A 57,671-nucleotide genomic window follows, 5' to 3' on the forward strand; every position below is an offset into this window, starting at 1 on the left:
CGCGCTGCAATGCTGGCAGGCTTGGTACCAACAACGGCTCGCTTGCCATACCAGTGACGATTTAACGGAACTCTTTCGTCTGATCGGCCAGCAGCGTGTGGGGAATCGACCAGGACGTATTGAACCCAGAGCAGTCAAGCGACGACCGAAGCCGCTTCCGCTGTTAACCCGTCCCCGGCATGAGGCGCAGGCTTGGATACGTCAGCATGGGCATCCACCGAAGCAACGCCCATGGAATAAAACGGCCTCGGGCGGAAAGAAGGCGAGCGTTAAGTAAGTACCATTCAGACCTGACGCCAATAACGTTCTTTAAGAGAAAAAATCAACAATCTCTTTACAAGAATCATAAATATAGGGCTCGTACTCTTCGATACAAGCCTTCTTTTCTTCACGGCTTTTGGGTCAAGTCTTGCCTTTTGCCCTCCCAAGCAAGAACCGCCTCACAAAGGCAGATGGCAAGACTTGAACCCAAGCCCGGAAGAATTGGCTCATCAAGACCTTGGCGGCAACTAAAAATGGTACCATCGTGCAAAAATCATTTTTCTGCGATGGAAAGGGACCAATACGACCGATGGAGAACTCACTGGAGAAAATAAAGGGGCAGCAACAGGGGCGACAACGAAGAGTTCACGCTTTCGAGGACGACGCCCTTGGCCATGACGATGCCGTGGCGCTCACCGAGCGTCTGAAGAAAGGCCGTGTGAGCGCGAAGGAACTGGCCAAGGCCGCCATTGACCGGGCGGAAAGGGTGGACGGCATCCTGCACGCCATCCAGTTGCGCGATTACGACTATGCACTCGCATCAGCGCACGATCCAGCACAGGGCATCTTTTCCGGTATCCCCACTTTCATAAAGGACAATACCGATGTGCGTGGCCTACCCACCAATCATGGCTCCTGCGCTTTTGTAGCCAATCCCGCTAAAAAAACGGGCGCCTTCGCACGTCAATACATGGCCCAGGGGTTCACCCTGCTTGGCAAAAGTACGTTGCCTGAATTCGGTTTCAATGCCACCACGGAATTCATGGATCCGAAGCTGGCCACACGCAACCCCTGGCACACAGAATATTCCTGCGGCGCGTCCTCAGGCGGTTCGGCAGCGCTGGTGGCGGCAGGCGTGATTCCCATCGCGCACGCCAACGACGGCGGCGGTTCCATCCGCATCCCCGCCGCCTGTTGCGGCCTGGTGGGCCTCAAGCCGACCCGTGGCCGTCTGGTGGATGGAGAAGCAGCACGCTCACTGCCTATCAACATCATCGGCGAGGGTGTGGTGACGCGCAGTGTGCGTGATACCGCGGCTTTCTTTGCCGGCGCGGAGCGCTACTGGCGTAATCCGAAATTGCCGGAGTTAGGCCTCATCGAGGGCCCGGGCAGCCGGCGCCTCAAGATCGGTTTGGTCACCAATTCAATCATGGGTACGCCCATCAGCGATGAGACACGGGCAGTAGTAACGGAAACCGCGACCCTGTTAGAAAGCATGGGACATATTGTGGTGGAAACACCGCTTCCAGTGACGGATCGTTTCGGCAGCGACTTCACGGTTTACTGGGGCCTGATGACATTCCTGGTAAGCAAATTCGGCAAGCGCCTTTTCAGTCCGGACTTTGATCCTTCCAAACTGGATGGTCTGACACAGGGACTGGCCGCCCTTTACCGCGAAAAAATTTGGGGAACGATAGGTGTGTTGCGACGTCTACGCGGCACGACGCGGACTTACCGCGATACCTTCCGCGATTATGATCTGATACTGTCACCGGTGCTGTGTCATGCGCCTCCAAAGCTCGGACATCTGAGTCCGGAGGTGCCGTTCGACACATTGCTGGATCGGCTTGAAAAATACACGGGCTTTACGCCTTACAACAACATTTCTGGTGGGCCAGCAATCTCCTTGCCCATGGGAACGAGTGCGGAGGGATTGCCGATCGGAGTGCACTTCTCGGCCGACCACGGTGACGAAAAAACCTTGCTGGAAATCGCCTTCGCATTGGAGGAGGCAAAACCCTGGGCGACGTTGTAATGTTCAGAGCCCTTTATCCATTGTTTCAACAGCGACCCCAAAAGATGATCGAGTCACCTTCAGGCAATCAGAAAGAAGGGCGCCATCCGGCGCCCTGAAAATGAGGGTAGTTACTTTTATGGTTATCTCTGGTTATACAACCACTCGTCCCGTCCCAAGGCGCGGTTGTTAATACGGATCTCGGCGATATCGCCGGCGAACAGGTTGCCGGGGTTGCCCTGCCAGCTGTTCACGCCGATGGACCAGGGCTGCCCCGGCTCCACCAGCAGCCCCTGTTGCTCATCGACGCCGGTACGCATGACCAGGGAGCCGTCCACGTACATCCGCACCCGCTCGCCGTCGTTGACCATCGCGATGTGATACCAGTACTCGTTGCTCACTTCCCAGGACCAGTTGTCCTGCCCCTTGCCGTTCTGGGAGGTGCTCACCCACTGGAACTCTTTCAGGGAGGAGACATTCAGGCCCAAGGAGGCGTCACTGCCTGAGCAGGAGACCGAGTGATAGTTACATACCCGGGTAATGCCGGGTTGATGATTGAGAATACCGGACCACTGATTGCTCCCGGGTGTCCAGTCTTCCGGCAGACGCACTACCGCTTCAATGGTGTACTGAGGCAGATAACCCGGTTGGCCGGCGCCGCTTTTTTCAAAGGTCAGGCCAGGACCGTCGGTGGTCAGGTAGTAGCCCCCGATGGCATTGTTGCCCATGAAAGCAGCGCTGCCTGTGGCGTATCCGAACGGCGGTGCGTCGGCGGTGACCTGGAAGAAATCGGAGAGCGCGCCTTGCGGATCGTTACCTTCCGCATTGTTATAGGACACCAGCGTCATGGTGTTGCCGTTGCCGGAGGCGTCCATGAACTTCACGCTGTTGTCAGTGGCGGTGAGTTGGTGGTCGGAGTCCAGAATCCAGTAGGCCTGGGTACCTTCGATGCTGCCCGGCGCCACGACTCCCTCGCCCTGGTTCATATTCGAGAAGCGTTGCTCGAAGTCCATGGGCACACTGAATTCCCAGCGCGACAGCTCGTCCTGGGGTTGCCGGCTCGCTTCGTCGATGGCCGCCACCCACGGAGAATAGGAGATGAAGTCCAGTTCATCGTCGCTGTAGTCAAACGTCACCAGTTGCATCATGCCGTTACCGCCCCAGAAACCGGATTGGTAATCCACCACCACCATGACCACATCACGGCCATAGTCGTTCTTGCCCACCATCATCGCTTCGCCGTGGTGGTGGCCGTTGAAGGTCAGGAAAATCTGATCGTTGGAACGGATCAGCTTTTCCCACAGCGGCGCCCCGTGCTCCGGAGTAAAGATCGCGGTTTCACCGTCAGCGGCGATGTTCAACAATTGGTGGGTGGTGAGAATCGCCGGCAGGTCGGGGTGCTGATCCAGCACGTCCTGAGCCCAGGCAATAGTCTGATCGGAAGAGCGCCAGTCAAGCGCCAGCACCAGGAACGCCTGGCCGTCGGTCTCGAAAATGTGATAGCTGTTGAAACCCGTGCTGTCGGTACCCTTGAAGGTACTGAAGTTGGCGGCCTGCAGGGACGCCGGGAAATGCTGCAGGAACGGCTCCGCGCTCAGGTCACGCTGATCGTCCCATTGCCCGCTGTTGAGCACATCATGATTGCCAGCGAGAACGCTGTAGGGCGTTTCCGGATTCGATTCCAGAATCTGCATGGCCTCACGCGCATTGGACCACTCATAGCTTTCTCTGGCACGATCCACCACGTCGCCAAGATGCAGCGTGAACTTGATATTTTCATCCTGATAATGGTCCGCGATCCATTGCGTCTGCACCGTGTAGCGTTCCTGGGAATAACGGGCATACTTCTGGGTATCCGGAATCACCGCCACGGTGAAGCTCTGGCGGGTGTTCCCACCGTCACCGTCACCACCATCATCCCCACCACCGTCTCCATCACCACCATTATCACCGTTTCCGGTATCCGGAGGCGTGGGGTCACCACCGGAATGGCTGCTGCTGTCGCCCCCACAGGCGCTCAGAAACAACGACAAAAGAATAACGAGCCAGGTGGCACGCCACCCGACGGGTCTCAACGCATTCATCAGCAAGCTCCGCAATCACGATAAGGACTGGGCGCGTACTCTAGAAAGCGGAAGTGACCGGACAGTGACGACGAAATGTCATTTCAATAACAAAAGTGCCAATACCGACAGGTATGCCATCGGTATTGGCGCTCAGGCAGGCTTTGATCAGGCGGTGGCTTCCTGTTTATCGAAGCTCTTTTTGTACAGGGAGCGTTTTGGTTTTTCCATTACCCGGCGCAGCATCGGCTCGAAAAACGACAGAGGCAGGGTTTCCGCTTCCGGATCAAAGGCGGCGCCGTCGTATTTCGCGCAAAACTCCACGGTACGTTCGAAGCACGGATGGTCCCGGAACTGGTCACGCAGATTGCGATCCAGCCCCAGATGATGGAAGAAATAGTAGCCCTGGAAAATGGCATGGTGTTTCACCATCCAATAATTTTCCTCGCTGACGAACGGCTCCAGCAGGGAAGCGGCGATGTCGGCATGATTGTACGGGCCAAGGGTGTCGCCGATGTCATGCAGCAGCGCGCACACCACATACTCCTCGTCCTTGCCGTCCTGATGAGCCAGGGTCGCGGTCTGCAGACAGTGGGTAAGCCGATCCACCGGGAAGCCGCCGCAATCGCCTTCCAGCAGACGCAGGTGTTCGATCACCCGGTCCGGCAGTTCCCGGGCGAAACCGCCAAAGGCATCGGAAATGATCTGCCAGTCTTCGGCCTTGCCGTCTTCCATGTGGGTGAAGCCGGCTCTGAGTTCGTCGTGCTGACCTTGCATAATGTGGTTCTCCCGAACCCCGGCGCGGGGGCCACCGATCACACGGCCCGGGGTGCGGGTCACGGTGGCGGCAGGCTGGCGCGACGGGTCATTATTGAACGTTATTTAGGGCCTGTTCACACTATTTACATCGCGCCTGCTGGATGCCCTTTTTGCCTCCAGCGAGGCGGAGGGCGCGCGGTTTGGTCATTCCAAATGAGCAACCGACAACGACGCTGGAGGTAAAAAGGGCTCCAGCCCTTCGGGTTGCGGCTAAAACGTCACCACTCCGCGTTACTCGTCGTTCATTTGGAACGACCAAACTTCTCTCCTCGTGCCTGGATTGGTGACGTTTTAGCCGCAACAGGCGCGATGGAAATAGTGTGAACAGGCCCTGCTATCGGTCCGCGCCACGGCGGGCGCCAAACAATGGAACCGTGGGTTCAGTCTAGGTCCGGGGGCAGCGACAAACCGTCAATTTCTTTACACTTGAAAGATGACGGAAGAAGAGGCGCGAAGAATGGCGAAAAGAGCGATGGGGAAACGACCATGAGTGACCGGACCCTGGCCATTTTACGCAGCTGCTCCCTGCTCTCCGGATTGCCCGAACCGGCCTTGCGGGAAGCCGCCACGGCGGCCCGTATCCGGCCGTTCCAGACCGGCCAGGTGCTGTACGAGCGCGGAGAGGTGCAATCGACTCTGTCGGTGGTGGGCACCGGTAACGTGCGGATCAGTTCCACCAACCCCGAGGGGCGCGAGGTCATTCTGACTCTGTTCCAGGCCGGCGCCTGGTTCGGCGATACAGTGTTCTCCCCCGGCATGCCGCGGGTGTTCGGCGCCACCGCCCACAGCGATGGCGAGCTGCTGGAGATCCCCGGTCAGGATTACCGGGCCCTGCTGAGCCGCCATCCGGAGGCCTACCCCCGCACCCTGGACATGCTCAGCCGCCGTCTGTGGTCGGCCATTTCCGTGATTGAGGACAACGCCCTGCGTGATATGCCGGGACGGCTTGGCCGGCGCCTGTTGTTCCTGGCGGAAACCCTGGACGGCCACGCCCTGGTCGAGCCGGTGACTTTCAAGCTGACCCGGGAACACATCGCCAGCATGCTGGGTATGAGCCGCCAGGGCGTGCATGGTGTGCTCAAGCAGTTGGAAGCGGAGGGTCTGATCCGCTTCGGTTATGGCACCGTCACCCTCCCTGACCCCCAAGCCCTGCGACGCTACCTGGATGGGCACTGAAGGCGAACGCCGACGATGCGATGACTCGGAGCCGAATGCCGCCCATCATGCCTAACGGTGACTTTCAGGTTAGACAGAATTAACACTTTAGTATTAACTGTGATAGCATTTAGCCACTAAATCATTATTGGCGGCACACGGAATAAAGCACCGCCACGGTCATTCAAGGACGGCTTGCTGTGGGGGCACCGCCGTTGTTTTCCGATTTATTACCTGAACCTGTCTTACCGATCCGGCTTCTGGACTGGGCTGATGTCACACCGCCGGATTGGCTGGCCGCGCCCATGGCGGTGGTCGTCGTGGTCGGCGCCTTGCTGTGGAGCGGACGCATCCGTCAGACCGTGGTGGTGAATTTCCTGGCGCTGGGGATGATGTTGCCGGCATTGAATCTATGCCTGTTCGGCATGGCCGTTCATCTCAGCCATGGCTATATGACCCAACAGCTGGTCGAGTTGCTGCCGCCCTGGCTGAGCTGAAAGCCCGCGCTACCCGCCGGCCGCCGGCGCGGCCGGCTCATCGCTCGGAGCCAGAATGCGCCGCAGGAAGGCCAATTGTTCCCGCAGAGCGCGCTCCCGGTGCTCGCCCTGGTAAATATCGAAGTGTCCGATGGAATAGCGGCGCACCGTCGCGTTCGCCATCCGGGCGATCGCCCGGTCCGCGTCCCGTGCCGGCGCCACCGTGTCCTCATCGCAGACCAGCACCAACGCCGGACATTGCACCCGGTCGGCCACGGTCACCGGGCGAAACAGCGGCAGACTGAAGGCAATCCGCGCCGCCACCTGGTTGGGAACCCCGTCCGCCAACAAGGCGGTGTAGCCCTGATAAGCGTCTTCACTGCTCATCGCCGCCGCTTCGCCGGGGTGGCCGGCACTGGCCACGTAGCACGGTGACAAGCCCACCGCGCCGCGCACCGCGTCCAGAGCCCCAAAAGCGGTAAGCCGCCCCCCCTGCATCAACCCACCGTAGCGGATCACTTCCAGCACCGCGTTGAAGCCGTCCATCATCGGGCACTGGCTGATAATACCGGCCACCCGCTCACGGGCGGCCACCGCGGTGACCAGGCCGCCGGAAAAGGACGTTCCCCACAGGACGATGCGATCCGAGTCCACCTGAGGATGGCCACGCACGGTATGCAACGCCGCCTGCCAGTCCGCCACCTGACGGGCCGGCGACAGCAGTTGCCGGGGTATGCCTTCGCTATCACCGAAGTGCCGGTAATCAAACCAGAACACCGCGTAACCGGCGGCCAGGAAAGCGTCCCGGAACGGCGCCAGTCCGCATTCCCGGGTCAAACCGAAACCGTGCGCCATGATCAGCGTGGCGAAGGGCCCGCCCCCTTCCGGCAGGAACAAATCACCGCAACAGGACTGGCCGGCGCTGACGAATCGGATGGCTTCGCTCTGACTCATGGTTACTCCAAGGCGGGCGCGATGAACCGCCAGCTGTCCACAGCCTGGCCGAACACCAGGAAGTGGGGATTAAGAATGTCCGGTTTATTGTAGACCAACGGCTGAAAGGCAGTGTTCACCACCACGCCGCCGGCGGCGGACACCACCGCATGGGCGGCGGCGGTGTCCCATTCGCTGGTGGGCGCCAGACGCGGATAGAGGTCCGCCTTGCCTTCCGCCACCAGGCACAGTTTCAGCGAGGAGCCCATGGAAGTGCGTTCCACATCGCCGACTTCCTCGCGAATGAAGGCCTCCAGTTTTTCCACCGCTTCGCCGCCATGGCTGCGGCTGGCCACCATCACCACCGGTGTGGTGCGCTCACGGCACTGGATGGCGCCCCGCTCGCCGTTCTCCTCCTTGAAGGCACCGACGCCGCGCCCGCCCAGGTACAGCACCCCGGTGACCGGCACGTAGACCACGCCCAGCACTGGCGTATCGCCTTCGATCAGCGCGATGTTCACGGTGAACTCGCCGTTACGCTTGATGAATTCCTTGGTCCCGTCCAGCGGGTCCACCAGCCAGAACCGCGGCCAGTCCTTGCGGGTGGCGTAGTCGATGTCCCCGGATTCCTCGGAATACACCGGAATTTCCGGGGTCAACGTCTCAAGGCCGGCGACGATAATGTCGTGGGCGGCTTTATCCGCCTCGGTGATCGGTGATTTGTCGTCCTTGGTTTCCACGCCCAAATCATCCCGCTCGTACACGGTCAGAATGGCGCTGCCCGCGTCACGGGCGATCTTGGAGAGGGAGTCCAGCAGGGCATTAAAGTCAGTCATTACGGCTTTCCGCTTTTCGTTGGTCAAGAATGGCGTTGGTCGAGAAGGCGTTGCGTCATATACAGCGCGGCGATGACCCGCGCTTCGGTCATATCGTCCCGCTCGATCAGACGATCCAGCTCGGACAGTTTCCAGGGGACCACTTCCAATGGCTCCGGTTCATCGCCGGGCAATGATTCCTCGTAGAGGTCTTCCGCCAGCACCACACCAATATGGTGGCCCATGTAGCCGGGAGACAAGGACAGTCGCTTCATGAAGGTCAGCTTGCGGGCACCGTGGCCGGCTTCTTCCTTCAACTCACGGTTGGCCGCCTCGCGCCAGTCCTCGCCGTGCTCGTAGGCGCCCTTGGGCAGGGTCAGCAGATATTCCTCGACGCCGGCGCCGTACTCCCGAATCAGCAACACCGTATCCTCGTCCAGCATCGGCACGCACATGACGCCGGCCAACGGCGGAGTGCGCAGGCGTTCGTAGGTTCTCTCCTCGCCGTTGGAGAAACGGAGGTGCATCTCTTCGATGCCGAACAGGCGGCTTTGCGCCACCAGGCGGGTATCCAGAATGCGCGGCTTTTGTTCGTCCATGGGGGCTCCTGTGTCAGGAGCCTGTTCATGATCGTTACGCCGCCGCGTTGCCACCGGAAAAGCCGCCAGAGGGCGTCGCGGACTGCGGGCTCTGGTGGGGCCAAAGGCAAAGGCCGGGGCGTCATCTGGCGGCCCTGTGCCCTCCGGGTATTTTCCAGCGCAACCCGAAGGGCCGGGCCCCACTTTCTTTAGGTGGAGAGTCCGCCAGGCCGCGATTACGCTTGTTTATGTAGATGGACTACACCGCACAATCGGAATCACGACCTGACAACACTCTCTACCGGGTAAACAGGGAACTCCGGCGCGGCGGCGTAACGATCATGAACAGGCTCTCGGCCCCAAGCCTAACGGGATTGGCTCGTGAAAGGAATCGCGGCTCGTGGGTCGTTGCTGTCCCACAGTTGTGGAGCGGCCCGCTTGGCAGCGAAGGCTGTGCGAATTCGTGTCTGCGAGGCTGCGCAAGCGAACCAAGGGTTTGGCGTGTAAGCGTGTTGCGTGTTGCGTGTTGCGTGTTGCGTGTTGCGTGTTGCGTGTTGCGTGTAAGCGAATTATGAGACACCACTGGCTCGTGAGCCGCTCCCACAGAGCCCATCAACGTCTTTTGTGGGAGCGGCTCACGAGCCGCGATGCTTTTTTACTTCCGAATCAGGGCCGGCCCTGGTCCGGTTGGCTGTAGTCACACACCCCTTGCGGGAAGATGGCGTTGAGTTCGGCGATCTGCTCCGCCGATGGCGCCCAATCGCCGTAGGTTCCGTCTTGCAGAGCCGTGCTGACGGGTTTCAGCGCGCATTTGAAGACATCACCCTGATAGGGCGCGCCAGCGACGATGCGCGATGTGGAATAAAGCGGGAAGGTCTCGGTACAGGCTCCTTCCTCTTGCTCATTGAGCACACCATCCCACACATCGTCACCACGGGCGATCAGGCTGCCATCGGTGGCGAAACAGGCATCCCGGGCGCGTTCCGGCCGGCTTTGGGCCACCGACGCTTGCGGGTCCGCCAGCAGATTGGCCATCCATTCATCCACCACTTCCAATGCCAGCGCCACCTGATCCGGCCCTTCCTCGGGACGGGCATCACTGAACCAGATCACCTGATTGTCCGCGTTGCCGGCGAAGTCGATCATGCGTTGGCGCACGGCGAAGGACTGGTGGGCGTTGTGCATATCCAGCTCTTCTTCCAAGTACGGGCGCCAGTCGATCACCGGAATGCCGATCTCGCCGTGGAACACGATACCGGCCTCATAGGCGGCGCGAATCGCTTCCAGATTGCCTTCGGTACGCGGCGCCGGGGTGGACGGATCCTCGCTGAGAGTCATGTTGCGCTTGCTCCACGGATCAAACGTGCTCGGGTCCGCCAGCACGTCGTCCAGGGTACCGATGAACGGAAAGCCTTCCTGCACCATGTCCTTCTGCGGCTTCCAACCCCCCACCCGGGCGTTCAGGTTGAGGAACTCCTCGGCGGAGATATGGCCATCCAGCAAGGATTGCAGACCGTACTGCACACCGACATTGTCAAACAGACGGCGGGGATAGCCCTCGCCGTCCATGCCATAGACGTTGCGCAGATCGTCGTAATGGCTCCAGTTCACCGCATCCATGATGCCCGCCGGCTGCATCTGCTCCTGGTTGCGGGCCTGACCATAGTGCGGGTTCATGGTCAGCGGCGTCAGTCCTCGCCAGGACTCCACGCACTCGGTGGAACCCGGCGCGGTGCCATACCCCAGTTGCGTTTTGGCGCCGGCCAATGGATCGGGTACCTCATCAGTGGCGTTCAGCCCCACCAGCCAGGTGCGGTTCTTGGTGACATGCCATTTTTCGTTAGTGCGGTCCGTGGCATCCATGAAGTACTCCAGCAACTCACAGTCGCCGATGTGGATGGTCTGGGTGACCATGTCCGGATAGCTCTGCACCGGAATCGCCGCGTCGATCAGCCCCGGGTGATTCTGCCCGTACACGTACTGCTGAATGGCACCGCCGGACGCACCGAGACCAACGGTATACAGCGGTTTGCCATACAACTCGACGAAGCGTTCCTTGACCATCAGCGCGGTCTCACCGCCCACCTGCACATTGTAGTGCTCGGACATGCGGTTACCGGTGGAATAAATGATGGCGTATCCCTTGCCCAGAACATCCGGCTGCAACGCCCGGCGGTTGACGTCCATGCGTCCCTGGGTGTGGCCGATGCCGACGCCGCCCTGAAAGCGGTACATGAGCCGTCCGTTCCAGAGGCTGGTATCCAGCGATCCAGCCTCCTCGCCGGCTTCCGCGAGCATGGCGATGGAATAAAGGAAACGGTTGATGGTGCCACGTTCCCAACGCACCACGAAGTCCACCTCGCGGCCGTCCATCAGCGTGGTGGTGGCGATGTCCGCCGGCCGGGAACCGTCTTCCGGCATCGGTTTGTAGCTGCCGTCGGTGCCGCGGTAAACGTATTCCACGAACGGCTCCAGACCGCAGTCCCGGCTCAGGCCGATCTGTTGCCCGCCTTCGTCGTATACAGGGAAGCCCTCGTCACCGCCGGTATCCACCAACGGCTGCTTGCCGAATTCAGATACCGTGGTGCACACGAACGGGTACTGATGCGGCCCGGAGAACATGGGCCCTTCCTGCGGGTGGTTGGTGAGCGTGAGCGTGCTCAGAACGCCACCTTCCGAGTCACTCACGGTCAGCTCGTTATCGCCCAGAGCCAGACCAGAGATTACCCCTTCCAGACCATTCTCTTTTTCTGACAGGCTGTCGGCTGTCACCGGCTCACCGTTCAGAGCCAGGGTCGCGCCTTCCGGCGCCCCTTCGATACGAATGCGCGCATCACCACCGCTGACCCATTGCGGGTCGCTGGACAGCACGCTCAGGAATACTTCCGGGGCGCGATCGCGGGAGCTCGAACCGCCCCCACAAGCACTCAGCGCCAGGGCCGCGCCAACCAGCAAAGCGCCGGCCACCCCCTGCTTCCATCCGTTGTTGTCTGACCCGTTACTGTCCGACTCTCTGTCGCCCGACCGTCTATAGCCCGACAACGCGCGCGCGCCCGATCCTGTCACGGACATCATGTCTCTCCTCGATGTTGTTGTTATCGGTTTAGAAGGTAGGCATGGCGGCATCGCCAAAACAGACACAGTTCCGGCAAAGTTGCTGACACAGTATCGCCATCGGAAGTGGCCGGATCAGGCTATGCAACTGTTTCAGCCAAATGGCGGCAACTGTATCTGTTATGCCGCCGCGCGAGACGGTTAGATAACCGCCGAGGTCGTTAGCTATTAGTGAGCGCTCTCGGGAGAGCTATTAACGTCCTTACCTTTTGCACTGCCTCACCACGCCGGCGTCAGCCGGCGTTTTTTATCGCGTCCCCCCCTATTTTCCCAAGCCGGTCCGCGGCTACCCGGCGGCTTCAAATCCAGGATTTTCCCCACTGTTCCAGCCGCTTCTTCCAAACTGTGCCTTTCATCAAAGGCCCCGGTGATGGCTAGATAAAAAGGCCAACAACAACAAAATGTCGTTCTGGAGAATGATTCATGTTTAGTATCCGACATCCTCGCCTGGCCATTGCCGGTGCGGCATGCTCCTTCCTTTTGCTCACCGCCTGCGGGGGCTCCGGCTCATCGTCCGGTCCCGCCACCGGGGAGCCGCCCCCCGACCTGTCCGATCTGGACCTGTCCAGCGCCGAATACTGCGATCTGACCGTCACCGCTCGTTGTCTGTACCCGTTTCCGAACAACTACTTCACCAAAGCCGATGCGGCCACACCAACCGGCCTCCGGGTCAATTTCCAGCGGCAGGCGATGCCCATCGCCCAGCCGGTCGCCATCGACGCCAACCCCTATGCCCCAACCGGAGTACATACCACCGAGGCCACGCCAGTGGATCCCGCCGAGTGGAACCGGAACGATGGTTTCTCGCCCGGCGCCATGATCCAGACCTGGACCGGAAACGTGGATCTTGAGGCCAGCGGCGCCGTCACTATCGACGATCTGTCCAAGGCGATGGACACGGACGCCCCGGTACTGCTGCTCGACGCGGAAACCGGTGAGCGGCAACTGATCTGGGTGGAGATGGACGCCAATGCCTCCAGCACGGAAGGCCGCGCCCTGCTCATCCGGCCCGCCCGGAATTTGCTGGAAGGACGGACCTACATCGTGGCCCTGCGCAACCTGGTTGATGACCAGGGGGAAGCCCTTGAAGCGTCCGCGCTCTTCAAAGCCTACCGGGATGGTCAAGATACCGGGGAGCCGGTGCTGGAAGCCCGCCGGGAAAGCATGAACACCCTGTTTGCATCCCTGGAAAGCCACGGTATCGCACGGCGGGACCTGATACAGGCATGGACCTTTACCGTCGCCAGCCAGAAAAACCTGACCGAGCGGCTCCTTCATATCCGCGATCAGGCCTTCGCCAATCTGGGAGGAGGCGCCCCCGCGTTCACCATTGATCAGGTCGGCACGGATATTGAGGGCAAACCCCGCTCCGGCCTTAGCCGTGGCATCACCGGCACCTTCGAAGTCCCCAACTTTCTGAATAAAACTGGAGGCGTTCCCGGTGCCAGCTTCAACTATTCCGGGAACAACGCACCGGACGCTCTGCCGGAACAGTGGAACGGCGATGACACCCTTACCGCCCGCTTTCGCTGCCAGGTCCCGGACTCCACGGTGCAGGATTTCTCCGATCCGGACAGCCCGGTGACTCCCGCCCGGCCCGCGCTTTACGGCCATGGTCTGTTTGGCGAAGGCCCTGGCGGTGAGTTCCGCTCCGGAAACGTGCGCGCCATGCAAACGGAGCACAACATCCTGTTTTGCGCCACCGACTGGATAGGCATGGCTCAAGAGGATTTTATCGCCGGCGTGATCCATCACATCCTCGCTGACATCTCTCTGTTACCGCGCCAACTCGACCGTAGCCAACAGGGCCTGCTCAATGCCATGTTCCTGGCCGAGCTGCTGCGCCATCCCGATGGCTTCGCCTCCGACCCGGCGTTCCACCATGGCCCGGACAACACCCTGATCCACGACCCCACCGAGGTGTTCTACGACGGCAACAGCCAGGGCGGCATCCTGGGCGGCGCCCTCATTGCCACCGCCCCGAATCTGCATCGTGGTGTCCTGGGCGTGCCCGGCAGCAACTACAGCCTTTTGCTGCGCCGGTACGGCCCTTTCAATGAACGGTTCGGCGTCATTCTCAACCAGGCTTACCCGAACGAACTGGATCGCAGCCTGGTGCTGGGATTGATGCAAATGCTCTGGGACAGAGCGGAAAACAACGGCTACCTCAGCCATCTTGCCGGCCGTTCCCTGCCCGGCACCCCCACCGGCAAGCGCGTTCTTCTTCACCCCGCCCTGGGTGATCACCTGGTCACCACCTGGAGCGCGGAAATCATGGCTCGCACCATCGGCGCGGCCATGCATGAGCCGACCGCCCGATTGGGAGAACACCCGGACACCGTGCCCTATGTCGATATTGAGCGCATCCAGCAGTACCCCTATCACGGCCATGCCCTGATGGTCTGGGACAGCGGCGCCCATGACCCGGACAGTGGCCACGGCACGCCCTATGCTCCGCTGACCAATACCGGCCCAAGCGCCGGCGAGGATCCTCACGAGTCCCCGCGCAACACAGTGAGCGCACGGCAACAGAAATCAGCGTTCCTGGAACAGTTCGGTTCGGTGATCGATGTATGCGGGGAATCGCCCTGCTACACGGACGACTACACCGGCCTCAGCCGCGATTAGCGTTCCCCGCCACGGCCGCCAGCTCGGCGGCCGCTTTTCCCAGCCAGCGTAACGCCCGCACTACCTCTCCAGTGACCGGGCCACCAGCGTTCAGGCGCAAGTAATCCGAGTGCTTGTTGTCCAGCGAGAACACACCGCCGGGGAAGACATGGATCCCTTCCCGGGCCGCTTTTTCGAACAGCGCCGCGGCATTCACCCGGCCCGGCAACCGTACCCACAGCACGCAGCCGCCAGTGGGGCGGGTCAATCGGGTACCCGATGGGAACGCCGCGCGCACCTCCCGGGCCGTGGCCTCCACCTGCCTCTGCAGGGTAGCGCGCAAATCCCGGATATGCTGAGCGTAGAAACCACTTTCCAGCAACCGCCCCATGACGATCTGCGACAGGGAGGTGGAGGTGATGGTGCTTAGCTGTTTGAGTTCCAGAAAGCGCCGCTGGAACCGGCCCGGCGCCGCCCAGCCGATGCGCAGGCCGGGCATCAGGGTTTTGGAAAAGCTGTTGCAGTAGAGCACCCAGCCGTCGTCGTCGAAGGCCTTGACCGGTACCGCGCCATCTTCATAGACGGTATCGCCCCAGACATCATTCTCGATCAGCGGGATCTGATAACGCCGGGCCAGCGCCGACAATGCCTGCTTGCGCTCCCGGCTCATGGTGAATCCCAGCGGATTCTGCGCATTGGCGGACACGATGCAGGCGGACACTCCGCGCTCGGCGAAGACCCGCTCCAATGCCGACAGGCTGATGCCATGGCGCGGATGGGTGGGAATCTCCACTACCCGCCGCTGGTGCGTCTTCAACAACAACAGGGTGCCGTAATAGGTGGGCGATTCCACCGCAACGGCGTCGCCGGGCCGGCTGACGCTGCGCAGCGCCAGGGACAAGCCCTCCATGGCGCCGCCGGTGACGATGATATCGTCCGGCACCACCGGTACGTCGTAGGACAGGCTGCGACGGGCAAGATGATGGGTGAACTGCGGAAACCCATGGGGATGCATGTAATCCCAGGTCTCCTGGGGGTAATTCCGGGCCACTTCGCGGATGGTCGAGGTGACCCGCTCCACCGGCATCACCTCGACACCGGGCAAGGCGATACCAAGCCGCACCTGGCGCGGCATCACATGCAATTCCATGTAATGCAACACCTCCTCGCTCAGCGACACCTCCACCGGCAGCAACGGGTAGCGCGACCCATCCGGCTCCGGCACGTCATGGACTTCACAATGACGCACATAGGCGCCGGACTGGGGGCGAATCTCCAGATAGCCTTCCGCCTCCAATTGGCGGTAACTCTGCATCACCGTGTTGACACTGACCTGGAACAGGCGGCTCAAATGTCGAACCGAGGGCAGCTTCTGCCCCACCGCGTAGCTGCCAGCACCGATTTGCTCCAACAACCGGCGGCTGATCCGCTCGTAGAGGAATCCTTCTTCGTTCACCGAACCTTCTCATTTTATTGTCGTATGTGCCCCAATTATGCACCGCCGCACCAGGACCGGACACCCGGCGTATTTCGGCGCCGGCGCCGATCCTGCATACTGTGCCACCGCGACAGGTACTTCCCCGACAGGCATGACAATGATCAACTGGAACGCTATCGACACGGTGCTGCTGGACATGGACGGCACCCTGCTGGATCTGCGCTTCGACAACTGGTTCTGGCAGCAGCACGTCCCCGAACAGTACGCCCTGACCCACGGGCTGCCCGCCAATCAGGCGGAACACAAACTGCACGCCTGGATCGCCCGCCACCAGGGCACCCTGAATTGGTATTGCCTGGACTTCTGGACGTCGGAGCTGGGACTGAACATCGCCGAACTGAAACGTGCGGCGGCGGACCGGATCGCCATCCGCCCCGGCGCCGAGGCGTTCCTCAACGCTCTCGCCGCCAGCTCGCAAAGGGTAATCATGGTCACCAACGCCCACCGCGACGCGCTGCGGGTGAAACTGGAACGCACCGGCATCGAGCGGTACTTCGATGCCCTGGTGTCCAGTCACGACTACGGCCACGCCAAGGAACACCAACCGTTCTGGCGGGATCTGCGCGAGGCGCACCCGTTCGATCCGGCCCGCACACTATTGGTGGACGACTCTCTTCCGGTGCTACATTCCGGCCGGCGTTTTGGCCTGGGCCATCTGGTTTCGATCCGCCGCCCCGACTCCGGCCTGCCGGAGCGCGACGACACCCGCCCGTTCGAGGCCATCGACGATTTCCTGCGGGTCCTGCCGTGAGCGAGGGCACCCGCATCGACTCCTGGCTGTGGGCGGCCCGCTTCTTCAAAACCCGCAGCCTGGCCAAGCAGGCCGTTGAAGGCGGCAAGATCCAGGTCGATGGCGCCAAGGCCAAGCCCAGCAAAACCGTGCACCCCGGCAGCGAAGTGCTGATCCGCAAAGGCGATGAGCAGTGGACGGTGCGGGTCCAGGGCCTCAGCAACAAGCGCGGTCCAGCCAGCGTCGCCCAGACGCTCTATCAGGAAACCGAGGAGAGCCGCCAGCAACGCGAGAACAAGGCGGAGCAACGGCGCATGGCGCACAGCGCCAGCCCGGATCACCGCCCCAGCAAGAAGGAACGGCGCGATCTGGCCCGTTTCAAGCGCGACAACGACATCTAAGGGCCGTTTACCATCGATTCGGCAGCGCCCCGAAAACAGCAGGAAAAGTACCGATGCAAGACCAAAAGCAACGTTTTCTCTTCCCGGACTCCGACATCCGTGGCGAACTGATCCGCCTGGAAAGCAGTCTGGCGTCGATCACCGGCAACCGGGACTACCCGCTGGTGGTGCAGAGCCTGATCAGCGAGGCGGTGGTGGCCGTGGCCCTGCTCGCCAGCACCCTCAAATTCAAGGGCCGCCTGGCTCTGCAGGCCCAGGGCAAGGGACCGCTGTCGCTGCTGATGGCGGAATGCAGCGACGACGGCAAGGTGCGCGCACTGGCCCGCCACGCGGAATCCCTGCCGACGGACCGCGCCAACCTGCCGGCGCTGCTGGGCGAGGGCACCATGGTGATCACCATAAGTCCGGAGCAGGGCCGCCAGTATCAGGGCATCGTCCCTCTGGAAGGGCCGGACCTGGCTACCTGCCTGGAAGGGTATTTCCGGCAATCCGAACAGCTGCCCACCCGCCTGTGGCTGGCGGCGGGCAACGGCCGTGCCGCCGGCCTGATGCTGCAACGCCTGCCCAATCAGGTCGCCGAGGCCGACCACAACGCCATCACCTGGGAACACCTGGAAACACTGGCCAGCACACTAAGCGGCGAGGAACTGTTGGACCTGGACACCACCACCGTGCTGCACCGGCTGTTCCACGACACCCCGCCGCAGCTGCCGCCGGCCCAGCCGCTGGCGTTCGGCTGCACCTGCTCCCGCGAGCGCACCCAGCGGGCGCTGGTTTCCCTGGGCAAGGAAGAACTGCAGGCGATCCTGGACGAGCAGGGGGAGGCCACCCTGACCTGCGACTTCTGCGGCCATCAGGAACACTTCGATGCGGTGGATTTGGCGGAGCTGATTCACAAAGAAACATAAAACCGTGGCAACGGACCCCGGCGCGGCGTCGCCACCTTTTGGCTTTTCTGGCATAATCGCGCCCCTGTCGGGCTTCCCGAAGCCATCCACCCGGTTGCTTCCTTGGGCCCGTGCAGTCGCCGTCCGGCTACCCTTGGCCTGTTTTTCCGGGTCCGGAAACGGCGAAAGGTGGGAAACACCACCGGTTCAGGTCTTGCCCCGAAAGGGCACGAGACCGGCACTGTCACCCGCAATGCGAACTAGGGGGCTTTGCTACCTTGAACGCGGTTTCGGCCGCCGAGTACAAGCCCGCAGCTCGGCCACAAGCCCAGGAAAAACCATGACCGATCCCATTATTTACAACGATTTGAGCCCGGCCCAACTGGTGGAGCTGGCGATTCAGCGCAACGAAGGCCAATTGGCCGCCAACGGGTCCCTGGTGGTGGAAACCGGTCACCGTACCGGCCGCTCCCCGATGGACCGTTTCATCGTCGACGAACCCTCCACCAGTGAGCAGATCCACTGGGGTCCGGTGAACCGCCCGTTCCCGGTGGACAAGTTCGACGCCCTCTGGGATCGGGTGGCGTCTTTCGTTACCGAAAGTGACAGCTTTGTTTCCCATCTTCACGTTGGCGCCGCCGAAGAGCACTACCTGCCGGTGAAGGTCACCGCCCAGACCGCCTGGCACAATCTGTTCGCCAACACCCTGTTCATCCGCCCGGACACCTACAATCCGGCCGGCAAGGCCCAATGGCAGATCCTGCACGCGGTGGACTTCCAGTGTGATCCGGAACGCGACGGCACCAACTCCGACGGTTGCGTGATCCTCAACTTCGCCCAACGCAAAGTGCTGATCGCCGGCATGCGCTACGCCGGTGAAATGAAGAAAGCCATGTTCTCGGTACAGAACTTCCTGCTGCCGGCCAAGGACGTGCTGCCGATGCACTGCTCCGCCAACGTTGGTGAAAGCGGCGATGTGGCCCTGTTCTTCGGCCTCTCCGGCACCGGCAAGACCACCCTGTCCGCGGACCCGGCCCGCTACCTGATCGGCGACGATGAGCACGGCTGGGGCAAAGGCGTTGTGTTCAACATCGAAGGCGGCTGCTATGCCAAGTGCATCGACCTGAGCCAGAAGAACGAGCCGGTGATCTGGGACGCGATCAAATTCGGCGCGGTGCTGGAAAACGTCATCATCAACGACGAAACCCGCCTGCCAGACTACAGCGATGTGTCCCTGACCCAGAACACCCGCGCCGCCTACCCGCTGGAAAACATCGAGAAGCGGGTACCGCAGAACCGCGCCGGCGAACCCAAGCATGTGATCTTCCTGACCTGCGACCTGACCGGCGTGCTGCCGCCGGTGTCCTGCCTGAGCAAGGAAGCCGCCGCCTACCACTTCCTGAGCGGCTACACCGCTCTGGTCGGCTCCACCGAAATGGGTTCCGAGCCCGGCATCAAGAGCACTTTCTCCACCTGCTTCGGTGCCCCGTTCTTCCCGCGCCGCGCCGGTGAATACGCCGAGCTGCTGATCAAGCGCATGGAAGAGTTCGGCTCCAAGGTGTTCCTGGTCAACACCGGCTGGACCGGCGGCCCCTACGGCCAGGGCGATCGTTTCAGCATCCCCACTACCCGTGGCGTGGTCAATGCCATCCTCAGCGGTGCCCTGGACGACACGGAAACCGAACACCTGGACATCATCAACCTGGATGTGCCGAAGACCGTGCCCGGTGTGGACGACAGCCTGCTGCAACCGAAAAACACCTGGGCCAAGCCGGAAGAGTACGACGCCAAAGCCCGTGATCTGGCACGGCAGTTCGAGAAGAACTTCGCCGAGAAATACGCGGACGTGTCCGAAGAAATCCACGCCGCCGGCCCCAAGGCCTGATCCGCTGATCAGCCTCTGGTAGTAAAAAGGTGGCCACAAAAAGCCCGCTTCGGCGGGTTTTTTTGTGGGTCTGACCCGCCCTGAACAGAGTTGGCCCAGAAGACGCCACGAGGCCGCTGTGGGAGTTTGCTCGCAAGCGAACGGGCTTCAGGGCTCCAACGTTCGCTTGCGAGCAAACTCCCCATGGCCGCGTTGTAGCCCCCTCCTCCCTCTGCCTGATTGCCCCGATTCATTAATTTGTTATATTTCCCTAAAAGTCCAACAACCCAAAGCGAAAAGGCCCTCTTGGCACGGCGCTTGCTGCGCCGGTAGCCGCATTAGCGGAAGCGTCATCACAACAAGACAGCGACCGTTCTCTCCTTTTCGCCAACGCCTACGCGGAGGGTCCCGATGGAACCCGCAACCAGCACCAGCCATCTTGTGGAAACCCGCACCCTGCGGGGGTTTCAGCCGTGGCGGCAGTTCGTCAACGACAACTTTCCCTGGCTCAGCATCGCCTCGCCCCGGGATGATGACTTCCATGCCCGGGTGCGCCTGACCAGTCTCGGCGAGCGCTCGGTGGCGGTGATCCGTGCCGACCAGTGCCAGCTCACCCGCACCGATTACGCCATCAAACAGGCGGAAACCGGCTATCTCAAGGTCATGTGGCAGCAGGCCGGGCGCATGCGGGTGGAGCAGGATGGCCACCACGCGGTGCTGTGTCCCGGCGATATCACCGTGTGCGATACCAGCCGCCCCTATCGGTTGGAGAAAGATCACCAGGCGCAATTGGCGGTGCTGACCCTGCCCTACCATGCGGTGCCCGGCTGGCACCAGATCAGTGACCGTCTCTGCGGCCGTTCGTTGAGTGATCGCACCACCGCCCGCGCGGCCCTGGCCGCCCTGCTGGCGTTACTGGACCGACCCGGCGATGGCGATAGCGCCCAGACTATCTTCCAGGCGGTGCAGTTGATGCTGTCCGCCCTGATCCATTGTTCCGTCAGGCCGGCAAATCAAACCCCGCACACCCTGCGATTGGATACCGCCCATCAACACGTGCTCGCCCATATCGACGACCCGCATTTGAGCCCGGACGAACTGGCCGACGCGCTGCATGTGTCCCGGCGCGCGCTGTATCGGCTGTTTCAGGAACATCAGGTCACCCCCGGGCGCTTTATCCGCCAGGTGCGTCTGGACGCGGTGCGTGACGCGCTCGCCCTGCCCGACAACGACCATCGCAGCATTCTGGAAGTGGCTCTGGATTACGGCTTTACCGACAGCGCGTCCTTCAGTCGCAGTTTCAAGGCCGCTTTCGCCATCAGCCCCAGCGACTGGCGTCTGCAGGCACGGGGCCGTCCCAACTGATCCGGAGAACCGGGTCAATCATCTCTTTCTGAGAGCCCGGTGGCATGGAGGGTCAGGTCATAGTAGGCGGCCCTCTCACCGCTGACCTCCACCTGGTAGCGGCCCGGTGTCACACGGGTACGAACGCTATCCGTTTCATCATGGGCACGTGCCAGAATGCGCCGGCCATCGGCGGACAGAATCCGCAACGCCGGCATCGGCCCGGTCACGCCGAGCGTCGCTTCCAACAACACCTGGCGGTCGATTCTCACCAGATAGCGATGCGTCAGTACCGGTGCCTCCAACTGTTCGGTCACCAGGATCGGCTCCCGCGACAGACACCCCAGTTCCGCGCTCCAGATCTCCGGGGGCCGGCGCGATGGCGCCGTCATGAACACGGTGTAGGTGACCGGCTTGCGTTCCGGCGACGCCACCCACAAGGCATAACGTCCTGGCGCCAGGACACCTGCGAACCAGGCTCCTTCCTTCGGCTCCGGTCCCGTGGCCAGATCATAGCTGCCCGGTCCGCCCCAGATGTCCCCCATCTCCCGACTCAACCTGGCCGCCACCCTGTCTTCCACACCACCGACATTGATCTCGGCGGCGACCCAATCCGATAGCAGGAAATACACCGGCTCGGTGAATTCCGGCGCAGTCAGCCGCCCTTGGTACCGGTCCTGGCGGTCGCCGGCGAAATCCAGATAGACGCCCGGCGGACCAATCTCGGTCGCCCAAGGCACCGCCGGCCACAACCACAGCAGCAATACCTGGAGAATGAGGCGGACAGGGGCGGCGGCATCGCTTTCCATTTTATGTTTGAATCCGTTCATGGACGCTTACCGGCGAAATATGGACATGGCAACATCCTACTACCTGAAGCGCTATCCCACCGCCATCTCGGGCAGCATTTTCACTTTCATGGGCTTACTGCCGGTCTGGATCTGCCTGGGCACGGGTGAATCGCTGAAGGACAGCGTCCTTTTCTATCTGACCTCGCTGGTCAGCTTTCCCGGCGTCATCATGGCGGGTATGTCCTTGCTGTTTCTGATCCTCGGCTTGGCATTGCTGTGGCGTACCGGCCGGGTTATCCGTTGCCGACTGGACGATCACGGGGTCCACTACGTCCCTCTGGCGCCGCTGCCCGACCGGCCGGCCCTGTTCGGGGACATCCTCGGAGCTCTGTTCGGTACGACTCTGCGCCCACGGCTGGCCCTCATTCCCTATGAGGACATCGCCGATGTTCAGGTGCGCGGCGACCGCCGCAAAGGCTTCAATCTCTACATTCAACGCAAGAGCAGCGGACTGCCTGAGCACCTGCAGACGCTCACCACGCTCAGCCAGCCCCAGCTTCTCGACATTCAGCAGCGGGTGCGCGCCCGCCTCTAAGAGCCTGCTCTTAGTCTTGGCAAGAATAGCCAACGGGTTGGCACCCATTCTCAAGCTTCCCCTTCCCTGACCGGCGCAGACTGAAGGCAGTGTTCCATGCCATCGATAACCAAAAACAGGGAATCACCATGCCTTTGTCCAAATTTGCCGCCGGCCTGCTGGCGCTGGGATCCGCGCTGATCCCACCGTCCTTGTACGCGGCGCTGCCGACCGAAACCGTCGGCCAGGCCGAACTGCCTTTCCCTCCCAGTCCTCATCGCAGTTATCTGATCGACTTCGAGTTCGACAACATGGTCGCCACCCGGGTGGTGGTGGTGGATCCGGACCGACAAAAAGTGCTGGGCATGCTCAGTACCGGCGGCGCGGCGCCGGCGGTGCTGGCCCACGATCAGAAGACGGTCTACACCGCCGATATCTTTTTCAGCCGCTATGTGCGCGGCACCCGCACCGATGTGTTGACCGCCTGGGATACCCGCACGCTGTCCCCCTCCTGGGAAGTGGAAATCCCGGCCAAACGCGCCTCCACGCTGACCGAGAAGTACGCGCTGTCGATGAGCGGCGATGACCGCTTTGTTTACGTTTACAACTTCACGCCCTCACAAACCATTACCGTGGTCGATACCCAGGCCCGAAAAGTGGCCAGCGAGGTCAACATCAACGGCTGCATTCTCGCTTACCCGATTGGTGACCGGCGTTTCGCCTCCCTGTGCGGCAGCGGCGATCTGCAAGTCACCACCCTGGATGACAACGGCAAGGTCAGTGATCGCACCACCAGCAAATTCTTCGACCCGGAACAGGAAAAGCTGGTGGAAAGGGCCATCCATCTGGGCGACACCTTCTATTTCGTTACCACCGAGGGTGTGATTCACGGTGTCGATTTCTCCGGCGCCAAACCCAGGATCCTGCCCACCTGGTCCCTGACCACCGAACAGGAAAAGAAAGACGGCTGGGCCCCCGGCGGCTGGCAGTTGATGGCCATAGCCCCGCGACTGAATCGTCTTTACGTGCTGATGCACCCCGACCATGAGCGGCACAAGTGGGAAGACCCGAGCACCATCATCTGGGCGTTCGATCTGAAAACTCACAAGAAGGTCGGCACGCTGGAAGCGCCGAATCTGATCTGGAGCCTCAACGCCACCAACGATGACGCCCCGCTGCTGCTGGGCACCAACATCGAGGGCGGCCTGGAGACCTTTGATCTGAAAACCGGCAAGCACCTTCACACCATGGAAGGCGTCAGCAAGACCCCAACGCTGATCCTCAATCACTGAGTGGAGGAATAACCATGACGCTGGATCCGATTATCAGCATCGCCGGCGCTCTGGCCCTGGCGGTGATCCTGGCCAGCGCGGCGCTGCATAAATGGCAGGCGCCGGCCTGGTTCGAACGCCAGTTGGATGCCTACCAGCTGTTGCCAACGAGCCTGACCACGGTAACCGCCCGCGCCCTGCCGGTTCTGGAAGGCGCGCTGGCCCTCGGCTTGCTGTTCCAGCCCAGCCGCGTCACCAGCGCCATTCTCGCCGCCGGCCTGCTCGCACTCTACGCCCTGGCCATGACCACCAATCTACTGCGCGGGCGCCACGATCTCGATTGCGGTTGCGCCGGCCCCAACAGTCAGCAACCCCTGCATCCGTTGCTGCTGATCCGCAATGGCTTGCTGATCGCCCTGGCGATACTGGCCGGCCTGCCCGTGGCCGAACGCACCCTGGGTTTATTCGACGGTTTCGTGGTGCTGGCCGCCGGCGCCGCGACCCTGCTGATTTACGCCGCGACCGATGCCCTCTTGGCAAATCGGCCGCGCCTGCTTGCTTTGACCGGAAGGTAATACGCTATGACTGCTCTATTGATTTCCAACATTCTGCTCTGGTGTTTGCTGATTGCCCTGGCCCTCGTGGTGTTCAGTCTGATCCGTCAGATCGGCGTCCTGCATGGCCGTATCGCGCCCGCCGGCGCGCTGATGGTGGACAAGGGCGTGGCGGTGAATCAGCCCGCGCCCCAGGTTACCGCCGAGGATCTGTTGGGGCGTCCGGTGAACTTTGGCTACGCCAACGATCACACTCAACTGCTGTTCTTCCTGTCGCCGACTTGCCCGATCTGCAAATCCCTGTTGCCGGCGCTGCGCGCCATCGACAAGGCCCGCGACGATCTGGAAGTGGTGTACATCAGCGACGGTGAGCCAGAACAGCAGAAAAAGCTGATCAAGGAATTCGGGCTGGAAAACTCGCGCTACGTGGTCAGCCCGCAGGTGGGGATGACCTATCAGATCGGCAAGCTGCCCTACGCGGTGATGATCGACCGTCAGGGCGTGCTCAAGGCCAAAGGGCTGGTGAACTCGCGGGAACACCTGGACAGCCTGTTCGAAACCGAGCACCTGGGCGCCGCCACGCTGCAGGAATACCTCAGCAAGCCATCTCCTTCCATGCATACGCCGTCCTGAGCCAGGAGTCCGACCATGAAATTTCTCGACCGGTTTTTCGAACGCTCCAGCCGGCACGTGGCCAGCACCACGTCGCGGCGAAACTTTCTCTCCAAGCTGGGTTCCCTGATGGTGGTGGGCACCGCCATGCCGGTGCTGCTGCCCATCGACCGTACCGCCAAGGCACTGGCCGCGGAGTCGCCATCCGCTGGTGATCCGGGCGATCCCAACAGCTGCGACTATTGGCGTTACTGCTCCGTGGACGGCTTTCTGTGCAGCTGCTGCGGCGGCTCGGTAACCAGTTGTCCGCCGGGAACGGAAGTCTCCCAAGTCACCTGGATCGGCACCTGCCGCAACCCGGCGGACGGCCTGGACTACATCATCTCCTACAACGATTGCTGCGGTAAGCACAGCTGCGGCCAGTGCGCCTGCACCCGTAACGACAGTGAGGAGCCGATGTACCGGCCGTTCAACAACAACGACATCAACTGGTGCCTGGGCGCCAAGGCCAACGTCTACAACTGCACCGTCGCCGTGATCCGCGGCGTGGCCACCGGTTGAGGGTCGGTCGTGAAGTCGCTGCCGCCACTATTACTGGTGTTCACTTGCCTGGCCGCGCCGGCCGGGCACGCGCGGGCGTTTCCCAACCCCGATCAGAAACCGGCCCCCGGCAATGAGCAGCCTCAGGTGCCGTTGTCACAAGCCGGATATCGCCCCGAAGTGAATTATCAGCTGCAGTGCGCGGGCTGCCATCTCCCCCAGGGGCAAGGCGCGCCCGCCAACGACGTTCCCAACATGATCGGCTTTGTCGGCAGCTTTCTACGCGTACCGGGGGGAAGGGAATTCCTGGTGCGTGTACCCGGCGTGGCTCAGGCGGCCTTGAACGACGAACAGTTGGCGGCACTGCTGAACTGGATTCTGCGCCGCGACGGCATCGCCGGTGACAGCACGCCGGCCGACGCCGAACCCTATAGCGCCGATGAGGTGGCGGCGATTCGCCACCGGATGATGGACAACATCCCCGGCACCCGGTCCGGTCTGATCCACGCCATGCGCGAACAGGGCATCGACATCAACGACGGCATGCCCGCGCCAAAACCATAACAACAGAGGATCCGCATCATGCTTTATTCCACCTCACGCCGGCGCTTGTTTCTGGCTGGCGGCTATGCCTTGCTGATCAACAGTAACGGTGCCCAGGCCCTGGAACTGACCGCGAACGACCATACCACCCTGAACTTCGATCTCTCCGGCACCGCCGCCTGGCTACACAGTCAGGAAAGCTACGACCAGGCCGGCACGCTGAATGAAGGCAGTGTCACCTGGCAGGAGGCGGCGGTGAAGTATGGCTTCAGCGCGGAGCATCGTTTGAATCGTGACCAACGCATCACCGGCGCACTGCGCTGGACCACCACTGGCACTTGGGGCGACGGCGACGCCGGCGGTTTTTCCGACGGCAGTGAGCGCACCACGAAACTGGAAGACGCTTTCCTCGCCTGGCATTCCGGAACCCTGTTTCCCGCTCTGGGCAAAGACGGTCTGGCGGTGTCCGCTGGCCGGCAGAGTGTGATCGTCGGCGACGGCTTCCTGATCACCAGCGATTCATTGAACTTCGGCAAAGGCATCGCCAACGGTGTTATGAACCGCGGCGGCGCTTACTATCTTGCCGGTCGCAGCGCCTTCGACAAGACCGCCATCATCAGTCTGGGTGGCGAACAAGGCTGGCGCGGTGACGTCATGTGGCTGCAATCGGACAACCCCGCCCAGGCCAAACCGGAACTCAACGTCGGTGTGCTGGAGCATGTAAACGACAAGGGCACCGTGGGCCTCACCTACGTCAAGGTCGCCGATCTCGACGACGAATTCGCCTTTCTCTATCCACAACGGGATGACATGGAAACCGTCAGCCTGCGCGCTCAGGGCAACGCCGGCGTTGAGAATCTGTTTCTGGCGGCGGAATACGCCTGGCAGGACCAGGATCAGGACGACGAGAACGCCTGGTACGCGGAACTGGGCTGGACCTTCGCCGGACTGCCCTGGCAACCCAGTATCAATTACCGCTTCAGCCGTTTCTCCACCGGCTACGATCCGCTGCTCTACGGTAATGGCCGCGCTCTAGGCACCTGGTTCCAGGGCGAAGTGGCGGCGAATTACGCTGGACCGTTCAACACCAATTCACGAGTCCATCATCTCGCCGCGACCGTGACGCCAAAGGAAAACCTGTCGCTCGGTTTGCTGGCCTACGACTTCACCACTCTGGACCGGGACGCCGGAGCGGACACCAGTGCCCGGGAATACGACCTCTATCTGGAATGGGCGGTGAACGACCACCTCGCCCTGATTCCGGTCATCGGCCTGTACCAACCGGACCGCGCCGCCGCCGATGGTGGCACGCAATTAGGTAATGACGATCGCAACCTGTACAGCCAATTGATCGTCGCCTTTTCGTTTTAATGCAATGAGGACTGGACCATGAGCGACATCGCTTTATTACCCGAGGTGCGGGCATTCCTGCAGCAAGGCCATGATTGTTTCATCAACGGCGACTATGGCCGGGCCACCGGTCCGGCCCATCCGGTGGTGAACCCCGGCACCGGAGAAACGTTCGCGGAGGTACGGGAAGCACAGCCCGAGCACATAGACGCCGCGGTGAACGCCGCCCACCACGCCTTTCACAGCGTCTGGCGGGATATGGCGCCACTCCAGCGTGGCGCCATCCTCAACCGGCTCGCCGATCTGATCGATCAGCATGGGGAAGAGCTGGCTCAGTTGGAAACCCTGTGCTCCGGCAAGACCATTCAATTGTCCCGAGCCTTCGAGGTCGGACAAAGCAGTCATTTTCTCCGTTATTACGCCGGCTGGGCCGGCAAGATCAACGGTGAAACACTGACACCGTCACTGCCTTCCATGCAGGGCGAACGCTACACTGCCTTCACGTTACGCGAACCGGTCGGCGTGGTGGCCGGTATCGTACCGTGGAACTTCTCATTGATGATCGCCATCTGGAAAATTGCCTCGGCGCTGATCTGCGGTTGTACCGTGGTGATCAAGCCCAGCGAGTTCACCCCCTTCACGTTGCTGCGTGTGGCCGGACTGGCAAAGGAAGCCGGCCTGCCCGACGGCGCTCTCAATGTGGTCTGCGGCACCGGTGCCTGCGGCCAGGCGCTGATCAAGCACGAAAAGATCAGCAAGGTTTCGTTCACCGGTTCCATGAACACCGGTCTCAAGGTCGGTGCTCAGGCCATGCAGGCCAACCTGACCCGCGCCACGCTGGAACTGGGCGGCAAGAACGCCGCTGGCTTTCTCGCTGATATCGACACCCCAAAAGCAGTGGCGGGCGTCATGGAAGCGGCCTATCTGCATCAAGGTCAGGTGTGCGCGGCGGCGGAACGGTTTTACGTGCACCGCTCACGGCTGGATGAAATCGTCCACGGCGTGGCGGCACAGCTGAAGCAGCTCAAAATCGGCTCGCCGCTGGATGAAAGCACCGACTTTGGACCGCTCTCCAACCGCCCGCACTTCGAAAAAGTCAGCCAGTACTTCGCCAGTGCCCCCGATCAGGGTTGCGAAATCGTCCACGGCGGCAGGACGCTGGACCGCCCCGGCTTCTTTATCGAACCGACCCTGGCGGTGGCGGATCGTCGCGATGCCACTTTGCTGCAAGAGGAAGTGTTCGGCCCGGTGGCGTGCTTCCTGCCTTTCGATGACGAAGAGGAATTGCTCTCCCTCATGAACGACAGCCCCTACGGCCTCACCGCCAGCCTCTGGACCCGGGACCTGTCCAGCGCGCTGCGGCTGGTGCCGCGCATCGAAGCGGGCACGGTGTGGGTGAACATGCACACCTTCATTGATCCAGCGGTGCCGTTCGGTGGCGTCAAGGGCTCCGGCATCGGCCGGGAGTTCGGCAGCGCCTTCATCGAGGATTACACCGAACTGAAATCGGTGACAGTGCGGTATTAAAAGTACGGCCGCGGAATAACGAAGGGACTACAGCATCGCAGTGGTAAGCGGCCCGGCCGGCGCTCCGCTTGGCCGCGAATGCCCCCGGGCCGTTGGCCATTCGCTTGCAAGCAAGCTTCCCACAGCGGCTGGTAGCACGCTGCTGGCGAATGGCATGATCAGTGAGCTTGCAAGGCCCCACGATAGAGGACAATGCCGGTTCCCACTAAATCTCAATAAACCCAATAAAAAGCCGGCCCAATGGGCCGGCGCAAGGCAGAACAAAAAATCGCCGGGAGCGATTTTTGACGTCGCCTTGGCAACAGCCCACAGGGTGGCCGCCATGGACGGCAGGTCACAAAGAAGCGTCAGGATCAGGCCGTGGCGGCCGCCTGGCGTTGCCGCGCCACTTCTTCATTGCGCAGCAGGAAGCGTTGTATCTTACCACTGGGTGTCTTCGGCAGCGACTCCACGAACTCAATTTCTCGCGGATAGGCATGAGCGGACAATCTCTGACGGACTGCTTGCTGGAGTTCCTTCGCCAAGTCGTCATCACCTCGGTAGCCGGCCCCCAACACCACGAACGCTTTTACCAATTCGGTGCGCTCTTCATCGGGTTTGCCGATCACCGCCGCTTCCACCACCGATGGGTGTTCGATCAGAGCGCTTTCCACATCGAACGGGCCAACCCGGTAACCGGAAGTGGTGATCACATCATCGGAACGCCCGACAAAGCTGATGCTGCCGTCGTCGTTCAGTTCCACCGTGTCGCCGCTCATGTAATAGTGTTTCAACATCGACTTTCGCGGATCCGCCGGATAACCCGGGAACCAGAATAACGGCGACTGACTGCGATCCACGGCGAGAATACCCGGTTCGCCCACCGGCAGTTCCTCGCCGTCCTCGTTGACCACCACAACCCGGTGCCCGGGTACGGCGAAGCCGGCCGCGCCAATCCGCACCGGGTGCTCCAGCTCATGGTGATTGCACAACACCATGCCCAGCTCGGTCTGGCCGTAATGGTCATGGATAGTAGTACCCAGCTCTTTGCCGAACCAACGGATCACCTCCGGCGTCAGCGGTTCACCGGCACTGCTGACGGCCCGCAATTTGCCGCGCAGCGCCTTGACCACGGCGTCACCACCAGCCATCAACAGCCGGTAAGCGGTGGGCGAGCCCGCCAGATTGGTGATGCCGTATTTATTGATCACCCGACAGGTGCTTTCCACGGTAAAGCCGCCGTCGTAGAAGGTGGTGGGATGACCGAGGGACAGCGGCCCGGTCACCGCATAGTAGAGCCCGTAGGCCCATCCAGGATCCGCCAGGTTCCAGAAAGCATCGTCTTCACGCAGGCCAACCGCGTATTGCATATAACCGGCGAAAGCGACGATGGCCTTGAGCGGCACCGGCACCGCCTTGGGCAGGCCGGTGGTGCCGGAGGTGAACATCATCAAAAACGGATCCTCGGCACCACGCATCACCGGCTCTACGCCATCGTTGGCGTTATCCAGTTCCGCCCAGAAGCTGAAGTCACCCCGGCGGATGCCGCGGCCTTTGTCGCCGCCGACGGTGACCACCAACGGAGCACTTTCCAAACCATCCAGTTTGCCGCGATTGTCACCATCGGTGATCACTACCCGGGTGCCGGCGGTTTGCAGACGGTGATCAATGGCCTTGGGGCCGAAGGCGGTGAACAACGGCTGGTACACCGCGCCGAGCCGCCAGGTAGCCAGTACCGTAATCAGCAACTCCACCCGACGGGGCAGCAGCCCGGCCACGCAATCGCCGGCGCCCACGCCCTGATCGGCGAGAAAGGCGGCGAAACGGGAAGCCTTGTCACGTAATTCGCTAAACGTATAGGTGGCGCTGTCGCCGTTGGCGCCTTCCCAGAACAGGGCGATACGTCCGGGCAGGGCATGGCGGTCGCAGCATTCCACACAGGCGTTCAAGCGCTCCAGGGATCCGGTCAGCGTGATGCCCACTTCGTTTTCAAGATCAAACTGCTCCATCGCCTCACTGTATTGGCGCATGGTCGCTCTCCTTTTTTGGTCGCGGCCCGGCGGCATGGGCCGGACCTTATTGTCACAGGCTCGGGAATATCAGGATTCGGTGATGGTGACGCGCACGTCCTCAATGCTGATCTCACGCATGCGGAATTTCTGGATCTTGCCGGTCACCGTCATCGGAAAATCGTCCACGAATTTGAAATGCCGGGGCGTCTTGAAGTGGGCGATGCGGTTCTTGCAGTAGTCACGCAGTTGCTCCGCATCGGTTTGCTCGTCACCTTTCAGTTTCACCCAGGCGACGATTTCCTCGCCGTACTTATCGTCGGGAATACCAATCACCTGGACGTCGGCCACGGCGGGATGGGTGTAGAGAAACTCCTCGATCTCGCGGGGATAGATGTTCTCGCCACCACGAATGATCATGTCCTTGCTGCGGCCGACGATACGCACATAGCCCGCTTCGTCCATCACCGCCAGATCACCGGTATGCATCCAGCCGTCCTTGTCGATGGCATCAGCGGTAGCGTCCGGATTGTTCCAATAACCCAGCATCACACTGTAGCCCCGGGTGCACAGCTCGCCGATTTCACCACGCGGCACGGTATTGCCCTGCTCATCGACAACCTTGTTTTCCAGGTGCGGCTGCGTGCGGCCAACGGTGGAGACACGGCGCTCCAGTTCATCATCGGCGCCGGTTTGCAGTGATACCGGGCTGGTCTCGGTCATGCCGTAGGCGATTTGCACCTCCTCCATGTGCATTTCGCTGATCACCCGCCGCATGACTTCAATGGGACAGGTGGCGCCGGCCATGATGCCGGTGCGCAGGGAGGAAAGATCAAATTCCTTGATACGCGGATGGCCCAGCTCGGCGATGAACATGGTGGGCACGCCGTACAGGGCGGTGGCCCGTTCACTGGCCACCGCTTCCAGCGTGGCTTCGGGGTCAAAGCCCGGCGCCGGATAGATCATGGTGCTGCCATGGGTCATGCAACCGAGATTCCCCATCACCATGCCGAAGCAATGATAAAGCGGTACCGGGATCACCAGCCGGTCACGTTCGGTAAAGCCCATGCTCTCGGCCACCATATAGCCGTTATTGAGGATGTTGCGGTGGCTGAGCGTGGCGCCCTTGGGGAAGCCGGTGGTGCCGGAGGTGTATTGGATATTGATCGGATCATCGGGCTTGAGCCCGGCCTGGCATTGTTTGAGGTCTTCCACCGCGACTGATTCCGACAGCGCACCCAGCTCCCGCCAACTGACGAAACCGGCGGGCGGTTGATCGGCGAGGCTGACCACGCCGCGCAACTCCGGCAGGACGTCGCTGCGCACCTCCCCGGGGCGGGACGATGCCAGCTCCGGCACCAGCTCCGTCAACATGCTCTGGTAATCCGAGGTTTTGAAGTTATCGGCGCAGACCAGCCAGCGGCAACCGGATTGCTTCAGCGCGTATTCCAACTCACTGAGGCGGTAGGCGGGATTGATGTTGACCAGAATGGCGCCCATTTTGGCGCTGGCGAATTGGGTGATGCACCACTCGGCGCAGTTCGGCGCCCAGATGCCAAGGCGGTCACCGGGTTGCAGGCCAAGGGCCATGAAGGCACGGGCATAGCGCTCCACTTCCCCGGCCAGTTGATTCCAGGAGTAACGAAGCTGCTGATGGCTGGCCACCAGCGCCTCCCGTTCACCGTACGCGGCCACCGTATTGTCGAAGGCATCACCGATGGTGGAAGTCAGCAGCGTCTTGTCCCGCGGCCCACGGGTATAGGACTCCGTCATGGCAGGCTCCTTGTCGTTCGTTGTTGTGGGTATGAGGGGCTCGTCCAGCCCCATTTCACGCCTTTACGTTAACGTAAAGGTAAACTTTAACGACGTCACTTATACTTAAGTCGTGACTGCCTGTCCACGCTTTTAGTTCATAAGGACCAGGTCAGGCTTTTCCGTTCATCCGGAGATGCCGGTAAACTGTGCTTTTCGCCGCCCTGCTCCCTGTCCGGGACCGGGGCGGCCCTGCTTTGAAGGACGGAGCCCCCTGCATGAGCAAACCCAAGATCCTGGTAGTAGGAGGTGGTGCCGGCGGCCTGCCGCTGGTCACCCAACTCGGACGGAAGCTGGGCAAGCGCGGTCGCGCCGACATCACCCTGGTGGATACCAGCAACATTCACGTGTGGAAACCGCGCTATCACGAAGTGGCCACCGGCGCCATCGACGCTGACCTGGATGCCGTGGACTACCGCGCCCATGCCCGACTCAATCACTACCGGTTCGAGCCGGGCACCCTGACCCACGTGGATGCCGCCGCGCGGACCGTCACCCTGGCGGCGATGAACGGCCCGGACGGCGAAGAGGTACTGCCCGAACGCCAGCTCGACTACGACTACCTGGTGCTTGCCATCGGCAGCCAGAGCAATGATTTCGGCACTCCCGGCGTGCGCCAGCATTGCCTGTTCATGGATACCCGCACCCAGGCGGAACGCTTTCGCGAGCGCTTCCTGAACACCTGCCTGCACGCCAACTACCACAATGATCCGGTGTCCGTGGCAATTGTCGGCGGCGGCGCCACCGGTGTGGAGCTGGCGGCGGAAATCCATCATGCGGTGGCCATGCTCAAGCTCTACGGCCACGAACACCTGGACCGCAAGCAACTGCGCGTCACCGTGGTCGAGGCACTGCCACGGATTCTGCCCGCTCTCAGTGAGCGAGTCTCCGCCGCCGCCACGGAACGGCTGCAGGCACTCGGCGTATCGGTCCGCACCGGTGTGATGGTGGCGGAGGCCACCGGACAGGCGCTGGTCACCAAGGACGGCGAGGAGATCAAGGCCGACCTGATGGTGTGGGCGGCGGGGGTAAAGGGCCCGGATGTCTTCGGACAGTTGGAGGGTTTCACCACCACTCGCGTCAACCAGGTCGAGGTGGAGCCGGATCTGCTGGCCAAGGGCCATGGCAATGTCTTCGTCATCGGCGACAGCGCCTTCCTCAAACCGGAAGGGGCGGAGCGGCCGATTCCGCCGCGCGCGCAATCCGCGCAGCAAATGGCTCATCACACCGCCCGGAATCTGGTTCGCCTGCTCAACAGTCAGGAGCCGAGACCGTTCGAGTACAAGGACCACGGTTCCCTGGTGTCGCTGTCCAACTACAGTTCCGTGGGCATGCTGATGGGCAATCTGAAAGGCGGCAATTTCTTCGTCGAAGGCTGGCTGGCCCGGATCATGTACGTGGGATTGTACCGCATGCACCAGGCCGCCCTGTATGGCTGGCCGCGAACCATCATGCTGCTCACCGCGGGCCGCTTCAGTCGCCTGGTGCGGCCGCGTCTTAAGCTGCATTGACAGCAACGGGCACCGCCCGGCAACCTTCCCACGGACCAGACTACGAAGCCGCTGTGGGAAGCTTGCTTGCAAGCGAATCGCACTTTGGAACCCTGAAAATTCGCTTGCAAGCAAGCTTCCCTCAGCGGCTTCGTAGCAATCACCAGATCCGGTCACCTCCTACGAAGAAAAGTGGACTTTCTTCTCGGCGCGCATAGCGGAACAATAGTCCCATCGACAATCTCCGCCAGGACGACACCGCATGCAAAAGATCAAGGACATCGTCCTCTATTGGTTCGGCATTCTCAAAGCCTCCATCGGCTATTGGTTAAGAGGTGATGCCCTGATCCACGCCGGCGCCCTGGCGTTCTTCACGCTGTTTTCCATCGCGCCGGTGGTGATCCTGGCGGTCCAGGTGATCGGTTTGGTGATGAGCACCGACGCCGCCATGCAGCAAATCATGAGCCTGCTGGAAAACAACGTCGGCGCCGACGCCGCCCAGGCGGTGGCGGAAGCGGTGGAGCGCACCCGCATCACCGAGGGCGGCCTGCTGCCCACCGTGATTGGTGTTGGCGCCATGCTGATTGGCGCCACCACTGTCTTCGCCCAGATGCAGCGTTCACTCAATAACATCTGGGACATCGCCCCACGGCCGTCACGCAATACGTTATTCGCGCTAATCAAGAACCGGCTGTTATCGCTTACCGTGGTGCTCTCCATCGGTTTCGTGATGATGGTGTCGCTACTGCTCAGCGTGGTCACTCAGGCGCTGATGGTGTTCGCCCAGGAATGGCTGCCAGTGCCCGGCATCGCGATGGTGGCGGTGGAAACGCTGGTATCGGTAGCGGTGACCACACTGCTGTTCGCCACCATCTTCAAGGTCCTGCCGGACGCCATTCTGAGTTGGCGTGACGTGTTGCTCGGCGCGCTGGTCACCGCCTTATTGTTCATTCTCGGCCGCTTCCTGATCGCGCTGTATCTTTCCCACACCGCCACCGCCTCCACCTATGGCGCCGCCGGTTCGCTGGTGTTGCTGTTGTTGTGGGTGTACTACTCGTCGCTGATCCTGCTGTTCGGCGCCGCCGTCACCCGCGCCCGCGCGGAAGCCCGTAACAGTATCGTCCGGCCACGCGCCACCGCGGTACGGATACGGCGCATACTGGAAGATCAATAACCGGGGCTCCGCCCCGCCCCCTGCTGTCATGGAGAGATTATGCCCCGCCCCTTTTTATTCACCATACCGGCTTTGTTGTTCGGTCTCGTTGCCGGTGCCCATGCCTTGGAACAGGAGGATTTCCAGGCGTGTCTGGGTGAACTGGAACAAAAAGCCATGGAGGACGGTATTGATCCGGAACTGGCCCACCAGCGGATCCCCGCCCTGACCCTGCAGACCCGGGTGGTCGAACTGGACCGCAAACAGCCGGAATTCACCAGCAGTTTCGCCGACTACTATGGGCGCCGGGTCACCACGCAGCGGATAAAACAGGGCCGGGAGCTACGCCGCCAGCACGCCGATCTGTTGGCCAAGGTGGAAGCGGAGTATGGCGTCCCCGCCGCTTACCTGCTGTCGTTCTGGGGCCTGGAAACCAACTACGGCGGCTTTTACGGCAACACTCCGGTTCTCGACGCGCTCGCCACGCTGGCCTGTGAAGGCCGCCGCGGCGCCTTCTTCACCGCCGAGTTGATGAACGCCCTGCGCATTGTCGAGGAAGGCGCCATTACAGTGCCGCAAATGGAAGGCTCCTGGGCCGGCGCCATGGGCCATGTCCAGTTCATGCCGTCGACGTTCCTCCGCTACGCCGTTGACGGCGACGGCGACGGCCGTCGGGATCTCTGGCACAGCCTGCCGGACGCGCTCTCCTCCGCCGCTAATTTCCTCAACGCTCTGGGCTGGCGGGCCGGCGAGCGCTGGGGCCGCGAAGTCTCGTTACCGGAAACCTTCGACTACAGCTCGGCCGGCCTGGGTGAATCCTGGCCGCTGAGCTACTGGCGTGAACGCAATGTGCGTCTTCCCAATGGCCAGCCGCTGCCGGACGCGCCGATGAACGCTTCATTGTTACTGCCTTCCGGTGCCAATGGTCCCGCCTTTCTGGTGTACGAGAACTTCCGCGTGATCATGGGCTGGAACCGTTCCGAGGCCTATGCCCTGGCCGTGGGCCGTCTGGCGGACCGAATCAATGGCGCGGGAAAACTCAGCCGGGCGCCGGTACCAGCACCTCGCCTGCACCGGGACCAGGTCAAGGCACTGCAGGCGCGTTTGAACGCCGACGGCTTCCAGGCCGGTTCCGAAGACGGCCTGCTCGGTCCGGGCACCCGCGCCGCGCTCGGCCGCTTCCAACAACGACAGGGACTGCCTGCCGATGGCTTCCCGGACGAAGCCAGCCTCAAGGCATTGGGTATTCTCCAGGAGGAAGCGGCAGCCGAATCAGGCGGATCGCCACCACAGCGGCGGATGCCGCGGGAATAGGAGCTGTACCGTGATTCGTGTGGTTATCGCCCTGCTTATGCTCGTGCTGGGTCTGGCCATGGCCGCCGGTGGCGGCTGGCTGGTGTCCCTGAACGGCAGCCCCTATTACCTGGTGGCTGGCGCGGTGCTGGTGCTTTGCGCGCTGCTGCTGATAATGAAACGGCGCAGCGCGTTGAGCCTGTACGCCCTGCTGCTGGTTGGCACCCTGAGTTGGAGCCTGTGGGAGGTTGGACTGGACTGGTGGGCCCTGGCGCCACGCGGCGCCCTGCTGGTACTGCTGGGTTTGCTGTTGGTGATTCCCGGCGTGGCGGGCCCGATCCGGGGCGGACGCATGCCTTTGCTGCTGGCGGTATTGCTGAGCACGGCGGTGGCGGTTGCCGGCTACTACCAGGATCCCCATGACCTGAGCGGGGCACTGCCCGGCCCGGTCAATCCCGGCGCCGGTCATTCCGAGCAAGTGCCCGACGGGGACTGGCATGCTTATGGACGAACCGCCTTCGGCCAGCGCTATTCACCACTGACACGAATCACACCGGATAACGTGACACGGCTACGCCGGGCCTGGGTGTTCCATACCGGCGACACCAACGCCACCACTTTCGAGGCCACGCCGCTGAAAGTGAACGATACGCTGTACCTGTGCACGCCACGCCATGAACTGATCGCACTGGACGCCACCACCGGCGTGGAGCGCTGGCGCCTCGATCCCGACATCGAGCCCGAGTTGAATCGCCGGCGTCAGATTTGCCGGGGCGTGGCCTATTTTCCCGGCCATCGCCAGCCCCCTCTGGCCACGGTGGAACGTACCAACCCGCAACCGGAGGAAATGCTCGCCGCCACCGGCAGCGAACGGGACAGCCTGATCGACCCGGAAGATCTGCATTGTGAACGGCGGCTGTTCCTGCCCACCGCCGACGCCCGGCTCATCGCGCTCGACGCGGACAGCGGAGAACGGTGCGCCCGGTTTGGCGGCAATGGCGAAGTGGATCTGTGGGCCGGGATGCCCAATCCGCAACCGCCGCTTTACTATCCGTCCTCGCCGCCGGTGGTCACCGACCAACTGGTGATCATCGGCGGTCTGATCAGTGACAACGTTTCCGTTTCCCAGCCTTCCGGCGTCATCCGCGCCTACGATGTGGACGACGGCGACCTGGTCTGGAACTGGGACCCCGGCAGCCCGGAACGGACCGAACCGCTGCCGGACGGCGAAACCTACAGCGCCAGCAGTCCCAACAGCTGGTCGGTGGCCAGCGTCGACGAAACCCTGGGCATGGTCTATCTGCCCATGGGCAACCACACGCCGGATCAATGGGGGGAACAGCGCGACCCCGACGCCGAGCGTTTCAGCTCCTCGGTGGTGGCGTTGGACCTGGCCACCGGCAAGGTGCGCTGGGTGTCCCAGACCGTGCGTCACGATCTCTGGGACATGGATGTGCCGGCGCAACCGAGTCTGCTGGACCTGGATACGCCCCAAGGCCGTGTCCCCGTGCTGGTGCAACCCACCAAGCAGGGCGACATCTATGTGCTGGACCGCCGCACCGGCGATCCGGTGCTGCCGGTACGCGAACAGCCGGCGCCGGCCAGTCTCGGTTACCAGACCGTGGCCACCAGCCAGCCCAGCTCGGCACTCAACTTCAACCCGCCGCCACTGCGTGAGCGGGACATGTGGGGCGCCACTCCGGTGGACCAATTGCTTTGCCGCATCCGCTTCCGCCAGCTTCAGTATCAGGGCCGTTATACGCCGCCTTCGGAACAAGGAAGCCTGATCTACCCGGGAAACTTCGGTGTGTTCAATTGGGGCGCCCTGGCGGTGGATCCGGTCCGCCAGGTGGCGTTCACCTCCCCCTCCTACCTCGCCTACGTCTCCACTCTGGTACCCAGAAAAGACGACCATAGCCGCCATGTCTCCTCCCGGGGGCCCGGCGCCAACGAAAACTATGGCGCCCCCTACGCGGTGAAGATGAAACCGTTCCTGTCACCACTGGGCCTGCCTTGTCAACAACCGCCCTGGGGTTACGTGGCCGGGGCTGATTTGCGGACCGGTGAAGTGGTGTGGCGCCACCGTAATGGCACCATCGGCTATCCGTCACCGATTCCGTTGCCGGTGACCATCGGTGTGCCGGATATCGGCGGGCCGATCATTACCGCCGGCGGCGTGGCGTTCATGAGCGGCGGCCTGGATAACCACGTGCGCGCCTACGACCTCACCAGTGGGCGCACGCTATGGGAAGACCGCCTGCCCATCGGCGGTCACGCCACACCGATGACCTATCTGGACGACACCGGCCGGCAGATCCTGCTGGTGGTGGCCGGCGGCCACAGCGCGGTCGGCTCCAAGGGCCGAAGCCCTGACGCGGTAATCGCCTATGTGCTGGATGACGAAGCGGAGGAGAAAGAAACCGATCCGGTACGCTGAGCCGCCGCTTTCCCCAGGGCCGTCCCACGGTTGTGGGACAGCCCGGATCGCTGGCAAGCCAGCTTCCCACGGAGGGGGCACGAAGCCGCAGTGAGAAGGGCACTCGCTTGGGCGGGCCTCAGAACCGCACGGTGATGCCGGCGTTATAACGACGGCCGTCCAGTACCCGGCCATAGGTATCGTTGTCCACTTCCTTGTCGAACAAGTTATAGACACCGCCGTACACGCTCACCAGTTCGGACAGCTGATACTGCATACCCGTGTCCACCAGCGTGTAGCTCGGGTAGCGCTCGGTCAGGCCACCACGTCCGGCCACTTGTTCGGCACGCCCCTTGAAGCGGGCTTTGGACCAGATCCGGGCTTTGTCGGTGGCCTGCCAGTCGAAGGCGACGTTGGCACGATGACGGGGCTGATCATTGAGTGGGTTGCCCTTGTTGTCACCGGAAAGCTGCTCGCTGTCGGTGAAGGTGTAGTTGGTGTGCACGCGCATATCGTGACGTATCGGAAAACCGAACGTCACTTCCACTCCCCGTACCCTGGCCTCGTCCACGTTGGTGTACTGATACAGTTTTTCGTAGTCGTAGCCCTGATAAATACAGTCGGTGTCGGTTCCGCTGACGCGATCACAGATCAACGGTTTCTCGATTTTGTCCTTGTAGTCGGTGTGAAACCCGGTGACGCTGGTTTCGATGCCGTTACGGCCCTGCCACAACCCCGCCAGCTCATAGGTGACACTTTTTTCCGGTTTCAGATCGGAATTGCCGATGTCGCCACCGTCGGTGGACGGGCCACCGCCGCCTTCCACCCAGTTGGAATCACCCTGTTTAAGATCCGGCGTGCGATAGCCGGCGCTGACGCCGCCTTTCAGAGTGAAGGCCGGCGACAGCGCATGGACCGCATAGGCCCGTGGCACCACTTCGCTGCCGTAGTTCTCGTCCTTGACCCAACGCAGGCCGCCGGTGAGAGACAGCGGGTCGCTAATGAACCACTGGTCCTCGGCGAACAACGCCGCATCCCAACGTTCCAGATTCGCTTTGTTGATGGCGCGCGCCGGGTTCTCGGTTTTCTGCAACCGATACTGAGCCCCCACCGTCATCACATGGCTGTCGAACGGCAGCACCGTGGAAGTGTTGGCGGTGGTGCGCTCGTACAACGCGCTCTGAGTACGGTTCAGCATTTCCTCATGCTGCACATAGCTCTTGGTGGTGAAGCCGTTGCCCCAGGTGAGATCGTGGGACAGCGCCTGATGGCGCCGCACCGTTTCCAATTCGCTGTCGCTGCCGGTGCGCGCCGCGGTGCCAACGATATCCTGGGTGGCATACCCTGCTTCCAGTTGCAGGGACTGGCGCTCGCTCGGGGTCCAGCCCAGCCGCGCCGTGGTGTTGTCACGGTCCAGATCGCGGTAGCCGCTGGGGATATCGTCTTCGTCACGCACATAGCGGGAACCGAACACGGTGAACGATAACCGGTCCGGAACCAGCGGCCCGCTCAGATAGTAGCGGTTCTGATGGTAATCGCCGGCATCGTGGCTTTCCTGCATGACCCGGTCCAGCGTCACCGAACCGCTCCACTGGTCCGGCGTTTTTTTGGTGATGACGTTGATGACGCCCCCCAAGGCGTCGGAACCGTACAGCGAGGACATGGGCCCGCGAATCACTTCGATCCGCTCGATGGCGGACACCGGCGGCAACCAGCCGTACTCGGCACCGGCGCCAAAACCGTTGTAATAACCCTGCCCGGATCCCTGCGGTTTGCCGTCCACCAGAATCAGGGTGTACTTGGAATCCATGCCACGGATGGAAATTTCCTCGGTGCCGCCCTTGCCGGACGGGCCGTCGTCCACGTACACACCGGGTACCGCCTGCAGCGCCTCGGTAATGTCGCGATACGCCTTGCCTTCCAACTCCTCGCGGGTAATCACGGAAATGCTGGCCGGGGCATTGGTCACATCCACCGCCTGCCCGGACGCCGAGGCGGACGTGACAGTGACTTTTTCCAGAGTATGAGGAGAGCCGGACCGCACCGGGCGCGCGCGCAGACGGTAGCTGCCGTTACCCTGGGCCACCGCCTCCAGCCCGGAACCGGCCAGCAGCACGCCCAACCCTTCCAGCGGTGAGTATTCGCCGCTCAATCCGGCGCTGCGCTTGCCCTCGGTAAGACGGCCATCAATCACCAGAGTCAGACCGGCGGCACCAGCGAATTCAGCCAGGGCACCGTCCAACGGCCCGGCAGCCACCTGGTAGAGGCGGGTGCCGGCACTCTCCTGGGCCACCGCCGGCCCGCTGACCACGGCGGCCCCGGCCATCACGCCACACAACGACAACGTCAATGGCAGATGCCGAAAACGGGAAAAACACATCATGTTCCGATCCTTAACAGGGTGTATTACCTGTTATCCCGAACGGGCGCCGGAAAAGTGCTACCCCTAATTGGATTTTTTTCGGATCCCGATTCTTGCACCCCATTGGGGGAAACCAAAACGCTAGACCGCCGCCACGCGCACCAGCCAGGGGGTGCGGTAATGAATCGCCACCGGCAGCGCCCGGGCCAGGGATTCCAACACATAGTCGGTATCCTTGAGCGGATAGGCACCGGACACGATCAGGTCCGCCACCTCGTCGTCGCAATAGAGCAGGCCGTCGCGATAACGGCTCAGCTCATCGAGAAAATCCGCCAGCCGCCAACGGTCCGCCTGCAATACGCCGCGGGTCCAGGCCAGCGCCCGCTGCCTGGACAATGGCGTTACCGACAGCCCGTCCGGGTCAAAATGAACCTGCTGGCCGGCATTCAGGGTGACGGCGGCCTGGCGGGGATAGGCGGTAACCAGTTGCGCCCCGCCGGCCAGCACACCCACCGTGCCGGCCCCATGCCCCAGGTCACGCGCGGTCAGCCAGGCGCCTTGCACATTCAACAATGCCGCCGGCAGGGCCAGCGATAATGGGCCGGCCTTCTTCAGGGTGGAGGATCGCGTATCCAGGGCGACTTCACTTTCCGGCGCCAGGGAGATTCGGCGGCGGTCTTGGCCGAAGTCCACCGACACGGCACTGGCGGTGTTCAGTATCAACGACGAGCCATCTTCCAACCGGAACCGCTGCTGTTCGCCACGGGCACAGCGATAATCCGCCATCGCTTTTTGCCAGAACCCGCCACGCGCTCCGGCAAGCATCAGCATCGATCCCACCCCCACCGCCGCCAGGGCGCCGAGCGCCCGGCGCCGGCCCACCGACGATGGCCGCTCCAGGGTGCGCCGCGCCACTTGCGGACTCAGAGTACCCAGTGTGCCCGCCATCCGCGCCACCGCGTCCCAGGCCTGGCGATGCTCCGCGTCGGCGTTGAGCCAGCGGCGCCAACGCTCCCGGTCGGCGGCTTGCTGTTCCCCGGACCAGAACAGCACCTGCCAGTCCAGAGCGGCTTGCAGGCTGGCGCTGTCCAGACCATGACGGTCGGCGTACTGGCGCAGAGGGCCGGGCAAAGCGTCACTCATACCGGTTCGAATTCGCTCAGCGCCAACAGACAGGACTGGGCGGCCCGCAGCATGTACTTGCGAACCGATCCATGGGACACACCCAAACGCTCGGCGATACGGCTATAGGTCAAACCCTCGAAACGGGAACACAGGAAGGCCTCGCGCACCTTGGAGGGCAGTTCGTCCAGCGCCTGGTCAATACGGGCCAGAGTCTCCAGGGTCAGCGCACGCTGCTCAGCGGAAGGCGCGCTGTCTTCCGGCAGTGCCGCCAGGGCTTCCCGGTAGGCAAGCTCCAACCGGCGCCGGCGGTGCATATCGACCATCAGCCCCTTGGCGATGCGGGCCAGGAATGCCCGGGACTGCTCCGGCGCCGGAAAGCGGCCGGAGACCATCAACCGGACATAAGTGTCCTGGACCAGATCGGCGGCATCAGCGCCGTCTCCGCCCAGGCGCCGGCGCAGCCAGCCCAGTAACCAATGGGCATGATCGCGGTACAGCGAACCGATGTCGGTTTGCGTGGCGTTCGTCATCATCAGCGGGCTATCGTCCGGACATGGCAGCAAATAAAAACGAATAGCGGTTAGTAATAATTATCAATAAGAAATGAAGTCTAGGGATCGATTCTCACAGGGGCAAGCCCTGCCCTGCACATTTCTTACACATTTTCGATATTGATTTGCCGATAGCAACAATTATCATTCACTGCCCATAATGGCACCACTCTCCGCCGATCCGACTAGAGAAACACCATGTCACAATTAAAGAACGCCACCCGGCTGTCGGTGGCGTCGCGTGCAATCGCCGCGGTGCTGGGGGGATACGCACTGAGCGCCACCGCCACCGCCGCCCTCAGTGTGGGGTTGCCGATGTCCCGCATGGACGCGGTGATCACCGCCTCGGTGCTGTCGTTTCTCATCTACAGCGTGGCGGTGATCTGGGCCTTCGCCTGCGCCACCACCGCCCGCGCCTGGGCCGGCATCGCCATCCCCACCCTGCTGTGCGGTGCTCTGGTCTGGCTACTGGGGCCGGCATCATGAACGGCTCCCTGCGGCAGTCCATGGCCTGGCTGCATACCTGGAGCGGGCTATTGCTGGGGTGGCTGTTGGTGGCCGTGTTCGTGACCGGCACCAGCGCCTACTACCGCGAGGAGATTTCCCTGTGGATGGAGCCGGAACTGCATCAGTCCACCGCCTCCGATGACACCATGGATCTGGCCTGGCAAACACTGGGGCGGATCGCCCCTGAGGCCCGCTCCTGGGATATATCCCTGCCGGATGCCCGCAATCCGGCGGTACAACTGCGATGGCAGCCCGCCGGAGAGGAGCAGCCGCGTCAGGGCGGAGGCCGTAACCGTGGTGAGCAGGCGTGGATGGACGCGGGCAGTGGCGAGGTGCTCACGCCACGGGAAACCCGTGGCGGCCATTTCCTCTACCGCTTCCACTTCGAGCTGTACGGCGTGCCGCGTTTGTGGGCGCGTTGGCTGATCTGCGTCGCCACCATGTTCATGCTGGTGGCGATCATCAGCGGGGTGATCACCCACAAGAAGATCTTCAAGGATTTCTTCACCTTCCGCCCCGGCAAGGGACAGCGATCCTGGCTCGACGCCCACAACGCCAGCGCCGTTCTGGCGCTGCCGTTTCACTTCATGATCACCTATTCCGGGCTGCTGCTGTTCATGGTGATGTTGATGCCGTGGGGCATCGACGCCGCCTACGATGGCGACCGCCGCGCTTTCTTCGACGAGGCGTTTCCGCGTTCCACGGAGGCGCCCGGACCAGCCGGCGAACCGGCGGACATGGTCGCCATCGGACCGCTGGCCGCGGCCACCGCCGCCCGCTTCGAACGCCCGGTGAGCCGTATCGAAGTGCAGCATCCCAACCGCGAAAACGCGCGGATTCGCATCAGCGTGGAGCAGGACGTGGCCATTAGCGGGCGCCGTCGCGGCGGCTCCCCCACCCAGGTCTTCCAGGGCTCAAGTGGCGACCTGCTGGAAACCATCGAACCACGGGAGGCGCCGACGCCGCTGATGGGCAAGGTCTACAATGTCATGACCAATCTGCACCTGGTGCGTTTCGCCGACCCGCTGGTGCGGCTGTTGTTCTTCTTCTCCGGGCTGGCCGGCTCGGCCATGGTGGCCACCGGCATGCTGCTCTGGGTGTCGAAACGCACCCAGCAACTGCGCCGGCAACAGCCGGGCGCCGCACTGAAACTGGTGAACGGCCTCAACATGGCGTCGATCACCGGCCTGCTAGCCGCCATCGGCGCTTACTTCGCCGCTAACAGAGTGCTGCCGGCGACCCTGGCTGAGCGTTCCTCCTGGGAGATCCGGGTGTTTTTCCTGGTCTGGCTGACGAGTCTGGTGCATGGCCTGCTGCGCCCGCATCGGCGCGGCTGGATCGAACAACTGGCGGTCATCACCGTGCTGTGGCTGGCCCTGCCGTTTCTGGACATGGTCACCACCGACAGCCACTTGTTCAGCGCCGCCGCCTGGCGCCTGGGTGCCCTGGCCGGCTTCGATCTGATCTGCCTGCTGCTCGGCGCCCTGTGGGGATACGCGCTTTGGCGGGTGGCAAAACCCAAACCGGACAAACGGAAACCGGCGCGCGCCCGTGAACCGGCTCTGGCGGAGGGCAATGCATGACGGTCCTGCTGGCTCTCGCTCTCGGCTACACCGGTCTCACCTGTCTTGCCCTGGGTATGAAGCGTCACCATCAGGAACTGCTTGGGCGCAAACCCACCGAGGCACGGCTGCGGCTGTTCAAGACCATTGGCTGGCTGCTGCTCCTGGCCACCACGGCGGCCTGCCTGATGCTGTGGCCGTTGGGGCTGGCCTTATCCATGGTGCCGGTTCTGGTGACTCTGGTCGGGTTGCCGCTGATCTTTCTGCTGCCCTACCAGCCGACGCTGGCACGCCATCTGGCCTGGGCGCTGCCGTTGGTCGCCGGTGGTCTGGCGGTGGCCGGCCTGGGTTGATGGCCCGATGACAGCCCATTGCCCTCTGTATAGACTGGTCTAGATCCTTCGCTGACGGACACAGACCATGGCAGCCCGCCCCAAGCACCGCGACCGCCTGATCCACAGCGCCGTAGCCCTGTTCCGCAAGCAGGGTTACGCCAGCACCGGCATCAACGACATCCTGGCCGCCACCGGTGCCCCCAAAGGCTCGTTTTACCATTACTTTCCCAACGGCAAGGAGCAGCTTGGCGAAGCCGCCGTGCGCCACGCCGGGGAGCGGGTACTGGAAACGCTGCGAGACCTGCGCCACCAGTACGGCAACAGCGCCGACGCCCTGCGCGCCTATGGCGAGCTGCTGACCGGCTGGATGGCGCGATCCGGTTTCGCCGACGGCTGTCCGCTGGCCACTACCTTGCTGGAAACCACTCCCGGTTCCCGTCTCATCACCGACGCCGGGCGCGAGGCGATACAGAACTGGCGCCGGGAATGGGAGACGCTGCTGATCGACGACGGTATCCCGGCCGACCGGGCCCGCCCGCTGGCGTCCCTGATTCTCTCCGCCCTGGAAGGCGCCCTGATCCAGGTCCGGGTGGAATGCCACGGCCAGGCCATCGCCGACGCCTGCGCCAGTCTGGCCGACCAGATCAACGCCCTGCGTCCCTGACACCGGAACCTGGATATCATCCCCCGGGATAGCTACGAAGCCACTGTGGGAAGCTTGCTTGCAAGCGAATACCGTAAACGCCTGAGCAAGCCTCATTCGCTTGCAAGCAAGCTTCCCACAGTGGCTTCGTAGCACCCAAAGAAGACATTGGCAGGCCGCCATGCGCGCCGCCCCTTTATCAGCCTTCTCTTTCATTTCGGCTTGTCGTTGCCTTGAAATTATATAGACTAGTCTAATTAAAACTAATGGGAGACCCGTCATGTCCGACCTCGCCGTCCCCGCCGGTTACCAACGGCACCGCCGCGCCAGCGGGCTCACCGCGCCCTGGGAGCCGATTTTCATCCGTCATCATGATCACGGGCTCAGCCTCGCCATCCGCGCCGGCCAGCCCCACGCCAACAGCCGCGGTTTTGTCCATGGCGGCCTGATCTCGGCGCTGGCGGACAACGCCATGGGACTGAGCTGCGCGGATCGGCTGGGCGGCATTTCCGGCCTCGTCACGGTGAGTATGACGCTGGATTTTCTGGGCAGCGCCCGCCTCGGCCAATGGGTGGAAATCCGCGCCGAGGCCACCCGGACCGGCCGTTCCCTGAACTTCGCCGCCGCCCAGGTATGGGCGGACGACGCTCTGTGCGCCCGCGCCACGGCGGTTTTCAAAGCCCTGGCTCCACGCCCGTCACCGGAGACCCCGTCATGAGCGACACCTCCGAGATACTGGAACGCATCCGCACCCTTTCCCGCCAGGCCCCTTTCAACAACTGGCTCAATCTCGAGGTACACCGGATTGAATCCGGCGAGGCGGAGCTGCATTTGAGATGGCGCGACGAATTCGCCCAATACAGCGGTTTTCTGCATGCCGCTCTGATTGGCGGCCTGATCGATACCGCCTGCGGCTTCGCCGCCGCGTCACAAGCCGGCAATGTCACCGCCTCACAATTTTCCGTGCGTTGCCTGAGACCGGCGGTGGCGGAGACTTTCGTGGTACGCGCCCGGGTGCTCAAGGCCGGCCGGCGGCAGGTGTTCGTGAATGCCGAGCTGGGCGACCTGGCCGACACCGGCGGAGCGCCCTTCGCGGTCGGCGAGGCCCTGATGGTGCCCATCCCGTCCTGACCCCCTCAGGTCGCCTGTCGCCGTCCTAGAGCCTGTTTAAGGTCTCCACGTCGCCGCGTTGCCGCTGGAAAAGCCGCCAGAGGGCGTTGGGGACTGAAGGCTCTGGTGGGTCCAAAGTCAAAGGCCACAGCGTCCTCTGGCGGCTTTTCCAGCGCAACCCGAAGGGCCGGGTCCACTTTCTTTAGGTGGAGAGTGCCGCCAGACCGCGATTACGCTTGTTTATGTAGAATGACTACACCGCACAATCGAAATCACGACCTGACGACAAAATGAACTCCGGCGCGGCGACGTGGAGACCTTAAACAGGCTCTAAGTGCCGCTTTCGACATGCCGGTTTTCCACCGGAATCCGATACAGTAGAGAGCGAACCCCAACGGAGACACGACAGATGCGGGATGAACAACTGGCCGGCAAGGTCATTCTAATCACCGGTGCCGGCGGCGGTATCGGCCGGGTCACGGCGGAAAGCCTGGGCGCGGCGGGAGTACGGTTGATGCTGTCCGATATCGACGCCCACGCGGTGGAGTCCACCGCCGCCGCCATCCGCGAAGCCGGCGGCACCGCCCGGGCCATGGCCGTGGATGTCACCCTCGCGGATCAGGTGTCCGCCCTGGTGCAGGCCACGCTGGAGGCCTATGAACGTCTGGATGGCGCTTTCAACAACGCCGGCGTGGAGGAAGAAAACGCCAAGATCGTGGCCGTGGAAGAGAGCCTGTTCGACCGCATCATCGATATCAATGTCAAAGGCGTGTGGCTGTGCATGAAATACCAGATCGCCGCCATGGCCAAACAGGGTGACGGTGGCAGCATCGTCAATACCGCTTCCATCGCCGGCCTGGTGGGCGCTCCCAAGCGCGCCGCCTACGCCGCCAGCAAACATGCGGTGGTGGGATTGACCAAGAGCGTGGCGGCGGAATACGCCCGTCAGAACATTCGCGTCAACGCGGTCTGTCCAGGCATCATCCGTACCGCCATGATGGAGCGTGCCATCTCTCAGGTGGAGCGCGACGACGGCATCGACGCCGAACAGCAACGGCGCCTGCACGCGGCCCTGCATCCCATGGGCCGTGTCGGTGAAGCAACGGAAGTGGCGCAGGCGGTACAGTGGCTGCTGTCGGACGCGTCCTCTTTCGTCACCGGTCATCAACTGTCGGTGGACGGCGGCCTGACCGCTTTATAACGGACTGTTCAGGAGAACAACAATGCTCAAACTGCATGGCTTCAGTGCCAGCAACTACGTCAACATGGTGAAGTTCGCGCTGCTGGAAAAAGGCATGGCCTTCGAGCAGGTCAACGACTACCCGTCCCAGGAAGCCTCCTTTCTGGACATCAGCCCCATGGGCAAGGTGCCAGTGCTGGAAACCGGCCAGGGGTTTCTCGCTGAAACCAACGTGATCCTGGAATACATCGATGAAACCGGCGAGGGCCCGGCGCTGTACCCCGCCGATCCGTTTCAGCGCGCCCAGGTCAAGGAACTGGCCAAACTGATCGAGCTGTATATCGAACTGCCGGCGCGCCGCTGCTACCCGGAGGTCTTCTTCGGCGGCAAGGTCAGCGATGAAACCAAGCAACAGACCCGGGACGCGCTGATAAAAGGCGCCGCCGCCCTGAAGCGGGTGGCGAAGTTCGATCCGTTCGTGGCCGGCGCCCAACTTACCGCCGCCGACGCCGTCCTGCTCTACAGTCTGGATCTGGCCGCCGGTATCGCCGGCAAGCTGTTTGATCTGGACCTGCTGACGGAGATCCCCGGCAGCAAGGCGCTGCTTGATCAACTCAACCAAAGAGACAGCGCACGCCAGGTGGACGAGGAACGCAAGGCCGGCATGGCCGAATTCATGGCCCACGTGCGCGGCGGCAAGTAAGCACTGAATTGTAACCGCCATCGCGGTCCGTCCATTGGTATTGGAGATATGCATTCACGCTGTATTCGCGGCCGAGGCCGCTTCCCACGGAAGGCACCGCGAAGCCGATGTGGGAAGCGGCCTTGGCCGCGAATGGTCTGTAACAGCATCGGCCCGCTTCATAAAAGAAAGGACCGCGACACCGGCACTGTTTTGCCGCCCTCCATCCCGCTAAGCTGACCGGGCCTTTCAGCCAGGACTCTCCGTCATGCTGCTCCGCTCTTGCCTGGCGCTTCCCCTCGTTGCTCTGTTGAGCGGCTGCGCCGACGCCACCTCCCCCATTACCCCGGAAAACGGGCCACCACTCACCGTCACCGTTCTCTCTGAAGGGCTTGAGCACCCCTGGGCCCTGGCCTTTCTGCCCGGAGGCGAGGTTCTGATTACCGAAAGGGGCGGTACCCTGCGCCGTTTCCATGATGGTGTACTGGTGGAAGAACCGGTTCCCGGTGTTCCCGCCGTGGCGGCCCGGGGCCAGGGCGGCCTGTTCGATGTGCTGCCTCACCCCCGCTTCGAGGATAACCGGCGGCTGTATCTGAGCTACGCCAAAGCCTGTGACGGCGGCGCCACCACCGCCGTGGGCCACGGTGAATATCGTGACGGCGAACTACACCGCTTCCGCGATGTGTTGGTGGCCGACGCCTGCAGTGATACCGGCCAGCATTTTGGCGGGCGGCTGTTGTTCGATGACGACGGCCATCTGTTTCTCACCATCGGTGACCGGGGACAACGGCAGCGGGCCCAGGACACCGGCGATCACGCGGGCAGTGTGTTGCGTCTGGATCAGGATGGCGCCGCCGCCAGCGGTAATCCGTTCGCCAACGGCGGCAACGGCCGCGCGGAAATCTGGAGTTGGGGGCATCGAAACCCCCAGGGCCTGGCGTTACACCCCGACACCCGCCAGCCCTGGCTCAACGAGCATGGCCCGCGCGGCGGCGATGAAATCAACGCGGTGAAACCGGGGGTGAACTACGGCTGGCCGGAAATCACCTACGGCCGCGAATATTACGGCCCCGCCATCGGCGAGACCCACCAGGAAGGCCTGGCCCAACCACTGCATTATTGGGTGCCCTCCATTGCCCCCTCCGGTTTCGCATTCGTCGGGGGCGATCGGTATCCGCAATGGCGGGGCGATGCGTTATCCGGCGCGCTTAAACTGACGCATCTGAACCGGGTGCGATTCAAGGGTGAGACACCGAAGCAGGAACTGCGTTATCTGCGGCAGCGCGAGCAACGTATCCGCGATGTGCGCCAGGGCCCGGAGGGTTACCTGTATTTGCTCACCGACAGCAATGACGGGCAACTGCTGCGGGTGGAGCCGGATTGAACGCCACCCTGGATCCCGGCCTTGCGCCAACCGATCAGTTCAAGCCCTCGGAATGGACCAGGTGGAAACGGACGCCGCCAATGCTGACCTGACTTTGATCCACCGGCAGGCCCCGCTCAAGAGCGCGCGCCTTGATCGCCTCCAGATCATTCACCAGGATATCCACGCCACTGAGCCCTTCACCGCGCCCATCCCGATCAGCGACAAAATGCAGATAGGCATTATCCAAGACCACCTGTTGGCCGCCGCCACTGCTTTCTCCGCTGTTCTCCACCGGCCGGCGCAACAGGCTCCCCCAACGACGCGCCATATCCTCCGGCTCCGCCCCCTGCAGTTCGACACCGACGATGCGTTGCACCCGCTCCGTGTTAACGAAACTCTGCCAGTCCGGTCCCGCCGGGTTATAGGGGCCGTCCAGGGATTCACCGTAGCGGGTGTGGTTGATTTCCAGCAACGTGCCGCCCAGATCCTTGGGATGCAACTGCATGCCCCGATAATCGCCATGGCCAAGAAAAGCGGCCACTCGCACGCCCTGCGCATCCACATGAGGCCCCCAGCGGTCCACATCGTCGGTATCGAGGATCACCATGTAACCGCCGTCCCCGCCCCGACGCCGTAGAAAACGGCCGGCGGTGGTGTCCTCACGAGTCGGCGCCACGACTTCGATGAAGGTGTTGCCCACTGGCAACAGTGCGTTATGCAGGCCGAACGCCTGCACCGCCGGATCCCGATGGCACACCTGAATCCCGAAAACGTCGGCCAGGTCCTCCACCACCGGTTCCAACTGGCTGGCCACCAAACACAACTGACGGAAGCGAAGATAGGTCATTGATTGTTCTCCTTGATTCACGGACTCCGACGATCAACACGCCGGCATGCTGACACGCCAAACCCAAAGACCTGAAAACCGTCATGCCGGACTTGATCCGGCATCGCCCTCCATGAAGTGACGCGCCCCCCGGAAGGGATCCCGGGGCAGCCCGGGAATGAGCGCGAGATCAACGCGGATTGTTACGACAAGGCCCGCGCCAGCGCGCGTACGCCGACGTCGATATCTTCGTCATCGATCATACCGAAGCCGATCAACAGTCCCTTCGTCCCTTCGGACGAAGCGTAAAAGTCACCGAGATCTTCCGCGTTGATGCCCGCGCCAAGCAAGCGGGCTTCCAGCTTGTCCACCGATTCCCGGAATGCCAGCGCCAGATGAATGCCGGCCACCTGGGGCAAACAGTTCCACAGATCCGGCCGCCGCGCCAGCGCCACCAGTAATCGCTCCCGGCGCCCTTGATAAAGCCTCTGCATGCGACGCAAGTGGCGGACGAAAGCGCCCTCCTGGATCAGATTGGCCAGGGCTTTTTGCATCAGATTGGGGGCACGCCCGTCGGTCAGGCTCTTGGCCTGGCGCAGCGCCGGTTGCAGCCCCTTCGGCATGATCATGTAGCCGAGTCGCAGATCCGCATGCAGCACCTTGGAGAACGAGCCGAGATACGCCACCTGCTGGTGCCGGTCCAGACTCTTGAGCGCTTCCAGGGACCGGCCGTCGAAGCGGAATTCGCCATCGTAATCGTCCTCGACGATCAGCACGTCGCGCCCGCGAACGAAATCCAGCAGTCGCAGCCGCCGCTCCAGGGTCATTGGCATACCCAGGGGAAACTGATGAGATGGCGTCACATAGATCATCGAAGCCGCCTCCGGCACCTGGTCCACGCACAGCCCCTGTTCATCCACCGGCACTCCCACCACATGGGCACCATAGGATTCAAACACCCAGCGCGCCGGCGGATAGCCCGGTTCCTCCACCGCCACCACCGTCCCCGGCGCGATCCGTACCCGGGATAGCAAATCCATTCCCTGCATGGCCCCCTGGGTGACCATGACGTCATCCGCCGAGCACGGCAAACCGCGACTGTAACCCAGATAATGGGCGATCCCTTCGCGCAAACCGATGTCCCCCTGGCATTCGCCCTGCAGGGTGCGGTCGCGGGCCTCCTCGCGCAGCGCACGCATCACTGCCCGCCGCCAATCCGCCAGCGGCAGGAGACGCCGGTCGGTCACGCCACCGGAGAAGTTATAGCGGCGCGGCGCCTCCCGGTCTCCCCATACGGGTAACGGACGCCAATGACAGCCCGGCCCCACTCCCGGTTCCGCCTGTTCTCCGGTCACCACTGGTGGCAACCGACAAACAAAGGTTCCGGCCCCCCGGCGCGCTTCAAGGAAGCCCTCGGCAACCAAACGCTCATAGGCATCCACCACCGCCTGACGGGCAATACCCAGCTCCGCCGCCAAGGCACGGCTGGGTGGCAACCGTTGGCCGGGAGCCAGACGGCCCTCCACCAGTGCCGAGCGCAGGTCGCGGTAGAGCCGCTGGGGCACCGTGCCGGAGCCATTCAGCGGTAAATGGATTTGCAAATTGGTCTCCCAAAACCGTTCAAATTGGATCTGCCAAGCCTTCCAATTCAGCCCTAATCTGAACCGGCTTTTCAACCTCTTTGCCATCCGGCCTGTTCAACAGGCCTGTTTGCTTAACAGGAGCAATCATGAAAGCCCGTATCAACTTCTTCACCGCTTCGCCGGACACCATGAAAGCCATGCTCGGCACCTCGGAAGTGATCGAGAATACCGGCCTGGATCACCGTCTGTTGGAATTGATCAAGATACGAGCGTCGCAGATCAACGGCTGCGCCTTCTGCGTCCACATGCACGCCCGTGATGCCCGCGCCGCCGGCGTGCCCAATGAAGTGCTCGATACCGTGTCCGGCTGGCGTGAAGCACCCTGGTTCAGCGAACGGGAACGGGCCGCCCTGGCCTGGACCGAACGCCTCACCCGCCTCGGCGAAGGCCATCATGACGACGAGGCGGAATACGACTATCTGGCCACCCACTTCAGCGAAAAAGAACGCACCGATCTGACCTACGCCATCGGTGTCATCAACATGTGGAACCGGTTCAATGTCGGCTTCCGTCACCAGCCGGAATAACGCTCTTGTTGAGGAGGAAAAGATGAAAGCCCGCTTCGATTTCTACAGCGCCTCACCGGACACCATGAAGGCGGTGTTCGCCACCCAGAAAGTCATCGATGCCACCGGCCTGGAACATCGCCTGGTGGAACTGGTGAAGCTGCGCGCTTCGCAGATCAATGGCTGTCTGTTTTGCATGTCCATGCACGCCGCGGACGCCCGCAACCGAGGCATTCCCAACGAAGTGCTGGACACCCTGCCAGGCTGGCACGAAGCGCCCTGGTTCAGCCAACGGGAAAGGGCCGCCCTGGCCTGGACCGATCACCTGACCCGCCTCAGCGACGCCAGCCACGATGACGAGGCGCTTTACCAGGCGCTGGCGGATCAGTTCACCGAGCAGGAATGCACCGATCTCACTTATGTGATCGGCGTGATCAATATGCTCAACCGGTTCGGTGTGGGATTCCGGCGCGCGCCGGATTGAGTTGGACGCCAGACGCCGATAATGCAAAACCAGACCCAACGCCCTGGCAAGCACTAAAACGCTTTTCTATGGTTCATCGCGGTTTAGCGGGCCACGGCGCTTCAATCATGGGCACGGGTCTGTAACCGGAAGGGGTTACCAGCCGCTGTATTCGCCAGCAAGCTGGTCTCCCACGGATCTGCCACGAAGCCGCCGTGGGAAGCTTGCTGGCAAGCGAATATCCCAACACCAAAGGGTCGGAATTCGCCAGCAAGCTGGGCTCCCACGGATCCGCCACGAAGCCGCTGTGGGAAGCTTGCCGGCAAGCGAATACCCCAACACCAGAGGGCCGGAATTCGCCAGCAAGCTGGGCTCCCACGGATCCGCCACGAAGCCGCTGTGGGAAGCTTGCTGGCAAGCGAATATCCCAACACCAGAGGGCCGGAATTCGCCAGCATGCTGGTCTCCCACAGGTCCGCCACGAAGCCGCCGTGGGAAGCTTGCTGGCAAGCGAATATCCCAACACCAAAGGGTCGGAATTCGCCAGCAAGCTGGGCTCCCACGGATCCGCCACGAAGCCGCTGTGGGAAGCTTGCCGGCAAGCGAATACCCCAACACCAGAGGGCCGGAATTCGCCAGCAAGCTGGGCTCCCACGGATCCGCCACGAAGCCGCTGTGGGAAGCTTGCTGGCAAGCGAATATCCCAACACCAGAGGGCCGGAATTCGCCAGCATGCTGGTCTCCCACAGGTCCGCCACGAAGCCGCCGTGGGAAGCTTGCTGGCAAGCGAATATCCCAACACCAAAGGGTCGGAATTCGCCAGCAAGCTGGGCTCCCACGGATCCGCCACGAAGCCGCTGTGGGAAGCTTGCCGGCAAGCGAATATCCCAACACCAGAGGGCCGGAATTCGCCAGCAAGCTGGGCTCCCACGGATCCGCCACGAAGCCGCTGTGGGAAGCTTGCTGGCAAGCGAATATCCCAACACCAGAGGGCCGGAATTCGTCAGCAAGCGGGGCTCCCACGGATCCGCCACGAAGCCGCTGTGGGAAGCGGCCCGGGCGGCGCTCCGCTTGGCCGCGAATGCCCTGAGCCGTTGGCGATTCGCTTGCCAGCAAGCTTCCCACAGCGGCGCTGTAGCCCCCTCTGAAGGGAGGTCTTCGAGGTAACCGGGCAATGCGGGAGCCCCCCGCCGGAGCGACCCTTCCCGCTAAACCGCGAGGAACCTTTTTTATGACCGCCGTCCATGGCGGTCACCCTTCGGGCCGTCGCGCAGCAACGTTAAAAATTGCTCCCGGCAATTTTTTATTTCCGCAATGCCCTCAGCCCCGGGTTTTGACTTTAGCGTCCGGCGTCCGGCTCTTCTTCCACCGCTCAGTCGCCGTCGGTCACCGCGCCCCGGGAAGCCGAACCCACGGTGCGGGCGTACTTGGCCAGCACTCCGCGGGTATAGCGCGGTGCCGGTGCCTGCCAGCGGGCATGACGTTCGATCATCGCCTGCTCGGACACTTTCAGGGTGATGGTGTTGCTCTCCGCGTCGATGACGATTTCGTCACCGTCCTCCACCAGGGCAATGGGACCGCCTTCCTGCGCCTCGGGAGTAATGTGGCCCACTACGAAACCGTGGCTGCCACCGGAAAAACGGCCATCGGTGATCAGCGCCACGTCCTGGCCCAGACCACGTCCCATGATCGCCGAAGTGGGCGTCAGCATTTCTCGCATGCCCGGGCCACCGCGCGGGCCTTCGTAGCGGATCACCACCACGTCGCCGGCCACCACGGCGCCCTCCATGATGCCAACGGTGGCCTCTTCCTCGGAGGAAAATACCCGTGCCTTGCCACTGAAGTGGGTGCCTTCATGGCCGGTGATCTTGGCCACCGCGCCGGTCGGCGCCAGGTTGCCGTGGAGAATACGCAGATGGCTGTCTTTCTTGATCGGGTTATCCAGCGCGCGAATGATGTTCTGTTCGTCGGGATAGGGCGCTACCCCGGCCAGATTTTCCGCCAGGGTACGGCCGGTGACGGTGAGGCAGTCACCGTGCAGCAGCCCTTCCTCCAGTAACGTTTTCATCAGTGGCTGAATGCCGCCGATGGCCACCAGTTCACTCATCAGGTAATGCCCGCTGGGGCGCACGTCCGCCAGCACCGGTACTCTTTCACCGATGCGGGTAAAGTCTTCCAGGCTCAGCGGCACGCCGATGGTGTGGGCCATGGCCATCAAATGGAGCACCGCATTGGTGGAACCGGCCAGGGCGATGACCACGGTGATGGCGTTCTCGAACGCTTCCCGGGTCAAAATGTCGCTGGGCTTGATGTCCCGTTCCAACAGATCCAGCACGGCGGCGCCAGCGGCCCGGCAGTCGGCCAGCTTGTCAGCGGATTCGGCGTTCTGCGCGGAACTGCCCGGCAGGCTCATGCCCAGGGCCTCAATGGCGCTGGCCATGGTGTTGGCGGTGTACATCCCGCCACAGGAGCCGGCGCCAGGCACCGCCACCTTTTCCACCTGCTCCACCTCGATCAGACGCTTGTCGCCCTTGGTGTAGGCCCCCACCGCCTCGAACACGGAAATCAGATCGGTGTGCCCGGGACCGGGCTTGATGGTACCGCCGTAAACGAACACCGACGGCCGGTTAAGTCGCGCCAGTCCCATCAGGCAGCCGGGCATATTCTTGTCGCAGCCGCCGATGGCCACCAACCCGTCGAAGCCTTCGCAACCGGCCACGGTTTCGATCGAATCGGCGATCACCTCGCGGGAAACCAGGGAGTACTTCATCCCTTCGGTGCCATTGGCGATGCCATCGGAGATGGTAATGGTATTGAAGATCACGCTTTTGCCACCGGCAGCGTCAGCGCCTTCACCGGCCTCGCGGGCGAGACCGTCGATATGCATGTTACAGGGTGTCACCCGACTCCAGGTGGAGGCGATGCCGACCTGCGGTTTCTGGAAGTCCTCGTCGGTAAACCCGGTGGCACGCAACATGGCCCGACTCGGCGCCTTGGCAATACCGTCCACCACCGGCGCGGAATAGCGGCGGCGTTTGTCTTCAGTCATCGTTGTTCTCCTGATCACGAGCTGATGCCAGCATAACGCTTTTCCCGCCACGTCATAGAGTCGTAAACAATCAGGCACAGGCTGGTTGACGGACTTCATTCACAAGGAACGGGAATATGGGCGACATTCTGATGGTAGCGGGTTTCCTGTTGGCGGCGTATTCGATTGTCGCCAACGACGCCATCCAAACCCTGGGTACCTTTATCTCCTCGAACCATCACCGCCCCTGGTGGCTACTGTGGGCCTTCGCCAGCGCCATTCTGGTAATCGTGCTGCTGTACGGATGGTTCAGTCACGGCGGGGATCCGGCCTATGGCCGTCTGGAAAAATTCCCCATGCCCGAACAGGGCATCACCTGGCTTTATGTGATTCCACCGCTGGCCATCCTGATTCTGACCCGCTACGGCATACCGGTAAGCACTACCTTTCTGGTGCTGTCGGTATTCGCCGCCGGCAACGTGCAGTCGATGCTGAGCAAGTCCGGGCTCGGGTACGCCGTGGCGTTCGTCGTCGCCTTGTTCACCTACCGGTTCGTGATCCGGCATCTGACCGAGTATTTCGACCGCA

At 62.4% G+C, this 57,671-nt stretch carries 49 protein-coding genes and 1 pseudogene (1 of these 50 running past the window's edge); 34 read left to right on the forward strand and 16 right to left on the reverse strand.

All coding sequences use genetic code 11. The annotated features are described in order from the left end of the window. Together E0L37_RS13010 and E0L37_RS13015 are read left to right on the forward strand one after the other, a co-directional pair. Window positions 1-277, forward strand: a pseudogene (locus E0L37_RS13010) (IS4 family transposase); the annotation flags it as partial. Between the two features lie 294 nt (window positions 278-571). Further along, window positions 572-2,017, forward strand: coding sequence for an amidase (locus tag E0L37_RS13015; protein WP_133492157.1), 1,446 nt, complete (start codon window positions 572-574; stop codon window positions 2,015-2,017). A 122-nt stretch (window positions 2,018-2,139) separates the two neighbouring features. On the opposite strand, the gene E0L37_RS13020 is transcribed toward E0L37_RS13015, so the two are convergent. Together E0L37_RS13020 and E0L37_RS13025 are read right to left on the reverse strand one after the other, a co-directional pair. After that, entirely contained in the window at window positions 2,140-4,080 is a 1,941-nt protein-coding gene (locus tag E0L37_RS13020; RefSeq protein WP_133492158.1) for a LamG-like jellyroll fold domain-containing protein, read from the reverse strand. Between the two features lie 147 nt (window positions 4,081-4,227). Beyond that, window positions 4,228-4,836, reverse strand: coding sequence for an HD domain-containing protein (locus E0L37_RS13025; protein WP_133492159.1), 609 nt, complete (start codon window positions 4,834-4,836; stop codon window positions 4,228-4,230). Window positions 4,837-5,364: 528 nt separating this feature from the next. On the opposite strand from E0L37_RS13025, the gene E0L37_RS13030 reads away from it, so the two are divergent. Then, a complete protein-coding gene (locus E0L37_RS13030) occupies window positions 5,365-6,054 on the forward strand; it encodes a Crp/Fnr family transcriptional regulator (RefSeq protein ID WP_133492160.1) in 690 nt (229 codons plus the stop codon). 284 nt (window positions 6,055-6,338) lie between these two features. Next, window positions 6,339-6,530: a hypothetical protein gene (locus tag E0L37_RS13035; protein WP_133492161.1), complete on the forward strand. Its 192-nt coding sequence runs from the start codon at window positions 6,339-6,341 to the stop codon at window positions 6,528-6,530. 9 nt (window positions 6,531-6,539) lie between these two features. On the opposite strand, the gene E0L37_RS13040 is transcribed toward E0L37_RS13035, so the two are convergent. From E0L37_RS13040 to E0L37_RS13055, 4 genes are all read right to left on the reverse strand, one after another. Then, the gene (locus E0L37_RS13040; protein ID WP_133492162.1) at window positions 6,540-7,463 is read right to left on the reverse strand and encodes an alpha/beta hydrolase; all 924 of its coding nucleotides are present in this window, start codon (window positions 7,461-7,463) and stop codon (window positions 6,540-6,542) included. Between the two features lie 2 nt (window positions 7,464-7,465). Beyond that, entirely contained in the window at window positions 7,466-8,278 is an 813-nt protein-coding gene (gene cysQ, locus E0L37_RS13045) for a 3'(2'),5'-bisphosphate nucleotidase CysQ (protein ID WP_133492163.1), read from the reverse strand. Window positions 8,279-8,301: 23 nt separating this feature from the next. Continuing rightward, window positions 8,302-8,856 carry an ADP compounds hydrolase NudE gene (nudE, locus tag E0L37_RS13050; RefSeq protein ID WP_133492164.1) on the reverse strand — a complete coding sequence of 185 codons (555 nt, stop codon included), beginning with the start codon at window positions 8,854-8,856 and terminating at the stop codon, window positions 8,302-8,304. A gap of 645 nt (window positions 8,857-9,501) precedes the next feature. Next, the gene (locus tag E0L37_RS13055) at window positions 9,502-11,802 is read right to left on the reverse strand and encodes a DUF6351 family protein (RefSeq protein ID WP_133492165.1); all 2,301 of its coding nucleotides are present in this window, start codon (window positions 11,800-11,802) and stop codon (window positions 9,502-9,504) included. 570 nt (window positions 11,803-12,372) lie between these two features. On the opposite strand from E0L37_RS13055, the gene E0L37_RS13060 reads away from it, so the two are divergent. After that, window positions 12,373-14,577, forward strand: coding sequence for a hypothetical protein (locus E0L37_RS13060; protein WP_133492166.1), 2,205 nt, complete (start codon window positions 12,373-12,375; stop codon window positions 14,575-14,577). Here E0L37_RS13060 and E0L37_RS13065 read toward each other — a convergent pair. Further along, complete coding sequence (locus tag E0L37_RS13065) at window positions 14,564-16,012, reverse strand: PLP-dependent aminotransferase family protein (RefSeq protein WP_133492167.1); 1,449 nt, start codon at window positions 16,010-16,012, stop codon at window positions 14,564-14,566. The genes E0L37_RS13060 and E0L37_RS13065 overlap by 14 nt on opposite strands. Window positions 16,013-16,151: 139 nt before the next feature. On the opposite strand from E0L37_RS13065, the gene yrfG reads away from it, so the two are divergent. The 5 genes from yrfG to E0L37_RS13090 all read left to right on the forward strand — a co-directional run bounded on the left by yrfG (window position 16,152) and on the right by E0L37_RS13090 (window position 21,301). After that, window positions 16,152-16,805 (forward strand): GMP/IMP nucleotidase, encoded by a 654-nt coding sequence (gene yrfG / locus E0L37_RS13070; protein ID WP_240687471.1) that lies wholly within the window; start codon window positions 16,152-16,154, stop codon window positions 16,803-16,805. Continuing rightward, complete coding sequence (locus E0L37_RS13075; RefSeq protein ID WP_133492169.1) at window positions 16,802-17,185, forward strand: RNA-binding S4 domain-containing protein; 384 nt, start codon at window positions 16,802-16,804, stop codon at window positions 17,183-17,185. The genes yrfG and E0L37_RS13075 overlap by 4 nt, the downstream gene beginning before the upstream one ends. A gap of 53 nt (window positions 17,186-17,238) precedes the next feature. After that, window positions 17,239-18,093, forward strand: coding sequence for an Hsp33 family molecular chaperone HslO (hslO, locus tag E0L37_RS13080; RefSeq protein WP_133492170.1), 855 nt, complete (start codon window positions 17,239-17,241; stop codon window positions 18,091-18,093). A gap of 319 nt (window positions 18,094-18,412) precedes the next feature. Next, window positions 18,413-19,957: a phosphoenolpyruvate carboxykinase gene (locus tag E0L37_RS13085; protein WP_133492171.1), complete on the forward strand. Its 1,545-nt coding sequence runs from the start codon at window positions 18,413-18,415 to the stop codon at window positions 19,955-19,957. 390 nt (window positions 19,958-20,347) lie between these two features. Beyond that, window positions 20,348-21,301, forward strand: a complete 954-nt coding sequence (locus E0L37_RS13090) for a helix-turn-helix domain-containing protein (RefSeq protein ID WP_133492172.1) — start codon at window positions 20,348-20,350, stop codon at window positions 21,299-21,301. Window positions 21,302-21,315: 14 nt separating this feature from the next. On the opposite strand, the gene E0L37_RS13095 is transcribed toward E0L37_RS13090, so the two are convergent. Next, the gene (locus E0L37_RS13095) at window positions 21,316-22,110 is read right to left on the reverse strand and encodes a hypothetical protein (protein ID WP_133492173.1); all 795 of its coding nucleotides are present in this window, start codon (window positions 22,108-22,110) and stop codon (window positions 21,316-21,318) included. A gap of 25 nt (window positions 22,111-22,135) precedes the next feature. Here E0L37_RS13095 and E0L37_RS13100 point away from each other — a divergent pair, with 25 nt between their 5' ends. The 8 genes from E0L37_RS13100 (at window position 22,136) to E0L37_RS13135 (ending at window position 29,042) form a co-directional block, all read left to right on the forward strand. Continuing rightward, a complete protein-coding gene (locus E0L37_RS13100; RefSeq protein ID WP_133492174.1) occupies window positions 22,136-22,666 on the forward strand; it encodes a hypothetical protein in 531 nt (176 codons plus the stop codon). Between the two features lie 128 nt (window positions 22,667-22,794). Next, window positions 22,795-23,937: an amine dehydrogenase large subunit gene (locus tag E0L37_RS13105; protein ID WP_133492175.1), complete on the forward strand. Its 1,143-nt coding sequence runs from the start codon at window positions 22,795-22,797 to the stop codon at window positions 23,935-23,937. 14 nt (window positions 23,938-23,951) lie between these two features. Further along, the gene (locus E0L37_RS13110; RefSeq protein WP_133492176.1) at window positions 23,952-24,491 is read left to right on the forward strand and encodes a MauE/DoxX family redox-associated membrane protein; all 540 of its coding nucleotides are present in this window, start codon (window positions 23,952-23,954) and stop codon (window positions 24,489-24,491) included. A gap of 6 nt (window positions 24,492-24,497) precedes the next feature. Further along, a complete protein-coding gene (gene mauD / locus E0L37_RS13115) occupies window positions 24,498-25,103 on the forward strand; it encodes a methylamine dehydrogenase accessory protein MauD (protein WP_133492177.1) in 606 nt (201 codons plus the stop codon). A 15-nt stretch (window positions 25,104-25,118) separates the two neighbouring features. Next, complete coding sequence (locus tag E0L37_RS13120) at window positions 25,119-25,643, forward strand: methylamine dehydrogenase light chain (RefSeq protein ID WP_133492178.1); 525 nt, start codon at window positions 25,119-25,121, stop codon at window positions 25,641-25,643. A 9-nt stretch (window positions 25,644-25,652) separates the two neighbouring features. Beyond that, the gene (locus E0L37_RS13125; RefSeq protein ID WP_133492179.1) at window positions 25,653-26,186 is read left to right on the forward strand and encodes a cytochrome C; all 534 of its coding nucleotides are present in this window, start codon (window positions 25,653-25,655) and stop codon (window positions 26,184-26,186) included. 18 nt (window positions 26,187-26,204) lie between these two features. After that, window positions 26,205-27,536, forward strand: a complete 1,332-nt coding sequence (locus tag E0L37_RS13130; protein WP_133492180.1) for a hypothetical protein — start codon at window positions 26,205-26,207, stop codon at window positions 27,534-27,536. 18 nt (window positions 27,537-27,554) lie between these two features. Then, the gene (locus E0L37_RS13135) at window positions 27,555-29,042 is read left to right on the forward strand and encodes an aldehyde dehydrogenase family protein (RefSeq protein ID WP_133492181.1); all 1,488 of its coding nucleotides are present in this window, start codon (window positions 27,555-27,557) and stop codon (window positions 29,040-29,042) included. A 353-nt stretch (window positions 29,043-29,395) separates the two neighbouring features. Here the strand turns inward: E0L37_RS13135 and E0L37_RS13140 are convergent, their stop codons facing one another. Together E0L37_RS13140 and E0L37_RS13145 are read right to left on the reverse strand one after the other, a co-directional pair. Next, entirely contained in the window at window positions 29,396-31,051 is a 1,656-nt protein-coding gene (locus E0L37_RS13140) for an AMP-binding protein (protein ID WP_133492182.1), read from the reverse strand. 69 nt (window positions 31,052-31,120) lie between these two features. Continuing rightward, window positions 31,121-32,803, reverse strand: coding sequence for an AMP-binding protein (locus E0L37_RS13145; protein WP_133492183.1), 1,683 nt, complete (start codon window positions 32,801-32,803; stop codon window positions 31,121-31,123). 257 nt (window positions 32,804-33,060) lie between these two features. On the opposite strand from E0L37_RS13145, the gene E0L37_RS13150 reads away from it, so the two are divergent. From E0L37_RS13150 to E0L37_RS13165, 4 genes are all read left to right on the forward strand, one after another. Next, window positions 33,061-34,353 (forward strand): NAD(P)/FAD-dependent oxidoreductase, encoded by a 1,293-nt coding sequence (locus E0L37_RS13150; protein ID WP_133492184.1) that lies wholly within the window; start codon window positions 33,061-33,063, stop codon window positions 34,351-34,353. A gap of 241 nt (window positions 34,354-34,594) precedes the next feature. Beyond that, complete coding sequence (locus E0L37_RS13155) at window positions 34,595-35,506, forward strand: YihY/virulence factor BrkB family protein (protein WP_133492185.1); 912 nt, start codon at window positions 34,595-34,597, stop codon at window positions 35,504-35,506. Window positions 35,507-35,545: 39 nt separating this feature from the next. After that, entirely contained in the window at window positions 35,546-36,799 is a 1,254-nt protein-coding gene (locus E0L37_RS13160) for a lytic murein transglycosylase (protein WP_133492186.1), read from the forward strand. 10 nt (window positions 36,800-36,809) lie between these two features. Next, complete coding sequence (locus E0L37_RS13165) at window positions 36,810-39,215, forward strand: membrane-bound PQQ-dependent dehydrogenase, glucose/quinate/shikimate family (RefSeq protein ID WP_205655618.1); 2,406 nt, start codon at window positions 36,810-36,812, stop codon at window positions 39,213-39,215. Between the two features lie 118 nt (window positions 39,216-39,333). Here E0L37_RS13165 and E0L37_RS13170 read toward each other — a convergent pair whose 3' ends face one another. The 3 genes from E0L37_RS13170 to E0L37_RS13180 all read right to left on the reverse strand — a co-directional run bounded on the left by E0L37_RS13170 (window position 39,334) and on the right by E0L37_RS13180 (window position 43,214). After that, window positions 39,334-41,577, reverse strand: a complete 2,244-nt coding sequence (locus tag E0L37_RS13170) for a TonB-dependent receptor (RefSeq protein WP_133492187.1) — start codon at window positions 41,575-41,577, stop codon at window positions 39,334-39,336. A gap of 120 nt (window positions 41,578-41,697) precedes the next feature. Beyond that, entirely contained in the window at window positions 41,698-42,699 is a 1,002-nt protein-coding gene (locus tag E0L37_RS13175) for a DUF4880 domain-containing protein (RefSeq protein ID WP_133492188.1), read from the reverse strand. Further along, on the reverse strand, window positions 42,696-43,214 hold the full coding sequence (locus E0L37_RS13180) for a sigma-70 family RNA polymerase sigma factor (RefSeq protein ID WP_097058086.1): 519 nt from the start codon (window positions 43,212-43,214) through the stop codon (window positions 42,696-42,698). Before E0L37_RS13180 ends, E0L37_RS13175 begins: the two co-directional genes overlap by 4 nt. Before the next feature lie 216 nt (window positions 43,215-43,430). Between E0L37_RS13180 and E0L37_RS13185 the strand changes: the two genes are divergently transcribed. The 9 genes from E0L37_RS13185 (at window position 43,431) to E0L37_RS13225 (ending at window position 50,635) form a co-directional block, all read left to right on the forward strand. Beyond that, window positions 43,431-43,718, forward strand: a complete 288-nt coding sequence (locus E0L37_RS13185; RefSeq protein WP_097058085.1) for a DUF3649 domain-containing protein — start codon at window positions 43,431-43,433, stop codon at window positions 43,716-43,718. Further along, on the forward strand, window positions 43,715-45,322 hold the full coding sequence (locus E0L37_RS13190; RefSeq protein WP_133492189.1) for a PepSY domain-containing protein: 1,608 nt from the start codon (window positions 43,715-43,717) through the stop codon (window positions 45,320-45,322). Before E0L37_RS13185 ends, E0L37_RS13190 begins: the two co-directional genes overlap by 4 nt. Further along, window positions 45,319-45,654, forward strand: a complete 336-nt coding sequence (locus E0L37_RS13195) for a DUF3325 domain-containing protein (RefSeq protein WP_133492190.1) — start codon at window positions 45,319-45,321, stop codon at window positions 45,652-45,654. The genes E0L37_RS13190 and E0L37_RS13195 overlap by 4 nt, the downstream gene beginning before the upstream one ends. A 67-nt stretch (window positions 45,655-45,721) precedes the next feature. Next, window positions 45,722-46,300: a TetR/AcrR family transcriptional regulator gene (locus E0L37_RS13200; protein WP_133492191.1), complete on the forward strand. Its 579-nt coding sequence runs from the start codon at window positions 45,722-45,724 to the stop codon at window positions 46,298-46,300. 259 nt (window positions 46,301-46,559) lie between these two features. Further along, window positions 46,560-46,997, forward strand: a complete 438-nt coding sequence (locus tag E0L37_RS13205; protein WP_133492192.1) for a PaaI family thioesterase — start codon at window positions 46,560-46,562, stop codon at window positions 46,995-46,997. Next, window positions 46,994-47,410 carry a PaaI family thioesterase gene (locus E0L37_RS13210; protein ID WP_133492193.1) on the forward strand — a complete coding sequence of 139 codons (417 nt, stop codon included), beginning with the start codon at window positions 46,994-46,996 and terminating at the stop codon, window positions 47,408-47,410. Before E0L37_RS13205 ends, E0L37_RS13210 begins: the two co-directional genes overlap by 4 nt. Before the next feature lie 388 nt (window positions 47,411-47,798). Beyond that, entirely contained in the window at window positions 47,799-48,590 is a 792-nt protein-coding gene (locus tag E0L37_RS13215; protein ID WP_133492194.1) for a glucose 1-dehydrogenase, read from the forward strand. A 22-nt stretch (window positions 48,591-48,612) separates the two neighbouring features. Continuing rightward, window positions 48,613-49,272: a glutathione S-transferase family protein gene (locus tag E0L37_RS13220; protein ID WP_133492195.1), complete on the forward strand. Its 660-nt coding sequence runs from the start codon at window positions 48,613-48,615 to the stop codon at window positions 49,270-49,272. Window positions 49,273-49,519: 247 nt separating this feature from the next. Next, window positions 49,520-50,635 carry a PQQ-dependent sugar dehydrogenase gene (locus tag E0L37_RS13225; protein ID WP_133492196.1) on the forward strand — a complete coding sequence of 372 codons (1,116 nt, stop codon included), beginning with the start codon at window positions 49,520-49,522 and terminating at the stop codon, window positions 50,633-50,635. Between the two features lie 34 nt (window positions 50,636-50,669). On the opposite strand, the gene E0L37_RS13230 is transcribed toward E0L37_RS13225, so the two are convergent. Both E0L37_RS13230 and E0L37_RS13235 read right to left on the reverse strand, forming a co-directional pair. Beyond that, complete coding sequence (locus E0L37_RS13230; RefSeq protein WP_133492197.1) at window positions 50,670-51,464, reverse strand: VOC family protein; 795 nt, start codon at window positions 51,462-51,464, stop codon at window positions 50,670-50,672. A gap of 182 nt (window positions 51,465-51,646) precedes the next feature. Next, window positions 51,647-53,044, reverse strand: a complete 1,398-nt coding sequence (locus tag E0L37_RS13235) for a PLP-dependent aminotransferase family protein (protein WP_133492198.1) — start codon at window positions 53,042-53,044, stop codon at window positions 51,647-51,649. Window positions 53,045-53,172: 128 nt separating this feature from the next. Between E0L37_RS13235 and E0L37_RS13240 the strand changes: the two genes are divergently transcribed. Then, window positions 53,173-53,613, forward strand: a complete 441-nt coding sequence (locus E0L37_RS13240; RefSeq protein ID WP_133492199.1) for a carboxymuconolactone decarboxylase family protein — start codon at window positions 53,173-53,175, stop codon at window positions 53,611-53,613. A 22-nt stretch (window positions 53,614-53,635) separates the two neighbouring features. After that, the gene (locus tag E0L37_RS13245) at window positions 53,636-54,076 is read left to right on the forward strand and encodes a carboxymuconolactone decarboxylase family protein (protein ID WP_133492200.1); all 441 of its coding nucleotides are present in this window, start codon (window positions 53,636-53,638) and stop codon (window positions 54,074-54,076) included. 1,351 nt (window positions 54,077-55,427) lie between these two features. Here the strand turns inward: E0L37_RS13245 and ilvD are convergent. Next, the gene (gene ilvD, locus E0L37_RS13250; RefSeq protein ID WP_133492201.1) at window positions 55,428-57,104 is read right to left on the reverse strand and encodes a dihydroxy-acid dehydratase; all 1,677 of its coding nucleotides are present in this window, start codon (window positions 57,102-57,104) and stop codon (window positions 55,428-55,430) included. Between the two features lie 116 nt (window positions 57,105-57,220). Here ilvD and E0L37_RS13255 point away from each other — a divergent pair, with 116 nt between their 5' ends. After that, window positions 57,221-57,671 carry the 5' end (the start) of a hypothetical protein gene (locus E0L37_RS13255; RefSeq protein ID WP_133492202.1) on the forward strand. Its footprint extends 509 nt past the window's final position, so 451 of the gene's 960 nt are visible here — the first part of the coding sequence; its start codon is at window positions 57,221-57,223; its stop codon lies beyond the right edge, outside the window.

Origin of the sequence: Alcanivorax sp. 24 (assembly GCF_004360225.1) — a bacterium.
In the GTDB taxonomy this organism is placed as follows: domain Bacteria; phylum Pseudomonadota; class Gammaproteobacteria; order Pseudomonadales; family Alcanivoracaceae; genus Alloalcanivorax; species Alloalcanivorax xiamenensis.

Coding starts and splice junctions, on each gene's coding strand:
- E0L37_RS13200 (WP_133492191.1), top strand. CDS start 45,722: ATGGCAGCCCGCCCCAAGCACCGCGACCGCCTGATCCACAGCGCCGTA.
- E0L37_RS13170 (WP_133492187.1), bottom strand. CDS start 41,577: ATGATGTGTTTTTCCCGTTTTCGGCATCTGCCATTGACGTTGTCGTTG.
- E0L37_RS13205 (WP_133492192.1), top strand. CDS start 46,560: ATGTCCGACCTCGCCGTCCCCGCCGGTTACCAACGGCACCGCCGCGCC.
- nudE (WP_133492164.1), bottom strand. CDS start 8,856: ATGGACGAACAAAAGCCGCGCATTCTGGATACCCGCCTGGTGGCGCAA.
- E0L37_RS13240 (WP_133492199.1), top strand. CDS start 53,173: ATGAAAGCCCGTATCAACTTCTTCACCGCTTCGCCGGACACCATGAAA.
- E0L37_RS13175 (WP_133492188.1), bottom strand. CDS start 42,699: ATGAGTGACGCTTTGCCCGGCCCTCTGCGCCAGTACGCCGACCGTCAT.
- E0L37_RS13140 (WP_133492182.1), bottom strand. CDS start 31,051: ATGCGCCAATACAGTGAGGCGATGGAGCAGTTTGATCTTGAAAACGAA.
- E0L37_RS13060 (WP_133492166.1), top strand. CDS start 12,373: ATGTTTAGTATCCGACATCCTCGCCTGGCCATTGCCGGTGCGGCATGC.
- E0L37_RS13150 (WP_133492184.1), top strand. CDS start 33,061: ATGAGCAAACCCAAGATCCTGGTAGTAGGAGGTGGTGCCGGCGGCCTG.
- E0L37_RS13100 (WP_133492174.1), top strand. CDS start 22,136: ATGGCAACATCCTACTACCTGAAGCGCTATCCCACCGCCATCTCGGGC.
- E0L37_RS13030 (WP_133492160.1), top strand. CDS start 5,365: ATGAGTGACCGGACCCTGGCCATTTTACGCAGCTGCTCCCTGCTCTCC.
- E0L37_RS13015 (WP_133492157.1), top strand. CDS start 572: ATGGAGAACTCACTGGAGAAAATAAAGGGGCAGCAACAGGGGCGACAA.
- E0L37_RS13160 (WP_133492186.1), top strand. CDS start 35,546: ATGCCCCGCCCCTTTTTATTCACCATACCGGCTTTGTTGTTCGGTCTC.
- E0L37_RS13220 (WP_133492195.1), top strand. CDS start 48,613: ATGCTCAAACTGCATGGCTTCAGTGCCAGCAACTACGTCAACATGGTG.
- hslO (WP_133492170.1), top strand. CDS start 17,239: ATGCAAGACCAAAAGCAACGTTTTCTCTTCCCGGACTCCGACATCCGT.
- mauD (WP_133492177.1), top strand. CDS start 24,498: ATGACTGCTCTATTGATTTCCAACATTCTGCTCTGGTGTTTGCTGATT.
- E0L37_RS13090 (WP_133492172.1), top strand. CDS start 20,348: ATGGAACCCGCAACCAGCACCAGCCATCTTGTGGAAACCCGCACCCTG.
- E0L37_RS13110 (WP_133492176.1), top strand. CDS start 23,952: ATGACGCTGGATCCGATTATCAGCATCGCCGGCGCTCTGGCCCTGGCG.
- E0L37_RS13210 (WP_133492193.1), top strand. CDS start 46,994: ATGAGCGACACCTCCGAGATACTGGAACGCATCCGCACCCTTTCCCGC.
- E0L37_RS13185 (WP_097058085.1), top strand. CDS start 43,431: ATGTCACAATTAAAGAACGCCACCCGGCTGTCGGTGGCGTCGCGTGCA.
- E0L37_RS13195 (WP_133492190.1), top strand. CDS start 45,319: ATGACGGTCCTGCTGGCTCTCGCTCTCGGCTACACCGGTCTCACCTGT.
- E0L37_RS13145 (WP_133492183.1), bottom strand. CDS start 32,803: ATGACGGAGTCCTATACCCGTGGGCCGCGGGACAAGACGCTGCTGACT.
- E0L37_RS13135 (WP_133492181.1), top strand. CDS start 27,555: ATGAGCGACATCGCTTTATTACCCGAGGTGCGGGCATTCCTGCAGCAA.
- E0L37_RS13035 (WP_133492161.1), top strand. CDS start 6,339: ATGGCGGTGGTCGTCGTGGTCGGCGCCTTGCTGTGGAGCGGACGCATC.
- E0L37_RS13040 (WP_133492162.1), bottom strand. CDS start 7,463: ATGAGTCAGAGCGAAGCCATCCGATTCGTCAGCGCCGGCCAGTCCTGT.
- E0L37_RS13085 (WP_133492171.1), top strand. CDS start 18,413: ATGACCGATCCCATTATTTACAACGATTTGAGCCCGGCCCAACTGGTG.
- E0L37_RS13190 (WP_133492189.1), top strand. CDS start 43,715: ATGAACGGCTCCCTGCGGCAGTCCATGGCCTGGCTGCATACCTGGAGC.
- yrfG (WP_240687471.1), top strand. CDS start 16,152: ATGATCAACTGGAACGCTATCGACACGGTGCTGCTGGACATGGACGGC.
- E0L37_RS13215 (WP_133492194.1), top strand. CDS start 47,799: ATGCGGGATGAACAACTGGCCGGCAAGGTCATTCTAATCACCGGTGCC.
- E0L37_RS13095 (WP_133492173.1), bottom strand. CDS start 22,110: ATGAACGGATTCAAACATAAAATGGAAAGCGATGCCGCCGCCCCTGTC.
- E0L37_RS13245 (WP_133492200.1), top strand. CDS start 53,636: ATGAAAGCCCGCTTCGATTTCTACAGCGCCTCACCGGACACCATGAAG.
- E0L37_RS13225 (WP_133492196.1), top strand. CDS start 49,520: ATGCTGCTCCGCTCTTGCCTGGCGCTTCCCCTCGTTGCTCTGTTGAGC.
- E0L37_RS13130 (WP_133492180.1), top strand. CDS start 26,205: ATGCTTTATTCCACCTCACGCCGGCGCTTGTTTCTGGCTGGCGGCTAT.
- E0L37_RS13120 (WP_133492178.1), top strand. CDS start 25,119: ATGAAATTTCTCGACCGGTTTTTCGAACGCTCCAGCCGGCACGTGGCC.
- E0L37_RS13105 (WP_133492175.1), top strand. CDS start 22,795: ATGCCTTTGTCCAAATTTGCCGCCGGCCTGCTGGCGCTGGGATCCGCG.
- cysQ (WP_133492163.1), bottom strand. CDS start 8,278: ATGACTGACTTTAATGCCCTGCTGGACTCCCTCTCCAAGATCGCCCGT.
- ilvD (WP_133492201.1), bottom strand. CDS start 57,104: ATGACTGAAGACAAACGCCGCCGCTATTCCGCGCCGGTGGTGGACGGT.
- E0L37_RS13020 (WP_133492158.1), bottom strand. CDS start 4,080: ATGAATGCGTTGAGACCCGTCGGGTGGCGTGCCACCTGGCTCGTTATT.
- E0L37_RS13230 (WP_133492197.1), bottom strand. CDS start 51,464: ATGACCTATCTTCGCTTCCGTCAGTTGTGTTTGGTGGCCAGCCAGTTG.
- E0L37_RS13025 (WP_133492159.1), bottom strand. CDS start 4,836: ATGCAAGGTCAGCACGACGAACTCAGAGCCGGCTTCACCCACATGGAA.
- E0L37_RS13180 (WP_097058086.1), bottom strand. CDS start 43,214: ATGATGACGAACGCCACGCAAACCGACATCGGTTCGCTGTACCGCGAT.
- E0L37_RS13155 (WP_133492185.1), top strand. CDS start 34,595: ATGCAAAAGATCAAGGACATCGTCCTCTATTGGTTCGGCATTCTCAAA.